The organism is Prochlorococcus marinus str. MIT 0917 (genome assembly GCF_027359575.1).
Classification (GTDB): domain Bacteria; phylum Cyanobacteriota; class Cyanobacteriia; order PCC-6307; family Cyanobiaceae; genus Prochlorococcus_B; species Prochlorococcus_B marinus_D.
The window spans coordinates 1,811,770-1,868,767 of the sequence record NZ_CP114784.1 but is presented as its reverse complement, the minus strand read 5'-3'; the positions used below and the strand labels follow the sequence as shown (position 1 = coordinate 1,868,767).

The 56,998-nt window shown below is 35.3% G+C and carries 65 protein-coding genes and 2 tRNA genes (2 of these 67 running past the window's edge); 36 read left to right on the top strand and 31 right to left on the bottom strand.

The annotated features are described in order from the left end of the window. A protein-coding gene (locus O5637_RS10465) for a single-stranded DNA-binding protein (protein WP_269604892.1) crosses the window boundary here: on the top strand, positions 1-362 show its 3' portion. The gene continues 76 nt to the left of window position 1, outside the view; only the last 362 of its 438 coding nucleotides appear in the window; its start codon lies off the left edge, out of view; it ends in the stop codon at positions 360-362. Positions 363-368: 6 nt separating this feature from the next. Here O5637_RS10465 and O5637_RS10460 read toward each other — a convergent pair whose 3' ends face one another. Beyond that, the gene (locus tag O5637_RS10460) at positions 369-560 is read right to left on the bottom strand and encodes a hypothetical protein (protein WP_038655087.1); all 192 of its coding nucleotides are present in this window, start codon (positions 558-560) and stop codon (positions 369-371) included. Positions 561-614: 54 nt separating this feature from the next. Here O5637_RS10460 and O5637_RS10455 point away from each other — a divergent pair, with 54 nt between their 5' ends. Genes O5637_RS10455 through O5637_RS10445 form a run of 3 tightly spaced genes read left to right on the top strand, consistent with a single transcriptional unit; the run spans position 615 to position 3,177 of the window. Continuing rightward, complete coding sequence (locus O5637_RS10455) at positions 615-1,178, top strand: DUF2854 domain-containing protein (RefSeq protein ID WP_269604889.1); 564 nt, start codon at positions 615-617, stop codon at positions 1,176-1,178. After that, positions 1,171-2,085 (top strand): acetylglutamate kinase, encoded by a 915-nt coding sequence (argB, locus tag O5637_RS10450; protein WP_269604887.1) that lies wholly within the window; start codon positions 1,171-1,173, stop codon positions 2,083-2,085. Before O5637_RS10455 ends, argB begins: the two co-directional genes overlap by 8 nt. Then, positions 2,086-3,177, top strand: a complete 1,092-nt coding sequence (locus O5637_RS10445) for a DUF3153 domain-containing protein (RefSeq protein ID WP_269604885.1) — start codon at positions 2,086-2,088, stop codon at positions 3,175-3,177. 13 nt (positions 3,178-3,190) lie between these two features. On the opposite strand, the gene priA is transcribed toward O5637_RS10445, so the two are convergent. Beyond that, positions 3,191-5,434: a replication restart helicase PriA gene (priA, locus tag O5637_RS10440; RefSeq protein ID WP_269604883.1), complete on the bottom strand. Its 2,244-nt coding sequence runs from the start codon at positions 5,432-5,434 to the stop codon at positions 3,191-3,193. A 411-nt stretch (positions 5,435-5,845) separates the two neighbouring features. Here priA and rpoD point away from each other — a divergent pair, with 411 nt between their 5' ends. Beyond that, a complete protein-coding gene (gene rpoD / locus O5637_RS10435) occupies positions 5,846-7,111 on the top strand; it encodes an RNA polymerase sigma factor RpoD (RefSeq protein WP_269604881.1) in 1,266 nt (421 codons plus the stop codon). Positions 7,112-7,269: 158 nt separating this feature from the next. Then, positions 7,270-8,217 carry a hydroxymethylbilane synthase gene (gene hemC, locus O5637_RS10430; RefSeq protein WP_269604880.1) on the top strand — a complete coding sequence of 316 codons (948 nt, stop codon included), beginning with the start codon at positions 7,270-7,272 and terminating at the stop codon, positions 8,215-8,217. Positions 8,218-8,231: 14 nt separating this feature from the next. Here the strand turns inward: hemC and O5637_RS10425 are convergent, their stop codons facing one another. Next, positions 8,232-8,819 (bottom strand): inorganic diphosphatase, encoded by a 588-nt coding sequence (locus O5637_RS10425; protein ID WP_269604878.1) that lies wholly within the window; start codon positions 8,817-8,819, stop codon positions 8,232-8,234. Positions 8,820-8,946: 127 nt separating this feature from the next. Beyond that, positions 8,947-10,476, bottom strand: coding sequence for a carboxypeptidase M32 (locus tag O5637_RS10420; protein ID WP_269604876.1), 1,530 nt, complete (start codon positions 10,474-10,476; stop codon positions 8,947-8,949). Positions 10,477-10,707: 231 nt separating this feature from the next. On the opposite strand from O5637_RS10420, the gene O5637_RS10415 reads away from it, so the two are divergent. The 4 genes from O5637_RS10415 to O5637_RS10400 all read left to right on the top strand — a co-directional run bounded on the left by O5637_RS10415 (position 10,708) and on the right by O5637_RS10400 (position 14,133). Continuing rightward, entirely contained in the window at positions 10,708-11,169 is a 462-nt protein-coding gene (locus O5637_RS10415; protein WP_269604874.1) for a secondary thiamine-phosphate synthase enzyme YjbQ, read from the top strand. 19 nt (positions 11,170-11,188) lie between these two features. After that, a complete protein-coding gene (locus O5637_RS10410; RefSeq protein ID WP_269604872.1) occupies positions 11,189-11,476 on the top strand; it encodes a 4a-hydroxytetrahydrobiopterin dehydratase in 288 nt (95 codons plus the stop codon). A gap of 25 nt (positions 11,477-11,501) precedes the next feature. Continuing rightward, the gene (locus O5637_RS10405; protein WP_269604871.1) at positions 11,502-12,518 is read left to right on the top strand and encodes a CobW family GTP-binding protein; all 1,017 of its coding nucleotides are present in this window, start codon (positions 11,502-11,504) and stop codon (positions 12,516-12,518) included. Positions 12,519-12,615: 97 nt separating this feature from the next. Continuing rightward, on the top strand, positions 12,616-14,133 hold the full coding sequence (locus O5637_RS10400; protein ID WP_420063735.1) for an ABC transporter permease: 1,518 nt from the start codon (positions 12,616-12,618) through the stop codon (positions 14,131-14,133). Between the two features lie 9 nt (positions 14,134-14,142). Here O5637_RS10400 and O5637_RS10395 read toward each other — a convergent pair whose 3' ends face one another. From O5637_RS10395 to O5637_RS10380, 4 genes are all read right to left on the bottom strand, one after another. Then, positions 14,143-15,093: a lysylphosphatidylglycerol synthase domain-containing protein gene (locus O5637_RS10395; RefSeq protein ID WP_269604867.1), complete on the bottom strand. Its 951-nt coding sequence runs from the start codon at positions 15,091-15,093 to the stop codon at positions 14,143-14,145. Positions 15,094-15,107: 14 nt separating this feature from the next. After that, positions 15,108-16,331 (bottom strand): nickel pincer cofactor biosynthesis protein LarC, encoded by a 1,224-nt coding sequence (gene larC / locus O5637_RS10390; RefSeq protein WP_269604865.1) that lies wholly within the window; start codon positions 16,329-16,331, stop codon positions 15,108-15,110. Between the two features lie 66 nt (positions 16,332-16,397). Further along, positions 16,398-17,045, bottom strand: coding sequence for a hypothetical protein (locus O5637_RS10385; RefSeq protein WP_269604863.1), 648 nt, complete (start codon positions 17,043-17,045; stop codon positions 16,398-16,400). 70 nt (positions 17,046-17,115) lie between these two features. Next, a complete protein-coding gene (locus O5637_RS10380; protein ID WP_269604861.1) occupies positions 17,116-17,451 on the bottom strand; it encodes a hypothetical protein in 336 nt (111 codons plus the stop codon). Between the two features lie 57 nt (positions 17,452-17,508). Here O5637_RS10380 and xth point away from each other — a divergent pair, with 57 nt between their 5' ends. Continuing rightward, positions 17,509-18,336: an exodeoxyribonuclease III gene (gene xth, locus O5637_RS10375; RefSeq protein ID WP_269604859.1), complete on the top strand. Its 828-nt coding sequence runs from the start codon at positions 17,509-17,511 to the stop codon at positions 18,334-18,336. A gap of 267 nt (positions 18,337-18,603) precedes the next feature. After that, entirely contained in the window at positions 18,604-19,902 is a 1,299-nt protein-coding gene (gene hemL, locus O5637_RS10370; protein ID WP_269604857.1) for a glutamate-1-semialdehyde 2,1-aminomutase, read from the top strand. A gap of 55 nt (positions 19,903-19,957) precedes the next feature. Here the strand turns inward: hemL and O5637_RS10365 are convergent, their stop codons facing one another. From O5637_RS10365 to O5637_RS10345, 5 genes are all read right to left on the bottom strand, one after another. Continuing rightward, positions 19,958-20,761, bottom strand: a complete 804-nt coding sequence (locus tag O5637_RS10365) for a prohibitin family protein (protein ID WP_269604855.1) — start codon at positions 20,759-20,761, stop codon at positions 19,958-19,960. 137 nt (positions 20,762-20,898) lie between these two features. Beyond that, a complete protein-coding gene (locus O5637_RS10360) occupies positions 20,899-21,093 on the bottom strand; it encodes a hypothetical protein (protein ID WP_269604853.1) in 195 nt (64 codons plus the stop codon). Between the two features lie 40 nt (positions 21,094-21,133). After that, positions 21,134-21,631 (bottom strand): YajQ family cyclic di-GMP-binding protein, encoded by a 498-nt coding sequence (locus O5637_RS10355; RefSeq protein ID WP_269604852.1) that lies wholly within the window; start codon positions 21,629-21,631, stop codon positions 21,134-21,136. Positions 21,632-21,753: 122 nt separating this feature from the next. Then, complete coding sequence (locus O5637_RS10350; protein ID WP_269604850.1) at positions 21,754-22,272, bottom strand: DNA recombination-mediator protein A; 519 nt, start codon at positions 22,270-22,272, stop codon at positions 21,754-21,756. Between the two features lie 40 nt (positions 22,273-22,312). Then, the gene (locus O5637_RS10345; RefSeq protein ID WP_269604849.1) at positions 22,313-23,404 is read right to left on the bottom strand and encodes a phosphotransacetylase family protein; all 1,092 of its coding nucleotides are present in this window, start codon (positions 23,402-23,404) and stop codon (positions 22,313-22,315) included. Between the two features lie 150 nt (positions 23,405-23,554). On the opposite strand from O5637_RS10345, the gene O5637_RS10340 reads away from it, so the two are divergent. Beyond that, positions 23,555-24,313, top strand: a complete 759-nt coding sequence (locus O5637_RS10340) for an SDR family oxidoreductase (RefSeq protein ID WP_269604847.1) — start codon at positions 23,555-23,557, stop codon at positions 24,311-24,313. Between the two features lie 6 nt (positions 24,314-24,319). On the opposite strand, the gene map is transcribed toward O5637_RS10340, so the two are convergent. Next, the gene (map, locus tag O5637_RS10335) at positions 24,320-25,159 is read right to left on the bottom strand and encodes a type I methionyl aminopeptidase (protein WP_269604845.1); all 840 of its coding nucleotides are present in this window, start codon (positions 25,157-25,159) and stop codon (positions 24,320-24,322) included. A gap of 303 nt (positions 25,160-25,462) precedes the next feature. Here map and rplS point away from each other — a divergent pair, with 303 nt between their 5' ends. From rplS to gltX, 5 genes are all read left to right on the top strand, one after another. Further along, complete coding sequence (gene rplS, locus O5637_RS10330; RefSeq protein ID WP_269604843.1) at positions 25,463-25,951, top strand: 50S ribosomal protein L19; 489 nt, start codon at positions 25,463-25,465, stop codon at positions 25,949-25,951. 60 nt (positions 25,952-26,011) lie between these two features. Further along, positions 26,012-26,084: transfer RNA gene (locus O5637_RS10325), tRNA-Trp, on the top strand. A 35-nt stretch (positions 26,085-26,119) separates the two neighbouring features. Further along, entirely contained in the window at positions 26,120-26,308 is a 189-nt protein-coding gene (locus tag O5637_RS10320; protein ID WP_006043540.1) for a hyperconserved protein Hcp, read from the top strand. A gap of 201 nt (positions 26,309-26,509) precedes the next feature. Next, positions 26,510-26,583: transfer RNA gene (locus O5637_RS10315), tRNA-Asp, on the top strand. A gap of 21 nt (positions 26,584-26,604) precedes the next feature. Beyond that, positions 26,605-28,035, top strand: a complete 1,431-nt coding sequence (gene gltX / locus O5637_RS10310) for a glutamate--tRNA ligase (protein WP_269604772.1) — start codon at positions 26,605-26,607, stop codon at positions 28,033-28,035. Here gltX and O5637_RS10305 read toward each other — a convergent pair. From O5637_RS10305 to tsaD, 4 genes are all read right to left on the bottom strand, one after another. Continuing rightward, a complete protein-coding gene (locus tag O5637_RS10305) occupies positions 27,988-29,253 on the bottom strand; it encodes a cation:proton antiporter (protein WP_269604770.1) in 1,266 nt (421 codons plus the stop codon). The genes gltX and O5637_RS10305 overlap by 48 nt on opposite strands. A gap of 172 nt (positions 29,254-29,425) precedes the next feature. Continuing rightward, positions 29,426-29,947 carry a DUF1643 domain-containing protein gene (locus O5637_RS10300; protein WP_269604768.1) on the bottom strand — a complete coding sequence of 174 codons (522 nt, stop codon included), beginning with the start codon at positions 29,945-29,947 and terminating at the stop codon, positions 29,426-29,428. Positions 29,948-29,992: 45 nt separating this feature from the next. After that, positions 29,993-30,175, bottom strand: coding sequence for a high light inducible protein (locus O5637_RS10295; protein ID WP_269604766.1), 183 nt, complete (start codon positions 30,173-30,175; stop codon positions 29,993-29,995). Positions 30,176-30,205: 30 nt separating this feature from the next. After that, on the bottom strand, positions 30,206-31,276 hold the full coding sequence (gene tsaD / locus O5637_RS10290) for a tRNA (adenosine(37)-N6)-threonylcarbamoyltransferase complex transferase subunit TsaD (RefSeq protein ID WP_269604765.1): 1,071 nt from the start codon (positions 31,274-31,276) through the stop codon (positions 30,206-30,208). A gap of 73 nt (positions 31,277-31,349) precedes the next feature. Between tsaD and O5637_RS10285 the strand changes: the two genes are divergently transcribed. Together O5637_RS10285 and psaJ are read left to right on the top strand one after the other, a co-directional pair. Next, complete coding sequence (locus tag O5637_RS10285; protein WP_269604763.1) at positions 31,350-31,907, top strand: Photosystem I reaction center subunit III; 558 nt, start codon at positions 31,350-31,352, stop codon at positions 31,905-31,907. A 44-nt stretch (positions 31,908-31,951) separates the two neighbouring features. Next, a complete protein-coding gene (gene psaJ / locus O5637_RS10280; protein ID WP_269604761.1) occupies positions 31,952-32,089 on the top strand; it encodes a photosystem I reaction center subunit IX in 138 nt (45 codons plus the stop codon). Between the two features lie 12 nt (positions 32,090-32,101). Here psaJ and gmk read toward each other — a convergent pair whose 3' ends face one another. Beyond that, positions 32,102-32,671, bottom strand: coding sequence for a guanylate kinase (gmk, locus tag O5637_RS10275; protein ID WP_269604759.1), 570 nt, complete (start codon positions 32,669-32,671; stop codon positions 32,102-32,104). A gap of 67 nt (positions 32,672-32,738) precedes the next feature. Here gmk and O5637_RS10270 point away from each other — a divergent pair, with 67 nt between their 5' ends. From O5637_RS10270 to tatC, 3 genes are all read left to right on the top strand, one after another. Further along, positions 32,739-34,442, top strand: coding sequence for an Rqc2 family fibronectin-binding protein (locus O5637_RS10270; protein WP_269604757.1), 1,704 nt, complete (start codon positions 32,739-32,741; stop codon positions 34,440-34,442). Positions 34,443-34,483: 41 nt separating this feature from the next. Then, positions 34,484-34,735, top strand: a complete 252-nt coding sequence (locus O5637_RS10265; protein WP_269604755.1) for a hypothetical protein — start codon at positions 34,484-34,486, stop codon at positions 34,733-34,735. Positions 34,736-34,975: 240 nt separating this feature from the next. Next, on the top strand, positions 34,976-35,695 hold the full coding sequence (tatC, locus tag O5637_RS10260) for a twin-arginine translocase subunit TatC (RefSeq protein ID WP_269604753.1): 720 nt from the start codon (positions 34,976-34,978) through the stop codon (positions 35,693-35,695). Here the strand turns inward: tatC and O5637_RS10255 are convergent. Next, positions 35,661-36,023, bottom strand: coding sequence for a DUF3067 family protein (locus O5637_RS10255; protein ID WP_269604751.1), 363 nt, complete (start codon positions 36,021-36,023; stop codon positions 35,661-35,663). The genes tatC and O5637_RS10255 overlap by 35 nt on opposite strands. A gap of 83 nt (positions 36,024-36,106) precedes the next feature. On the opposite strand from O5637_RS10255, the gene petC reads away from it, so the two are divergent. The 5 genes from petC to O5637_RS10230 all read left to right on the top strand — a co-directional run bounded on the left by petC (position 36,107) and on the right by O5637_RS10230 (position 39,902). Next, positions 36,107-36,643, top strand: coding sequence for a cytochrome b6-f complex iron-sulfur subunit (petC, locus tag O5637_RS10250; protein ID WP_269604750.1), 537 nt, complete (start codon positions 36,107-36,109; stop codon positions 36,641-36,643). A gap of 7 nt (positions 36,644-36,650) precedes the next feature. Next, entirely contained in the window at positions 36,651-37,616 is a 966-nt protein-coding gene (petA, locus tag O5637_RS10245) for a cytochrome f (RefSeq protein WP_269604747.1), read from the top strand. 13 nt (positions 37,617-37,629) lie between these two features. Then, the gene (gene lgt / locus O5637_RS10240; protein WP_269604745.1) at positions 37,630-38,541 is read left to right on the top strand and encodes a prolipoprotein diacylglyceryl transferase; all 912 of its coding nucleotides are present in this window, start codon (positions 37,630-37,632) and stop codon (positions 38,539-38,541) included. Next, the gene (cobM, locus tag O5637_RS10235; protein ID WP_269604743.1) at positions 38,538-39,290 is read left to right on the top strand and encodes a precorrin-4 C(11)-methyltransferase; all 753 of its coding nucleotides are present in this window, start codon (positions 38,538-38,540) and stop codon (positions 39,288-39,290) included. The genes lgt and cobM overlap by 4 nt, the downstream gene beginning before the upstream one ends. 117 nt (positions 39,291-39,407) lie before the next feature. Next, positions 39,408-39,902: a helix-turn-helix domain-containing protein gene (locus O5637_RS10230; protein ID WP_269604741.1), complete on the top strand. Its 495-nt coding sequence runs from the start codon at positions 39,408-39,410 to the stop codon at positions 39,900-39,902. Here the strand turns inward: O5637_RS10230 and O5637_RS10225 are convergent. Beyond that, positions 39,899-41,491, bottom strand: a complete 1,593-nt coding sequence (locus O5637_RS10225; RefSeq protein ID WP_420063714.1) for a Ppx/GppA phosphatase family protein — start codon at positions 41,489-41,491, stop codon at positions 39,899-39,901. The two genes, O5637_RS10230 and O5637_RS10225, sit on opposite strands and share 4 nt — an antisense overlap. Before the next feature lie 127 nt (positions 41,492-41,618). Here O5637_RS10225 and O5637_RS10220 point away from each other — a divergent pair, with 127 nt between their 5' ends. Next, positions 41,619-42,509, top strand: coding sequence for a 4-hydroxybenzoate polyprenyltransferase (locus O5637_RS10220; protein ID WP_269604738.1), 891 nt, complete (start codon positions 41,619-41,621; stop codon positions 42,507-42,509). Positions 42,510-42,529: 20 nt separating this feature from the next. Continuing rightward, positions 42,530-43,405, top strand: coding sequence for a S66 peptidase family protein (locus tag O5637_RS10215; protein WP_269604735.1), 876 nt, complete (start codon positions 42,530-42,532; stop codon positions 43,403-43,405). Here the strand turns inward: O5637_RS10215 and ispD are convergent. Beyond that, on the bottom strand, positions 43,389-44,066 hold the full coding sequence (gene ispD / locus O5637_RS10210) for a 2-C-methyl-D-erythritol 4-phosphate cytidylyltransferase (RefSeq protein ID WP_269604733.1): 678 nt from the start codon (positions 44,064-44,066) through the stop codon (positions 43,389-43,391). The genes O5637_RS10215 and ispD overlap by 17 nt on opposite strands. Positions 44,067-44,226: 160 nt before the next feature. Between ispD and fabG the strand changes: the two genes are divergently transcribed. Next, positions 44,227-44,979, top strand: a complete 753-nt coding sequence (gene fabG / locus O5637_RS10205; protein WP_269604731.1) for a 3-oxoacyl-[acyl-carrier-protein] reductase — start codon at positions 44,227-44,229, stop codon at positions 44,977-44,979. A gap of 7 nt (positions 44,980-44,986) precedes the next feature. Here fabG and O5637_RS10200 read toward each other — a convergent pair whose 3' ends face one another. Next, a complete protein-coding gene (locus O5637_RS10200; RefSeq protein ID WP_158466132.1) occupies positions 44,987-45,163 on the bottom strand; it encodes a hypothetical protein in 177 nt (58 codons plus the stop codon). Positions 45,164-45,291: 128 nt separating this feature from the next. Here O5637_RS10200 and groL point away from each other — a divergent pair, with 128 nt between their 5' ends. Continuing rightward, positions 45,292-46,992 carry a chaperonin GroEL gene (gene groL, locus O5637_RS10195; protein ID WP_269604730.1) on the top strand — a complete coding sequence of 567 codons (1,701 nt, stop codon included), beginning with the start codon at positions 45,292-45,294 and terminating at the stop codon, positions 46,990-46,992. Between the two features lie 64 nt (positions 46,993-47,056). Here the strand turns inward: groL and O5637_RS10190 are convergent, their stop codons facing one another. From O5637_RS10190 to O5637_RS10170, 5 genes are all read right to left on the bottom strand, one after another. Continuing rightward, positions 47,057-47,530, bottom strand: a complete 474-nt coding sequence (locus tag O5637_RS10190; RefSeq protein WP_269604729.1) for a hypothetical protein — start codon at positions 47,528-47,530, stop codon at positions 47,057-47,059. Between the two features lie 28 nt (positions 47,531-47,558). Continuing rightward, positions 47,559-48,413: an ABC transporter permease gene (locus O5637_RS10185; RefSeq protein ID WP_269604727.1), complete on the bottom strand. Its 855-nt coding sequence runs from the start codon at positions 48,411-48,413 to the stop codon at positions 47,559-47,561. Between the two features lie 31 nt (positions 48,414-48,444). Further along, entirely contained in the window at positions 48,445-49,458 is a 1,014-nt protein-coding gene (locus tag O5637_RS10180; protein WP_269604726.1) for an ABC transporter ATP-binding protein, read from the bottom strand. Positions 49,459-49,558: 100 nt separating this feature from the next. Next, positions 49,559-50,554: a heme o synthase gene (locus O5637_RS10175; protein ID WP_269604724.1), complete on the bottom strand. Its 996-nt coding sequence runs from the start codon at positions 50,552-50,554 to the stop codon at positions 49,559-49,561. Then, positions 50,547-51,488 carry a COX15/CtaA family protein gene (locus O5637_RS10170; RefSeq protein WP_269604722.1) on the bottom strand — a complete coding sequence of 314 codons (942 nt, stop codon included), beginning with the start codon at positions 51,486-51,488 and terminating at the stop codon, positions 50,547-50,549. Before O5637_RS10170 ends, O5637_RS10175 begins: the two co-directional genes overlap by 8 nt. Before the next feature lie 166 nt (positions 51,489-51,654). Between O5637_RS10170 and O5637_RS10165 the strand changes: the two genes are divergently transcribed. From O5637_RS10165 to O5637_RS10150, 4 genes are all read left to right on the top strand, one after another. After that, positions 51,655-52,467, top strand: coding sequence for a cytochrome c oxidase subunit II (locus O5637_RS10165; protein WP_269604720.1), 813 nt, complete (start codon positions 51,655-51,657; stop codon positions 52,465-52,467). A gap of 4 nt (positions 52,468-52,471) precedes the next feature. Continuing rightward, a complete protein-coding gene (ctaD, locus tag O5637_RS10160) occupies positions 52,472-54,112 on the top strand; it encodes a cytochrome c oxidase subunit I (RefSeq protein WP_269604718.1) in 1,641 nt (546 codons plus the stop codon). Further along, positions 54,109-54,714, top strand: a complete 606-nt coding sequence (locus tag O5637_RS10155; protein WP_269604716.1) for a cytochrome c oxidase subunit 3 — start codon at positions 54,109-54,111, stop codon at positions 54,712-54,714. Before ctaD ends, O5637_RS10155 begins: the two co-directional genes overlap by 4 nt. Before the next feature lie 95 nt (positions 54,715-54,809). Then, complete coding sequence (locus O5637_RS10150; protein WP_158466122.1) at positions 54,810-55,166, top strand: AbrB family transcriptional regulator; 357 nt, start codon at positions 54,810-54,812, stop codon at positions 55,164-55,166. Between the two features lie 30 nt (positions 55,167-55,196). Here O5637_RS10150 and O5637_RS10145 read toward each other — a convergent pair whose 3' ends face one another. From O5637_RS10145 to O5637_RS10135, 3 genes are all read right to left on the bottom strand, one after another. Continuing rightward, positions 55,197-55,853, bottom strand: coding sequence for a riboflavin synthase (locus O5637_RS10145; protein ID WP_269604714.1), 657 nt, complete (start codon positions 55,851-55,853; stop codon positions 55,197-55,199). Positions 55,854-55,937: 84 nt separating this feature from the next. After that, a complete protein-coding gene (locus tag O5637_RS10140; RefSeq protein ID WP_269604712.1) occupies positions 55,938-56,939 on the bottom strand; it encodes a hypothetical protein in 1,002 nt (333 codons plus the stop codon). 1 nt (position 56,940) lies between these two features. Further along, positions 56,941-56,998, bottom strand: partial view of a nicotinate-nucleotide--dimethylbenzimidazole phosphoribosyltransferase gene (locus O5637_RS10135; RefSeq protein ID WP_269604711.1) — the 3' end only. The gene runs 1,142 nt beyond the window's last position; 58 of the gene's 1,200 nt are visible here — the last part of the coding sequence; its start codon lies off the right edge, out of view; the stop codon is at positions 56,941-56,943.

The following is a 56,998-nucleotide window of genomic DNA, read 5'->3' as shown; positions in this document are numbered from 1 at the left end:
TAGCTGAAGTAGAAGTTGAATTTGACAGCCTCCGTGCCGATGACCCTCCCTGCGCAATTAAGGTAGTTGGTTGGGGGAAATTAGCAGAAGAACTTCAAAACACAGTTCAAGTCAATTCTAAATTAGTAATAGAAGGTCGCTTAAGAATGAATACTGTTCCTCGCCAGGATGGGACTAAAGAGAAACAAGCTGAATTTACTCTTTCTCGAATCCACCCTTTTTCTTCTAAAACAGCTGTTTCATCCATACCTTCTCAAACTCAGTCAACGATAAAAAGCGATTCTGCAAATTCTTTAAATAACGAAGGTGTTAAATGGGACAGTTCACCATTAGTTCCTGATACAGATGACATTCCATTCTGAAAAAAATCAACCATTTTCTTCAATGTATTCTGTAGCCCTAGTTAAAAGTTGACCTAATTCTCTTTCCAAAGCTGCCAGATCAGGTCTAAATTCAGGCCAGCTACCTTTATCTAATTGTTCAAGGATCCAAGCTCTATCCTTGTTTAATTTTTCAACAAGTTCAGTTAACTCAGAAAATTGTTTTTGGTGTGAGGCCATGAGACTGTCTCCTGAAAAACCCATCTGCCCACGATTTTAGCCAAAATCACACTCATGAATAAACTTCTTTCACCGGCAAGCCTCATCACTATCGGAGGAGCATCCCTTTCTCTAATAGGCCTAACAGCCTATTTTACTGATGCAACAAACCTCAGTGTTCCAACTTTCTTCTATGGAGTACCTATCTTTCTAATAGGTATATCACTGAAAACTACTGAAGTTCCGCCTGCTCTAAGAGTAGTTCCTGTAACTAAGTTTGCTTCAGAGAGAGACAAAGCCCCTGAAGAGCTAAGGAAACTAGTTAAAGATGTGACTAGATGGCGCTATGGTCAATCTTGCCAGCTTGAAGCATCTCTAAGAGTATTAAAGCTTTGGGACATAGACAGTCCTCCCCAACTTTTAGAAGTAGAAGAGTTGGTTGAAGAGGGTAATTATGGAATACGAATGAGATTTGAAATGGCTGCTGTATCTTTAGAAAGATGGAATGCTCAAAAAGAACGTTTAGGAAGATTCTTTGCTAAAGGTTTGTGCGCTGAATTATTTTGTCCCACACCCGGTGCACTAGATTTAATCCTACTTCCGCAAAAACAAGAAGAAAAGCCACAAGAAAATGAATAAAGAAAATCAACAAGCTAACCAAAGTAAGAATTTTAATAAACCCTTTACGGACAAAGATTCAATAAGAGTTTCAGTCTTAAGTGAGGCGCTTCCTTATATTCAGCGTTTTGCAAATAAAAGAATTGTAATCAAATATGGTGGCTCAGCCATGGCAGATAAAACACTTCAGAATGCAGTATTTAGAGATCTAGCTCTTCTTTCATCTGTTGGCGTACAAATAGTAGTCGTTCATGGTGGGGGCCCAGAAATAAACCAATGGTTAGAAAAATTAGGAATAAAGCCAGTTTTCCTTGATGGTTTACGTATTACTGATACCAAGACCATGGATGTCGTAGAAATGGTTCTTGCTGGAAGAGTAAATAAACAGATTGTAAGTGGAATAAACAATCACGGAAGATTAGCTGTTGGACTATGTGGCATAGATGGTGGACTTATTGAGGCAAGAACGCTTGGAGGTGGAAGTCATGGTCTTGTTGGAGAAGTTGCAAAAGTAAATACAAAGATATTAAGCCCTCTTCTCGAAGAAGGTTACGTCCCAGTAATTTCTAGTGTAGCCAACTCTTCTGATGGCAGATCACACAATATCAATGCTGATACTGTTGCTGGGGAGCTTGCGGCAGCACTAGGTGCCGAAAAATTAATCCTTCTAACAGATACCCCTGGTATTTTAAGGAATAAAAATGAGCCTTCTTCCTTAATAGAAAAGATACGTCTATCGGAAGCTAGAGAATTAATTGATAAAGGGATAGTTAAAGCAGGCATGAAACCAAAAGTTGAATGTTGTATACGTTCACTTGCCCAGGGTGTAAATGCTGCCCATATCATTGACGGAAGAACTCCCCACTCACTTCTATTAGAAGTTTTCACTGATGCAGGTATTGGAACAATGGTTATGGGTAGAGGTTAAATGTCAAATATAGCTTCAGCAATAAAAGCTGCTGAAGCGGCCCTTGAAAAAGGTGACTATAATTTTTGCATAAAAACAATTGATCCTTTACTTCTAGATTTCCAAGCAGAGACTGAAATAGGAGGAAAACTTAGACTACTTATCATTACTGCCTACATGGGAAAATGTGATGAGAAAAAAGCAATCAATATTTGTCAAACATTAATCCACAATAAAAAAGAGAGCGTCCGTCAACAATCTAAACAGCTCTTATCAATACTTGATGCTCCACATTTACCAAGACCATCAAACTGGTCTGTAGAAATCCCGAAGATAGAGATGGAGCCATCTCTTAAATCGTCATTTACAAAAACGAAAAAGAAGAAGGAGATAATTAATCATCCTCCAACTGGTCCAACAAAAAGTCTAGACTTTGGATTTTCAATAATAACTTTATTAATTATTTCATTATTAACCTTCCTTTTGAGTGGTTGCGTTGACATATCAACAAATTTGAGTGTTACAGGTCCAGATCGACTAAAGATTTCACTTGATATAAATAGTAATTCTGGCGTATCAATTCCATGGCAGATGGAATTTGAAGAAAATCTTACTAAAGAAAATAGTATCTTAAAACTTCAAGATCAGGAAGATAAGCAACATTTTGAATCACCAACTATTCGTTTTGAAGATGCAAACAAATTACTTCAGCAAATAGCTTCAGCCGCGTCAAAAGCTAGCGGATTCAATATAAATAAACCTGAAATAATTACAAACAACAAAAACTGGATAATTGGTACAAGTCAAAATTATAAAATTTATTTGGATTTAAGAGAAATCCCAAAAATTCCTGGATTAAAACTAAACATAGTCATTAATGACATTGGCAATAAAAATAATTTCAAAACTAAACCTCTAGAACCTACTTTTAAAAAAGATTTAACTTTCTTTCCTCTTGAAATTGGAAAGATTAATCAACTGGAGATTTCAAATTGGAAGTGGAACCAAATTTCAGTTGGAATTATCTTGATAATTGCTTTAACTTTGTTGAGCTTATCCCTTCAAAGATTTCGTCTCCAAATGGGCTTCGGTTTTCCTGAGCTACCACCTTAAAAAAGATATAAACTCATAATTGTAGAGGATCAGGATCAATAGAAAGAGTTACTCCTTTTGGTAAATCTTTCCACAATTCAGGTCCATAAGGAAGTGGGATATGACTTGATTCTGGACCGTATAAAAGAAGTTGCCAACGACTTTTACCTGCAACCCTCTCAACCAATGAAGGTGCTGGACCGACTATTTTCCAACCTTTTTGACTGCAAGCATTCTTTATTTTTGATGAAATATGAAATGCTCCATGTGATGTCAACTCTGACGATTCGCCAGAGAATCTTAATAAGCAGGCTCGACTGTATGGAACCATCGAGGCTTCTTTTCTAGTCTTATCTTCTTTTCTCAGAAACTCTTCGTAACTCCCATCAATCAAATGAAGAATCACTGGATGATCAGGACAATAAGTTTGCACTACAACCTTTCCAGATTGCTCACCTCGTCCTGCACGACCAGCTAATTGCATAAATAGTTGAAGCGTTTCTTCAGTAGCCATTAAATCAGGACGATGCAATAAACCATCTGCGGCTAAGACGACGGCAAGAGTTACTTTTGGTAAATCCATACCCTTAGAGAGCATCTGAGTACCTACTAAAATATCGGCATCACCATGAGCAAATCTTTCTAGCAACAATCTATGGCCATCACGGCCTCTAGTTGTATCTCTATCAAACCTTAATAAACTTATACCCTCTAGTTCTCTTTCTAAATGATCCATTACTCTTTGTGTTCCAGTTCCAAACGGTTTAAAAGCATTTGAACCACATTCTCCACATCTATCACTAATTTTCGAACGAAAGTCACACCAATGACAACGCAACCATTGATTACCCTCTTTGGAACGATGTACAGTTAGTGCGACATCACAATGTGGACATTGAACGACCTCTCCGCAGCTACGGCAACTTAAGAAACTACTATATCCACGTCTAGGGACTAAAATAATAGCTTGATTTCCACTCTCTTTTATACTCAAAAGTTGTTTTTTTAGATATCTACTAATTAAGCTTCGATTTCCAATAGCTAATTCTTCTCGCATGTCTACGACACTAACCGTTGGTAATTTACGATTCGAAATCCTTTGGGTTAATTTCGCAACAACTATATTTCCATTGGGTTTTAAATTTTTCCAAACATTTAAAGATGGAGTTGCTGTTCCAAGTATTACTTTAGCACCTATTTTTTTTGCCCTATTAATTGCCAAATCTCTTGCATGATAACAAGGCATAGGGGATTCCTGTTTATAAGAGCTATCGTGTTCTTCATCAAGAACTATCAATCCTAAGTTGGATAATGGTAGAAAAATAGCTGATCGAGTACCAATAAAAATACTAGGTTTTGTAGTGTCTAAAGATCTCTTCCATGTATCAATTTTCTCTTTAGTAGAGCAATTACTATGATATTCAAAAACATTTAATCCAAATCTTTTTTGAAAGCGATCAACTAATTGTGGTACCAACCCAATTTCGGGTGTAAGGATAAGACAATGTCTACCTTCAGATAACTCAAGCGCTGCAATTTGTAGGTATACCTCCGTCTTACCAGAACCAGTAACACCCCAAAGCAAAAGAGCTGATCCACTTGGAAGAGACTCATATTTTTCTTTTGCTAATTTTTGCTCTAACGTTAAAGATTGAGGATCTTCAATCTTTAAAATCTTTTTGTCATTATATTCTTCATCATCAAAAGAATTACAAAGGGAAAGACGTTTTTCTCTTTCTCCGCAACCAACTAAGACAAAGTTTCTAATCAATACAGAAGAAAATCCTTCAGCCTCCAAATCCTTTTGCCATTTTCCTCCTCCATTTAAGAGAAGATTTCTCTTTAACTCAATCTGTCGAGAAGATATCTTTCCCTCATAATTATTGCTAGACAATTTTACCCACCAGAGTTTTTTAGGCCTATTCAATAGTTTCGACCTTCCCAACCAACCAGGAGGTAGCGCAGTTTTAAGCATCTGAAAATCACTTACATATAAATCAAGAGCAATTTCTTCTAGCCACTCTCTCCATTCTTTTTTGATAGCTGCTTTTTGAACCAATGTTTCTACATTATTCAGCGAAAAATTATTTATATTTTGGTGTGTGCTCGTTATATTTTTTTTCATCTTTTTAACTACCAACCCTTGCATGAGTTGGCCTTTCAGGCGCACTGTCACAACATCGCCTAGATCAATATCTAAATTATTTCCATCTTGATAAGAAAAACATCGTCCTTCACGACCTACATGTAACCAAATATCAAATATAAAATGATTCATATCTTTTTTAATACTTGCCGACTTTAGAAATTTTTTCTACCATTGGGTAGTTAACAGCTTTAAAGCTGTTGTGGAACTTGCAAAATTCCACCCAGAGGGAAGACTAGAAGCTTTATCAAGAGTAGGAAAAATCCAATTCTTAGATAAGCCGGTCTGAGAAATCCCCTGACTCCCTTGCTTACACATTTCCATTCTTCAACAAAACATCCTTCATAATTTCAAGTCCATATTGATGTCATGTGATTTTTCGCAAGATTTATCACGATTAAGGACAATCTCAAATTAGAGTGTTTCTGTTGGATTATTACAAATTAAATAGTTTTTCCTGAAATATTATCTCTAGGAGATTCCGATCAATCTTCAGGTAACAACCTGAGCTCTTCAATAGACCACAAAACCATCAGGGAAATCATGTTAAAGGAAAAAAAGACATCTAAAAATATTTCTCTTAATCAGGAAACTAAAAATAATTCCAAAAAAATTAAAAAAACAGCCGCCAAATTAAACGTGACCAAAGAAACCCAAACTCTTCCTCAAGAATCTTCAAATGATCTAAAAATTGATTTAGATCTAGAGGCGGATAAATTAATTGCCGAAGCCAATAAAGTAACTGAAGCAGGTATCGATCTAGATGATGATGATGATGATAATGCCTCAGTGCTATCGAGTGCTCAAGAAGCAGCCGCTAAAGCTTTAGCAAGTATAAAAATAGGACCAAAGGGTGTTTACACAGAAGACTCTATCAGGGTTTACCTCCAAGAAATTGGTCGTATAAGGCTTCTCAGGCCAGACGAAGAAATTGAATTGGCCAGAAAGATAGCTGATCTTCTTCAATTAGAGGAAGAAGCTGCGCAGTTTGAAAGTGAGAATGGCCATTTCCCATCAGTGAAAGAATGGGCGGTTCTTGCAGAAATGCCATTAACTCGCTTCCGCAGGCGATTGATGCTTGGCAGACGAGCAAAAGAAAAAATGGTGCAATCTAATCTTCGATTAGTAGTTTCAATTGCCAAGAAATATATGAATAGAGGGCTGTCTTTTCAAGATCTAATCCAAGAAGGAAGTCTTGGTCTAATTCGTGCAGCAGAAAAATTTGATCATGAAAAGGGATATAAATTCTCAACTTACGCTACCTGGTGGATCAGACAGGCTATTACCAGAGCAATTGCAGATCAAAGCAGAACAATTCGTTTGCCTGTGCATTTATACGAAACAATTTCCAGGATCAAGAAAACCACCAAAGTTTTAAGTCAAGAGTTTGGCAGGAAACCAACCGAAGAAGAAATTGCTGAAAGTATGGAAATGACGATTGAGAAACTCAGATTCATCGCCAAAAGCGCTCAGCTCCCCATTTCTCTTGAGACCCCTATTGGGAAAGAAGAAGACTCTAGACTTGGTGACTTTATTGAAGCAGATATAGAGAATCCTGAACAAGATGTGGCAAAAACCTTATTAAGAGAAGATTTGGAGGGTGTTCTAGCTACATTAAGTCCTAGGGAGAGGGATGTTTTAAGACTTCGATATGGCTTAGATGATGGAAGAATGAAAACTCTAGAAGAAATTGGACAAATTTTTGATGTAACGAGAGAGAGGATTAGACAAATAGAGGCTAAGGCTCTCAGAAAACTCCGTCATCCAAATAGAAACGGGGTTCTTAAAGAATATATCAAGCTAAATTAAAATAATTAAATTATAACCTTTACTTTTCCAAGCAATAAATACAAATAATTTTTTAGAAGATTGAATTCATTTCACATCAACCTTATTAAATTATTTTCTAAGAATTTTAATTTGGTAAGGTTGATTGCTTAAGGTAAAGAAATAGAAAATATTTGCTAATGACACTAGACCAACTGCGCATCGCCTCTCGCCGAAGCCAGCTGGCCATGGTTCAGACGAACTGGGTACGAGATGAACTACAAAAAGCACATCCTGATCTTGCTATCACTATCGAAGCAATGGCTACACAGGGTGACAAAATACTTGATGTGGCTTTAGCAAAAATAGGAGATAAAGGTCTTTTCACTAAAGAGCTTGAAGCTCAAATGCTTGTTGGTCATGCCGAAATTGCGGTCCACTCATTGAAAGATTTACCTACCAATCTTCCAAAGGGATTAATTCTTGGCTGCATAACTGAAAGGGAGGATCCTTCAGACGCGTTAGTCGTGAATGAGAAAAATCAAATTCACAAACTAGAGACTCTGCCGGAAGGTTCTGTAGTAGGGACTAGTTCTTTAAGAAGGCTTGCTCAATTGCGATACCATTATCCTCATCTGGTTTTCAAAGATGTAAGAGGAAATGTTATTACACGATTAGAAAAACTTGACTCAGGAGAATATGACTGTCTTATTTTGGCAGCTGCTGGATTGCAAAGACTTGGTTTTGCTAATCGAATACATCAGTTAATTCCAACAGATATTTCACTACATGCGGTAGGACAGGGAGCTCTTGGGATTGAATGTGTAAGTGGTCAACAAGAGGTATTAGATATTTTAAAAACACTTGAACACGAATCAACATCTAAAAGATGTTTAGCAGAAAGGTCTTTCCTCAGAGAGCTTGAAGGAGGATGTCAAGTTCCAATAGGCGTTAGAACTGAAATTAACAACGATGAATTAATTCTTGAAGGAATGGTCGCAAGTTTAGATGGTAAAAGATTAATTAGAGATATAAAGAAAGGATCGGTAAGCTCTGCAGAGGAAATAGGAATAGACTTAGCCAATGAATTAAAAGGCCGTGGTGCAGGAGAAATATTAGAAGAGATTTTCAAGTCTGCAAGGGCCTAAATCATTCAAGCAGTTTAATTAATTAAATTAGGGTCTATTTCAGATAAGTAACGCTTCTCGCAGGATTTGATAATCTCAACTGCTTTTTCAACACCAAAGAAACCATTTACAGTACAAGTTCCTGGTTTTTTAAGATCTTTATAATGCTCCCAATAATAAGTTGTTTCCTTAATCCAGTGTTTTCCTAATTGTTCAAAGCTTTTTATGTGATCCATCCTCTTATCATCAGCTATTACGCCAATAACTTTGTCGTCAACTTCACCTCCATCATCAAAGGTCATTATTCCTATAATCCTTGCTTCAACAATTGAACCGGGGACTAACGGCTCTGTAACATTAACAATTTCGATATCTAATGGATCGCCGTCTTCATCCCATGTACGTGGAAGACATCCATAAGCGAACGGGTAGGCGAGGGAAGAATATCCAACTCGATCAAGCTTTAAATGTCCTGTTTCAGTAATGAGCTCATATTTATTTATTGTATTTGAATTCAACTCAACAATTGTATTGACTCTATGTTCAGATTCATTGGCAAACGCAGGTAAGACATGAAGCAGATTAGGCATTATTCTGCTAGGTGCTTGGTCAAGGTTAGCCATAGTATTTTTTTATGTTCTTACATGGTAAATCAACGAAGTAAATACAAATGAAGTTCTGGCAAATAATTTAGAAAAATTTCAACAAAAAACATGCTTTACTTAATTTTTAACCTAATAAATGTATATTTTAATTAGAGATTATAGAAAGCTTTTCAAGTTTATTATCTAAGTATTCAAGAAAATAATTTGGTGTTAATGTTGCTCCGGAGACCTTCTTTACAAGTTCCTCGGAATCCAAACTTCTCCCATGATGATGAACATTTTTGCGAAGCCAACCCAATATTTTACTGATTTGATTAGATTCAATAATATTTTCAATTTTCCCTAAGTCTTCTTCAAGAGTTTTTGTTAACTGAGCGCTAATAAGGTGACCAAGCAAATAAGAAGGGAAATAACCAAACATCCCCTCACTCCAGTGAACATCTTGCAAACATCCTTCAGTATCATTTTCTGGCGAAACACCTAGAAGGTTCAAATACCTTTTATTCCATTCATTAGGCAGATCTTCTACAGAAAGCCCTCTCTCTAGAAGATCAATTTCCAAGTCAGTCCTAATCATTATGTGCAAGCCATAACTAAGTTCATCAGCCTCTACTCTATTCAACCCTGGAGTAAAGGGATTTAGATTAATCCATAAATCATTTTCAGAGTGAATTGGAGCACCTGCATTCTTAAAATGATGCCAAAAAGACTTTGCAAATGAAAAGCTCCTAGCAATTCTATTTTCCCAAAATAGAGATTGACTCTCATGAACAGCCATAGAAGTTGCTTGACCTAATGGCCATGCAAACCATTGGTGACTTTCAGAAGGCAAGCCTTGTTCATACAGAGAATGTCCCCACTCATGGGCAGTAGCTAATAAGCAAGAAAGTGGCTGACCTTTAACTATTCGAGTCGTAATTCGATAATCGTCAGGACCTAAAGTTATAGAGAATGGATGAGGGGACTTAGCTATAGCTGTATTAGAAGGATCCCTAGACCAATCATTTAAAAGTATTTGACAGAGCTTTTCTTGATCGCTATTTGCTAAATCCCATTTTTTACTCTTTTTATTAGTTATTGTCGCAGCCTTCTGAATCAATTCTGGCAATCTTTTTTTTAAAGGTTCAAATAGTTCGCTTACACGATTAATCGTTAAGTTCGGTTCAAAAGGCTGGGCAAGTGTCTCCCAGCAACTTCTTTCTTCACAGAGCTGATTGGATTGTTCTGTTCGTAGTGAAATTAATTTCTTGAGGGCTGGAGAAAAGCTCTTGAAGTCATTATTTTTCCTAGCTTCCTGCCAACACATATAACCTTCAGACTTTGCTGTTGCAAGCTCAACAACCAATTTAGGATCCAATCTTTTTTGTCTATTGAAATCTTGCTCAAGCAACTCAATATTTTTAAACCTGTCAGTAATAGGTTTTGATTCAAAATCGTTTTTCTCTTTTAAATTTTGAAGTTCAGATTTTGCTTCTTTTATTAAAATTTCGAACTGTTCAGAACTTTGTCTTGCATGAAGTTGCTTAGCTAAAAGACTTAATTGCTCACCTCTCCAAGTGGAACCAGCAATAGGCATAGTTGTATTTTGATCCCAATAGAGAGTGCTTTGTATAGATCCCAACAACTGCGTATCTTTTAGGTAATCACCCAAAAGCTGCCAAGCAGACTTTGACAACGTATTCCATTTGATATTTGTGTAATTCTAATATCAAATTGATGAAAACAGATCCATATTTGATCAATTTAAAATAATTTAAATCATAAGTTCTGAATTAAATTATTCATTATTTAAAAATCAAAAAGGTTATATATTTTTTATACGCTTGGACTAAAGTACCCTAGCTTAAAATAAAAGAACACAAAACTGTTAGTATTTAATATAGTAAGCTCAAACAGTTTATTAGTAATGGAACAGATTTTATCAACTTTAGATTTTCAGACGAAGAAACAAGGTTTTACTGATATAACAAAAAATATTAATAATTGGATCCAATATAAAAAGTTTAGAAAAGGAATACTTCTTATTTTTCTAAAGCATACAAGCTGTAGTTTAATTATAAATGAAAATGCTGATATTAATGTCCTAAAAGATCTATCTGCATACATGAAAGCTATTGTCCCAGAGAAGGGATTTTATCCAATTGACAGAAGTAGCAAAAAAATAGAATATCTTCATTCACAAGAAGGGTTGGACGATATGCCAGCTCATATAAGAACAATGCTTACTTCAAACAATTTAAGCTTCAGTGTTGTAGATGGTGAATTAAAAATAGGCTTATGGCAAGGCATCTATATATGGGAACATAGAACATCAAATAAATCAAGGTCATTACAATTGCATGCAATTGGTGATTTTGATTTAAATTAAAATTAAATATAAAAAACTCATGGCTTCATTATTAGAGCAAAATCAACTAGATTATTTTATAGAAAAGAACCCTTCTTGGATAATAGATAATAAAATGATAAAGAGAGAATTTAAATTTGATAATTTCATTGATGCTTTTGGCTTTATGAGTAAGGTCGCACTTTTATCTGAAAAAATGGATCATCATCCTGATTGGCAGAATACATATAATAAAGTTACAATAAATCTAACTACACATGACCAAGGTGGAATTACTACTAACGACATCAAGCTTGCAGAGTCTATTGATAAATTAATCATTACCTAATGTATCATTAATTACTTCCATTAAAATGAATACGAATGAATCTAATGCTCAAGAAAATATAGATTGCAAAACTAATATTCCTATTACAATTATATCAGGATTTTTAGGATCAGGTAAAACAACTTTATTAAATCATATCCTCACTAATCAGAAAGGTATAAAGACAGCTGTATTAGTTAACGAATTTGGTGAAATAGGAATTGATAATGAGTTAATAATCAAGACTGAAGAAGAAATGATAGAGCTAAGTAATGGATGTATTTGTTGTTCTATAAATGGTGAATTAGTAGAAGCAATAGAAAAGTTAATTAATTTCAACAAGAACTTAGAATACATTATTATTGAAACTACAGGATTAGCCGATCCTCTCCCAGTTGCAATGACATTACTTGGAAGTGAGTTAAGAGATCAAACAAGATTAGACTCTATTATAACTTTAATTGATGCTGAGAACTTTAATCATGTTGCCTTAGAAAGTTCAATAGGTAGATCCCAAGTAATCTATGGTGATATTTTAATTCTCAACAAATGTGATTTAGTATCTAATAAAAATATAGAAGAAACTATATCAAAGTTAAAAGAAATAAAAAATGATGTGAGAATTTTAAAAAGTATTAAAGGGAATATTCCTCTTAATCTATTATTAAGTGTAGGTCTATTTGAAACTGATCTAATAAATAAAAAAGAATCGGTTCATGATCACTCTCATGATCACTCCAATGAGCACTCTCATGAGCACTCAGAAGAAGATAATAAAATTGAAGATTTTCTTTCTGTTTCTTTTCAAACTAAAGAACCTTTCTCTCTTAGGAAATTCCAATATTTTCTAGATAATCAATTAAAAAGTAATGTTTTCAGAGCGAAGGGGATCCTTTGGTTTAGCGAAAGTGAGAGACGACATGTCTTTCACCTTGCTGGCAAAAGAATTTCTATTGAAGATAGTGAATGGGGGGAGGAAAGAAATAATCAACTTGTCTTTATTGGAAAAGAATTAGATAAAGAGAAATTACTCTCTCAATTAAATTTATGTATTGACAAATAATCATAAAATAACAACTTTTAAGAATAAATTGAACAACATCAAATCCACTTCAAAAGCCTTCAAAAAAGAGAAAAATATTAAATATATCTATGATCTAATCGGATTGAACAATAGTCGCTACATATTAAAATTCTTAGTAATACTATTAACTTTTTTTATTTTATGGCCTTTATTTAGTCTTGTAAGAGAAGGTTTATACGGTCTTCAAAAAGGGTCTATTTATTTAACGATAAACAATATTAATGAAATAAAAGGAACACTATTATTATTGATTCTTTCTCTAACTCTAGGAGTATTTCTAGGAGTAGCTAATGGTTGGATTTTAGCCAATTGCAATTTCAAAGGGAGAAAAATTCTTAGAGTTTGCCAACTAATTCCTTTTGCAACTCCAGCTTATCTTTTAGCGGCTACATTAATTGACCTCGGCAGCATAAATTCCATAAGGGTAACCGGTATGTTGTGGGGTGTATTAATAATGGCATTCACAACCTATCCATATGTATTTCTACTTAGTTCAGAAAGTTTTGAGAAAGGTGGTAGAAGGCAAATTGAGGCATGTAGAACTCTTGGAATAGGTCCTTGGAAAAGTTTTTTTAGAATCTCTCTACCAATAGCAACTCCATCAATTACTGCTGGGTTAGCTTTAATGGCGATGGAAATCATAAATGAATTAGGTGCCGTTCAACTTTTAAATATTCCAAGTATTTCTTCTGGAATACTTGAGAGTTGGGTAGAGGAAGGTGAGCCTTCAGGTGCCATAGCTCTTGCCTTATTTGCTCTGATTTTAGTTTTTATATTAGTTGCAATTGAACGCAAATCGAGAGAAAGAAGTAAACGTTGGACAGAAGGAATAAATATTGGGAACTCACCAAAATGGGAATTAAAAGGTACAAATCTATTCCTTGCTCAAGTTATAACCTTTACTCCTCCAATGCTTACATTGGGCATCCCAATTACATGGGCAATAATAAATATTGACCAAATGAATCAAGGCTTCAACACAGATATAATTGGATTAACTATTAGAAGCTTTAGTTTAGCTTTAATTGTTTCATTAATAACAATATTTATATCATTAATTTTATCAATCTCCAAGAGATGGCAAAATCATCAATGGCTTAATATATTAACCTTCTTATCAAGTATTGGCTATGCAATTCCTGGTTCTGTTTTAGCCCTTGCTCTTCTTTCCTTTAAAGGAAGTATCTGGCAAATAAACATATTAAGCTTACTAATTTGGGGTTATAGCATTCGATTCTTAGCTGTTTCGAAAGGTGGGCTTGATGCTGGCTTTGAGAGGATTTCACCAAATATAGATAATGCTGCCATAAATCTTGGCAAGAACTGGTCAGAGGTCCTTTTCAAAATACATCTACCACTTCTTAAAGGTCCTATGTTGGTAGGTGCACTTCTGGTGTTTGTTGACACAATAAAGGAATTACCACTAACTTTTATATTAAGGCCATTTGATTTTGATACGCTCTCAGTACGAATATTCCAATATGCAGGAGATGAGAGAGTAGCAGAATCTATCTTACCTTCATTGATAATAATTTGTCTTGGATTAATAGCCTCTATGGCCTTAATACCAAGCTTAAACAACAGAAAAAACTAACATATAGATTTAAACTTTAAATATTTTTTTAATTGGATAAATCAAAGCTGCGAGAATATCTGAAATTGTTGAAACAAGACGATAGCAAAGCAATGAAGCCAAGAGAGGTGCTTCAGGCAAATGTGAACCAAGACTAAATAGAATCACAGATTCAAATACACCTAAGCCTCCTGGGGCTGCAGGTACTATAAGACCGATTATCCATGCTAAAGAAAAGGAAGATATTAATTCACCATGAGAAATCAACCGCCCTATAGAAAATGCATTTATACAACATAAAAAGCCAAGAAAGCGAGACAAAACAAATATGATCTCTACAAATAGTGGTTTATAGGGATAAAACATCCTTGTTGAAATATTTTGAGTATTATTTTCTAATTCTTTATCTTTTAGGTGATCAATCTTAGTAAAGAAATTTGCCTTCATTGACCTCAATTTTTTAATTAAAAACTGTCTAAATGCTGGTAAAAATAATAAAGTAGATGACCAGCAAAGCATAAATAAAGCTATATTAAAACTCCCAAACGGTATAAAAATTAGGCCTGCAACCAGCATTAATAATGGTTCTAATAAAATAGACTCTACTGATTTATCAGTTGCTAATTCCAATCGCAAAGTATTAAATCTAGCCACAAAATGCCATATTCCTCCAGGTAAATATTTATATATATTTGTAGTCAAAAATATTTTTATTATATTCAAATTAATGGTATTACAACCAATATTATTTATTAAAAATTTCCATGCATAAGCATTAATTATTATACTTAAAAAACTAAATAGAATTCCTCCTGATAGCCATAACATCTCTTCCATTCCAATTGTCTGATTAGATAAAGACTCAAAATTCGTATAAATTGAAGTACCAAGAAATACAAAACAAATTAATGTTATAAAAAGTTTAATGTTAATCTTGGAGATCGCCCAAAGAACAAAACTATTTACTTTAATTCGAATCATATTAAAAGAAATAATCAAAAGGAGTAATCATCTAATTCATAAAATCCTGATAATTCTATAATTAGTTTCTTACGAATCTCTTCTATTGGAATTCCTGTATTTAAAGTTATTTTAGTCAAGTCTTTATGTTCTAATTTTATTGAAGTCTGACCATTTGGTCTCATTACTTGTTTAACATTAACTATGCCAAATTTAGTTTTATGACTCACTGTTCTTCTTGGAAGTATCCAGCGGCTAATGTTATTTTCTCTTATTCCAATTGTAGTACTATAGTTAAACCAAACTTCCCTCAGTAAATTTTTATGTTTAGGGTAGAGAATAGCTTGTATACATATCCCTTTTCTATTTTTTTTCATATCTACCGAATAACAAATAACATCTATAGCACCTGCAGATCTTAATCTTTCGATTAAAACCGCAACATCTTCAGGTGTGGAATCATCAATCCAAGCCTCCTGAGAAATTATAGTTTGAAAAGAAGGCTTATTATTTCCTATATAATCATCATTTTCAGATATCAGCATAACTCTTAAAAAGTTAGGTCGAGAAATATTTTTACTTCCTAAGCCTATACCAATCTTTTCAATATTTATTTTATCTGGTTGATAAACCTTATCTATAAAAGTTGCTATCAATGCGATGCCAGTAGGGGTTGTAATTTCACCAAAATATTTATCATCAAGAAGCATTAATGGAATTTTTTTTTGCCTCGCTATCTCTGCAACTGTAGGTACTGGAATAGGGAGAGGTCCATGTGAAGTGGATACGATTCCTTTCCCTGAAGGTGGATCTGAAAAATAAATACTGTATGGCTTTAAAAAATCTATAGCAGAGCAAACATTAACAATGTCAATTATGGAATCCATTGAACCTAGTTCATGAAAATGAACATCTGAGACTTCATTCCCATGAACAACTGCTTCTGCTTCTGCAAGAATTTCAAAAACCCTAATAGACTTTTTCTTCACATATTCATTAAGTTTTGAATCTAGAAGTAAGTTTTTTATATCATTAAGATTTCTAGATACTTCCTTAAATGGGATTTCATTTTTTGTACAGACAATTCCTTTTATACCTTCACTAGTTCCCATGTTGAATTTGACATTATAATTTTTCTCTATATTTAGTCTTACTAAGTTATCCAAGAAAATAGATTTCGGAACACCTAAATCTAATAATGCTGATGCAAGCATATCTCCAGATATTCCAAGACAACAATCAATAAAAATAGATTTCATTTATGAGTGAATAAATAATCAGTTTTATAGATAGAATACATTGATATATATTTTTTTTTAATAAGACTAATTTTTATTTTTTAAGATTTTTCTACTTCTTTTGTTTATTTGTTGTTGAGAAAGAGGGCCTATAATTTGAAAATCTTCAACCAAAAGTTGATAATCAACACGTCGAACATCAAGACTAATAAAATGTTTCAAGTAATTAATAGGTACTTCACCTTTAAGATTTAATTTAAAAGGTAAAGCTTTCTTTTGTTGATTCCTTGGCCTTTGACGAATTTTTATAACTAACTCCTTTTCTTCTGGCTTAGTAAAAACCAATTCTCCTCTAATTGAAAAATAATCATCACCTTCCAATAAGTTATCAGAATCAACCTTTAAACTTGAAGTTTCATTCAATCCTTCGCTCTCCACAAGATTTTTTTTCAAAGTGCTTGGTTCCCAAATACCTGTGATTTGTAAATGAAGATTTTGATTATTCCTACATCGTGGATATACGACCCAGAGGTGAGGTTTTTCTAGAGGAACGTGATTAAGAATCAAGGTTATGACTCTCCCAAGGACAACTGCATCTATTTCATTACCCTTAGAATCAATTAGAGCTCCACGAGTAAAGGTGTCATCATCTTGAGGCTTATAAATGCCTCTAACTAATCCAATTGCCCGGTATTGCAATGGATCAGTGACCGAGGGGATTGGATGGTTCTGCATCTATATAAATAAATAGGCCATTAGTGACCAATCCTAAATTTACCAAAATCCTACAAATTCTATTGTGATTTTATTCATTTGGGACATTTTCATACTCTGACTGATCAAATGCATTGAGAGCTTCATCTAGCGCATCTGATGGAGTTGTAGCATTATTCATAGCTCCTGCTTGTTTAAGACGGTTCATCAAATCAAATGGATCTATTGGTAAACCTTGATCAATTTGATCTTCTGTATCGAAAGTACTGTAAATATCTCTCTTCTCATCAGTTGAATAATTTTTTACTTCCGAAATTCTTATTTTTCTTGAAGAAGAAAAAACTTGACCTGCCACAATTAAAATTGGAATTAAACCAGCGAAAGCCAACAATAATTGTCCATTAATAAAACGTGCAGTTCGATTCAAAACTAAACTTTCGTCTATATTTACATAATAATAACTTAAGCAATAAAATTTTAAGTCTTGCTTGTTGCAACCTGGAATGTCAATTCTATTCGTTCAAGAATAGATCATGTCAAAGAATGGCTCATCACTAACAAAGTTGACATTCTTTGCTTACAAGAGACAAAAACAGAAGATAAGTTTTTCCCAATTGAAATTTTTTCAAACCTTGGATATGAGGTTTCAATCTCTGGTCAAAAGTCTTACAATGGAGTAGCAATAATAAGTCGATTTCCAATTAATAATATCAAGATTGGTTTTAATGAAATAATCAAGGGCTATAAAGATTTAAATATATTAAACGAACAAAAAAGAATCATAAGTGCTGAAATTAATGACATTAGGATTATAAATGTTTATGTTCCAAATGGGTCATCTATAAATTCAGACAAGTTTATTTATAAAGAAAAATGGCTAGAATGCCTACAATTCTATCTAAGGAAAATCAATTCAAATCATACACCTATATGCTTATTAGGAGACTTTAATATTGCTCCTGAAGATAGAGATATACATACGCCAAGTAATTATAAAGAATCAATTATGGCTTCTTCAAAAGAAAGAAAGTTACTTAAAGATGCTTTAGGAGAGGAATTAGAGGATGTTTTTAGAATTTTCGAGCCAGGTGATAAAAATTGGTCTTGGTGGGATTATCGCCATTCAGCCTGGGAAAGAGACAAGGGTTGGCGAATAGATCATATTTACTTAACAGAAGATATTCTTAGTTGTGCCAATAGTTGTTGGATAGACAAAGAGCCAAGATCAAGAGAGAAACCCAGTGATCACGCACCTGTAGTTGTCGACATTAGCTGGCCTCCATCAGATATTGAAAATGAAGATTTCTTTTAAAAAATTAGGTTTTTTCTATTTTCAAATCATCACAGAATTAACAAAGCAAATTTTTTCAATTAGCCAAAAAACATTAAATTCAAAGGGCATATTCTCAAAAAAAGTCAATCTAGCACTTGTTTTTCGGCTTAAACTCATTTTTCAATATAGACCCATTAAAGATTAAAAAAAATAACCAGATGCTGAACAGATTCAAAAATTTAGACGAATTAGTCACTTTTAGGCCATTATGGCTGACTGTGTTTATGACTCATTCGCTGAGGTGCTGTGACAGACGCGTTGAACACAAAAAGATCTGAAGAAATTTTTGGCTCTGCCAAAAATTTAATGCCTGGTGGAGTCAGTTCACCTGTAAGAGCTTTCAAATCTGTTGAAGGGGATCCAATCGTCTTTGATCGAGTTAAGGGTCCTTATGCTTGGGATGTTGATGGAAACAGATACATCGACTATGTAGGTAGCTGGGGGCCTGCGATTTGTGGTCATGCACATCCAGAGGTGATTTCCGCTCTTCAAGAAACGCTCGAAAAAGGTACGAGCTTCGGAGCGCCTTGTGTACTCGAGAATAAGCTCGCTGAGATGGTCATAGAAGCCGTACCAAGCGTTGAAATGGTTCGCTTTGTTAATAGCGGCACAGAAGCTTGTATGGCTGTTCTTCGTTTAATGAGAGCCTTTACTGGTAGAGATAAAGTTATCAAATTCGAAGGTTGCTATCACGGGCATGCAGACATGTTTTTAGTGAAAGCCGGCTCAGGCGTAGCAACACTTGGTCTACCAGACTCTCCTGGGGTTCCAAGAAGTACAACCGCCAATACGCTTACTGCTCCTTATAACGATCTTGAAGCTGTAAAAGAGCTTTTTGCTGAAAATCCAGATGCGATTTCTGGAGTCATACTTGAGCCTGTTGTTGGGAATGCAGGCTTCATCACACCTGAACCAGGATTCTTAGAGGGTTTGAGAGAGTTAACACAGGAGAACGGTGCTCTTTTAGTTTTTGATGAAGTAATGACTGGTTTTAGAATCAGCTATGGAGGAGCCCAAGAGCGTTTTGGAGTAACTCCTGATTTAACCACTATGGGGAAGGTAATTGGTGGAGGACTTCCTGTTGGGGCCTATGGCGGTCGTAAAGAAATCATGTCAATGGTTTCGCCTTCTGGTCCTATGTATCAAGCAGGCACATTAAGCGGTAATCCTCTTGCCATGACAGCAGGAATTAAAACTCTTGAACTCCTCAAGCAAGAAGGTACATATGAAAAATTAGAATCTCTTACGAAAAAGCTAGTCGATGGAGTCATTACAGCTGCTAAAGAATCAAATATTGCCATTTATGGTCATAGCATTAGCGCTATGTTCGGATTTTATCTATGTGAAGGACCAGTAAGAAACTTTGAAGAAGCCAAATCTGCTGATACAAATCGGTTTAGCAAATTGCATAGACTCATGCTTCAAAAGGGTGTTTATTTAGCTCCCAGTGCATTTGAAGCTGGTTTTACATCACTTGCTCATTCTGAAGATGATATAAATTCAACAATAAAAGCTTTTCAAGAATGTTTCTCTGAAATCTCATAAAAAATCCAATTTAAATTAATAAATTGGATTTTTTAAAGTCAATTTCTAAGGCAAATTAATTTTTTCCTCTAACGATTACAGGAACATTTCCTGAACTGGTTCCTGGTAATGAAGGAACAACTTGTGTCTCACCATTCCATTTATCTAGAAACAATTTGAAAAGAACTTGATCATCAAGACTTTTATTTAATGTGTCGTATCTAAGAGCTTCTTGCTCTGCAATTTTAACTTCAGTTTGAGCTCTCAATAATTGCTGCTCAGCAATCTGTTTTTGTTCGATAGCTGCTCGATATTCATCAGCAATAGTCAAGCCAGTCAAGTCGAGTGATTGAACATCAACATAGTCAAACTTATTAAGTTCATCAGCTACTGTTTGCTCAACCAACTCAGAAATATCACTCCAAGAGCTAGCTATTGTTACCAACTCATACTTTGAAAAAACTGACTTCAGGGCTTTAAGTAATGATGGTTGAATAATCCTGTTGTATATCTCTCTATCGTTATAAGAGATAGTTTTAAAGACTCTTCCAGCCTCATTGGGCTTGAGAGCATATTTAACTGTAGCGGTTGCAGAAATGACTTGCAAATCTTTAGTTAATGAATCAAATTTTTCAGGTCTAACTTGAGTTTGAACATTAAAAGGATAAGTATTTTGAACAAAAGGTACTTTGAAATTTAAACCAGGTTTTCGTGAACCACCACTTACTTTCCCTAATGTTGTGACCACTGAAACTTGTCCAGCAGGAACAACGAAAAAGGCTTGCGTAAGAAGTAAAAATCCGGTAAATGAAAGGACAAGTAGAAGAGTTGTTGTGCCACCTGGTCCATTCGGAGTCACATTACGAAATGGAGTTGTCATAATAAAGATTATCTAAAAACGATTTTATGTTGGTTTAGCAAGTATTGCGAAAATTGTTAGATAGAAAAAATAATAAATTTATTTTTAAACCCGCAAGATTGTATTTTCAAAAATAAAAAGCAAAATCTCTCCTTTAACTATGATATCTCTCTAGCTGTTTTTAAAACCTTCAAATAAAGTTCTTCGTCAATCTCCCTAATATCATATTCTGTTGGCATCACCCCATGCTTATGCTCATGAACAATCATCCAACATGTTCTTTCTAATTCTTTCTTCGACTTTCCGGACAAAATAAATGCTTTTTTAGAAAGTCTTTCTATTAATTGCTCCATAACAAAAATCTTAGTGATAAAGTTTTTAATTATTAATTAACTATCTAAAATTTTGAAATTGAAGAGCTATTTCTAAATCATCTTCCTGCTTCTTAATTAAATTAATTGCAGATTGCAAATCATCTTTATTTTTTCCTGTAATTCTCAAGCTATCTCCTTGTATTGATACAGTTACTTTCTTCATTTCATCTCGAACTAACTTACTTAATTTCTTTGCGATTTGTTGAGGCAAGCCTTTCTTTAATTTAACAATTTGCATAACCATATTTCCTCCTATAGTTTCAATTTTTTGAAAATCAAATATCTTTAATGACAAGTTTCTTTTAGTTGCTTTCTGTAATAAAATATCTTTTACAGATTCGATTGTCATATCACTTAAAGAGACAATAGATAACTCATCTTCTTTAACATCTATTTTTGTCTTTGAGTCTTTCAGATCATACCTTTGATCCACTTCTCTCCTCAATTGATCAATAGCATTTACTAATTCCTGCTGATCAAATTCTGAAACCACATCAAAAGAATAAGAAGAGGGCATGAAAATTTCTATTCGTTTCCACCATCTTATGAAAAAAAGGCAAAATTGCTTAGAAATATACTTTTGCGATATTTCGTAAGCTTAAAAATATCTAGAAATATATGATTATCTATGATTGAAAATTAATCAAAAAACATCAGGCTCACAACTTTTCCCATATCTTCAGCACTATGGCAACTACTCAATAATGTTTCACTATCATGGAATGCGAAACAAATCAATTGATCACATCTGTTAATAATTTCTTGATTACAAAGACTACTTGCCATTGGCAAAGGCAAATCATTATTCTCTTCTTTCTCTATTAGATGTAAAACGCTCCCAAGAAGGTCCTTGACCTCTGCAGTTTGCCTATCTAGAGACTGTGGTAACAAAACAGTTAAGAGAGAAGGGTTAACATCTAGAACCGCTCTAATTACTGCAGCATTTACTCCTTGAGAACCTGAAGTGATTATAGAATGGCCCTCTTGAGCCAAAGACCTGGCTATTAATTCAACTATATGAATAGAAACGACAGGTACATGTCGACTACCTAAAAAAGCAATTCTTCTTTTTCCCTCGTTTTTCAACAAGGCCAATTCCTGAGAGAGTGTATCAACTCGTCCCAATGCAGGAAGATCGAGTGATCGACTCAAGGACATCCTAATTCAGATATTCTAAAGGTAGCCATTATTCATGAACTCAAGAAGAAATTCCTAAAGTTTTAAAGATTCGATCAAGATCACAATGTTCTTGTACTAATCGAAAAGCATAAGTAGCTTTAACTGTCTCATGAAGACGTACATGACCAAAAGCCTGCTCAATAACTTCAACTGTTGAGAGAGTATCTCTCTCAACTTTTAGCAATGGGACATCTAATTCTTCTGATCTATTAATCAATTGTGGCAGTGGCTCGCCAGCACCTGTCAGTATTAAGCATTGAGTAGAAGCTTCCAAAGCCGCCAATTGAATATCTGTTCGATCAGCGCCTGTCACTACCGCCATATTACGCCTTCTTCGAAAAAATTCCATTGCAGAATTAACACTCATCGCGCCAATACTCAACGTCTCGACCATCAGCTCAAGCCTGTCAGAGCAACAAATAACTCGAGCATTTAAACGTCTCACCAGTTCTTCAACAGTAACACTCCTCAACAAAGGAGACCTAGGCATTATTCCAAAGACATCTAAACCTAGCGACTTAAGAGATGGAACTATATTTTCTTTAATGTCTTTGATTTGATCAGGGTTAACAGCATTTAAGACGACACCACTTAATTGATCTCCTAATTGATTTTTAGCCTCCAATAAAGCTTCAACACTTCTACTATCTTGCCAAAAATGAGCGAGTACAACTTTAGCGTTTAAAGCTTTAGCAAGTTGACTGAGACTTAATCCATACAAGAGTCCCTCGTGTAAGCTACCTGCTGCTTCAAGAATATTGATAGCCTCACCAGAAGAATCAAGAGACAGCTTGAACTCATCAAATTTAATCCCAGGGTCTAAGATGTTTTCCTTAATCCTCTTGCCAGCAGTAGAGGCAGCTAAAAACTGAATAGAAGGAATTAAATTTTCCGCAGATAATTTTAACGTCTCTCCCACAAACCTGACATCATCATCAATTATATCTTTAATGTCTCCTTCTTGAGAGACATTTAATTCAAGGCTTGTGGCTAATGGTTTACCAAATCTGACCAAATGATTTGAAGCAATTAAATTTCTTGCCATGCCAAGAACTAATGCTGACTTACCGCTAAATGGTTCACATGATCCAATTAGAAAGGTCTTGCTCATTAATTAAAGATCTATGTGAAATTAATATCTTTATAAGTTTAGGCTTTTTGAAAAAGTTCTCAACACTAAATCTGTATAAAATTCTCATTAGACAAAGATTATCCTGTAATTCCTAATGTTTTTCTCAAGAAATACAATGGATTCAAATCAATGAACAAAAACTCTTCAGAAAACTCAAGGTTTAAAGGTTTAAGAATTGCCATAACTGGAGCAAATGGGAGCCTTGGAAAGTCACTTATTGAAGTCCTGAAAAAAAAAGGAGCTTATGTAGTTGGCCTAACTCATGAAAGAAAAAATAATAGTGACTCTTCTGAAAGCATTGCAGATGAATGGATTCTTTGGTCCTGTGGAAAAGAAGGACTACTTTCAAGCAGCCTTGCGAATATTGATATTTTAATACTTAATCATGGATTTAATCCAAAACAAATGATTGATTCAAATGATATAAATAAAGCGATAGAAATAAATTCTCTTAGCCATTGGAGATTGATAGAAATTTTTGAGAATTTAGCCCTTTCTAATAATTTAAACCAGTACAGTCCAAAGGAAGTATGGGTAAATACATCTGAAGCAGAGATTCAAATAGCTTTTAGTCCAGTATATGAAATAACAAAACGTCTGATAGGTGAACTTGTAAGTTTAAAAAAAAGTAAATTATTAATGGAAAAACAAAATTCTTTTATTATCAAAAAATTAATTCTAGGTCCTTTTAAATCTAACCTAAACCCACAAGGCATCATGAGCCCTAAATTTGTAGCAAGAAAGATAATACAAAAAGCAGAAAATGATACTTATTTAATAATAGTAACTCCTAATCCCTTAACATATTTATTAATGCCATTAGCAGAGTCAATTAGAATATTATATTCAAGATTTATAAAAAAAATATACTCAACCATCCACCATTAAAAGGAATCAATCTCCTCTATCAGTTAGTATCTCATATCCGTTTTTAGTAACTAAGACAGTATGCTCCCATTGAGCAGATAGATTTCCATCTTTTGTAATTACCGTCCATCCGTCACGAAGGGTCTTGCAATACTTTGAGCCAAGATTAATTATAGGTTCCACGGCAATAGTCATCCCCTCTCTCAGAACAACATTTGGCAAATCATTAGTTCTAAAATTAAATACCGAAGGCTCTTCATGAAGATTCCTACCTACTCCATGTCCGGTGTAATCTTCGACAATACTAAAACCGTTATCTTTGACATAATCTTCTATCGCTCCTGCTATATCAAGAAGTTTATTTTGCGGCTTAATTTGTTTTATTCCAAGCATTAAAGCTTCTTTAGCCACTCTACTTAGTTCAATTGCTTTATCTGATGTATTACCTACGCATATAGTGATACAACTATCTCCATGATAACCATTATAAAAAGCACCCGTATCGACTTTAAGTAAATCTCCATCATTAATAATTTTCTTTTTACTTGGTATTCCATGAACAACTTCGTTATTTATGCTTGAACATATGCTACCTGGAAAGCCATGATATCCTTTGAAGCTTGGCTCAGCATTATGATCTCTTATTCGTTTTTCTGCATATATATCTAGATCCAAAGTAGACATTCCAGGTTTAACTAAATCTATAATTTCACTCAATACGGTTGCAACTATTTTACTAGATTTACGCATAATTTCTATCTCTCTAGCAGACTTAATTTCAACTCCTCTCCTTTGTTTAATAACAGGACCATTATTGATAGGGATTTTTGAGTTTTCAGAAGAAAGAAGATCAGAAAAAAGTTTCATTGTTTAAGAAAAAAGTAAAAACCTCTAAATTTGCAATTTGCTAACAATCTAATAATAGGTGAACTATCAAATGGAGAGGAACAGTTTTATTAAAAAAATTCTTTTCTTTAATAAAATTTCCATATTAAAGAAAAAGGGTGATAAAAATAATTATCCTTTTAAGTGATCAAGCAATGGACTGCATAAAGCTAAGTGAGGAAATTGTCGTCAAATAAGGATGAAAAGACCAGATAAATAAAAAATTTTTAATTTGAGAAACCAGCAGTTACAATAAGAGCCTGGCCAAATAAAGAGTAATTGGTGATGTCCGTTGATTCGAAAGAGCCCTCATCAGAAGAGGTAAAATTTGAAGATGAATCAAATGCTTCAGAGGAGTCTGAAGTAAAAGTTGCTTCTAAAACAAAGTCTAAAGGAAAGAAAATTTCAATTAAAATGCTCTCTCCTGCAGAAATAATAAAGACTTTTGAAGACGCACAGCAAAGCAAAGATCTACCTGACATCTACGTTGGAGATACTGTACGTGTTGGTGTCAGGATAAGTGAGGGCAATAAGGAGAGGGTTCAGCCCTATGAGGGTGTTGTAATAGCAAAGAGACACGGAGGAATCCATCAAACAATTACAGTAAGGAGAATTTTCCAAGGAATAGGAGTTGAAAGAATTTTTCTGGTTCACAGTCCACAAGTTGCATCCATTAAGGTTGAACGCCGAGGTAAAGTAAGAAGAGCGAAGCTTTTCTATCTGCGTGAGCGAGTGGGCAAAGCCACACGCGTAAAGCAGCGCTTCGACCGCTGAGGTTTCGGCCTCCTCAATCAAAAGTCATTGACCAACAATGACTTAAAGGGTATATAAAATGCGCCGTTAGTTCAGTTGGTAGAACGCAGGTCTCCAAAACCTGATGTCGGGGGTTCAAGTCCTCCACGGCGCGTTCGAAAACCCTTTCTGCAGTTACTTTTTTAAAGAATGGAGTTGGATCTTCAACCTGGCGATGTCGTAAAAGTTCTTGAGTCAGCCGCATTAGGCTGGGTCAGAGCTCGAGTTATTCGTGTAAAATCAGGTGGCCGTGTAGTAGTTCAAAGCGACCAAGGACGCGAGTTCACAGCTCGTGGAAATCAAGTTAGGCTCATAGAGCCTGCTGGTTTTCGTCCTTAAAAGTCATCTACTTATTTAGTTTTATTTCATGAGCATCTCTCTTCATAGAGAATTAGAATGAAAAAAACCTTATAAAGTTAGTTTTACTAAGTCAACAATATTAATTCTTAGTTGACTAGAAGGCATTTTTAGGATGATACTCATTGGGTCAATACAAAGGCTTTTTAATAAAAGATCAAAACCTTTTTAAGGCCTAAAACTGGGACCGTAGTTCAACTGGTTAGAGCACCGCCCTGTCACGGCGGAAGTTGCGGGTTCGAATCCCGTCGGTCCCGTATCTAAATCGAATTAGAGCTTTGACAGTTAGGGTAAGATTGGCACCAAGTCCAACGGGAACACTTCATCTAGGAACAGCAAGAACTGCATTATTTAACTGGCTTTTTGCAAAAAAAGAAGGTGGAACTTTTCTCTTAAGAATTGAAGATACTGATATTGAAAGATCAAAAGAAGAGTTTAAAAAAAACATATTTGATGGGCTCCAGTGGCTAGGAATAAACTGGGATGAATCCCCAACAATTCAAAGCGAAAGAATAAATGAACATAAGCAAATTATAAAAACTCTTATCGAAAAAGGATTTGCATACAAATGTTACGCATCAGAAGATGAGCTTGATGAAATGAGAGAAACCCAAAAGAGAAATGGTTTAGCTCCAAGATATGATAATAGGCACAGAAATTTAACTCCCCAAAAAGAATCAGAATTTATAAACGCCGGAAGAGAACCTGTAATCAGATTCAAAATCAGTGATCAAAAATTAATTTCATGGAATGACTTAATTCGAGGGGAAATGACTTGGAGTGGAAAAGATTTAGGCGGTGATATGGTCATTGCAAGAAGAGCACCAGCAGATTCAATTGGAGATCCCTTATACAATTTAGTTGTTGTTGCTGATGATTCAGCAATGCAAATTTCTCATGTAATAAGGGGAGAAGACCATCTTGCAAATACTGCAAAGCAAATTCTTCTTTACGAAGCTTTAGATCTCAATATTCCCGTTTTTGCACATACTCCTTTAATTCTTAATTCTGAAGGTAAGAAGCTTTCCAAAAGGGATGGAGTTACTTCAATCTCTGAATTCAAGAAAATGGGTTACACATCTGAAGCAATGGCGAATTATATGACTCTTCTTGGCTGGTCTGTCCCAGAGGGAGTTAATGAAAGGTTCAATATTTCAGATATTACAGAGATTTTTAGTTTTAAAAAGGTTAATAAAGCTTCTGCCAAATTTGATTGGGACAAATTGAACTGGCTCAACTCTCAAGTAATACATGAAATGTCAGCCGAAGCTCTATTAAAAAAGTTAGATCCTTTGTTTAAAGAAAATAATTGGTCTTTACCAAATCAAGAATGGGGAACAAATCTCGTAAATTTAATTGGACCATCTATGGTTCTTATCAATGATGGAGTTGATCAAGCTAAACCTTTTTTTGAAGAGCCAGAATTAAGTCATGACGGGAAAGATCAATTGGAGATCAAAGAATCAAAAATGATTTTAAATTTTATTCTTAAAAAGCTGGAAAACTTAGATGCTGAAATCTTTACTAAAGATCAAGCACTTGATTTAATCAATCAAGCCACCAAAAACTGCAAAGTTAAAAAAGGGCTTGTCATGAAAAGTCTTAGAGCTGCACTTTTTGGAACACTTAAGGGGCCTGATTTAATTCAAAGTTGGGTTTTACTATCTAGATTCAGTAAAGATAGAAGCCGAATTCGTCGGTTTATCTAGATCTTCATCTTCATCTTCATCTTCATCTTCATCCAATAAGCCCAACATTTTTGCTAATGGTTTAGCTGTTAAGCCTTGAATACCAACTGTCATTAATATTGTCAAAAAAACTAATCCCTGAAGTTTTCCAGCGCCTAAAACACCTGCTTGTTCCAATCTAATAGAGAATAAAGAAGCAACTGCTGCAGTAACTATTCCACGGGGAGCCAACCAACTAAGAAATAATCTTTGTTTATTATCAAGAGGTAATCCATAAGTTGCTATTGATACAGCTATTGGTCTTACTACGATCATCAAAAAAAGTACGCAAATTATACCCCCCCACCCCAGAGGGCTCAATTCCCCCCAAGAAACATCAGCTGCTAGCAAAGGGAAAAGCATAGTTATTGCTAACTGAGCTAATTCTCTTATTAATTTATCAAGTTCATTCGCCTGTGTAGAAGGTCTTTGTCCTACAACAAAACCTGCTGCAACTGATGCCGGCAATCCTGATTCAGGCAATAGCCATTCACATACTCCATAAAGCAAAAAAATCACTCCAAGAGTCAGTTGCAATCGAAGACCAATATAAGGCTCAGTGCGTAACCGCTTCAAACCCTCTGAAAGCAATAGACCTGCAAGTGATCCGATTAAGACTCCTCCTCCAAGCCTTGAAAGCAAACCAAGAAATAGCTCTTTCCATCCATGCAAATCTCCAACAACAAGCTCTAATAACAAAAGTGCTAGCACTGCTCCAATAGGTTCGAGTATCAAACCTTCAGCTTCAAGAACATCACTTAATGGGGATGCAAGTCTAATTTGTCGAACCAATGGAGTTACGACAGTAGGCCCCGTAGCAAGAACAATTGCGCTATAAACGCCTGCTACTGACCAACCAAGTCCTGCAAACCAATGAGCAGCAAGGAAACCAGCTGCCAAAGAAATAATTAATCTAATTGAAGAAATTCTTAAAACTATTGATTTGATTGCCCCTCCTGGAAATCGAAGATTTAATCCCCCATCAAATAAAACAAGACTTACCAATAAACCAACGATTGTCTCCAAGCCTTTACCTAGATCTAAAGGTTCAACTAATCCAAGCCCTGACCTCCCAATCAACAAGCCAGAGAGCAACAATAGAACGACTCCAGGAAGTCCTGTTAGCACTGATAGTAATCTTGCTCCAGCTCCAGAAAAAACTGTGATACCCCAGAGCAAGCCCAGCCGCTCAGGAGTCATAAATAACTAGCAATGAAGACATATAACGAGTATCCATTTAATCTACCTAAAAAAATAAATAAGTTAATAAGCGAATTTTACTTACATATTCTTATAGAGTAGCAACCCTTTCTATCCATATATAATTTATGCATTTTAATTTAGAAAATAACTGACACAACAAATTAAAAAATTACAGATCAAATTCTCTTAAGAAAGATTGGTTAGGCATATAAAGAGGATGACGAGGGTTACCTTTTTTGCTGAGGCCAAGACTTAAAACACGTTTGGAATAATCATTTTCGTTTGACTTTAAATTTGAAAAATTTCTAATTAAGTTTAGTACTTTACGATCACGTCCTTTTAATTGTCCATTGTCACCCCACCCTAACCACAAATCACAATTACTATCTTCCCGCCAAAATTTTAATGATTTAAAAGTAATCAAATCATTATTTTTCCCTATTGGATCTTTACTTTTTGATAGTTGAAGTGGAGACTTGGAAATCAGTCCAAAGAGATTAATTATATAGATATTTTTATAATTCCATCTCGAACAAAAATTAATTATCCTCACGAGAGTTCTATCGTTATTTGATGAATTGGCTTTTGAAGGATTCAAGCCAATAAAAACTACCGTCTTTTTACCACCTAATAACTCTCTTTTTAAAATCCATCGATAGGATCTGCATTCACTAAACAAGCAAAATGACAACCAAAAAATCAAAACTAAATATTAGTGTAAAACCAATACTTTTTTCTAACCAGAAAAAAGTATATTTGATAATAAAAGACTAGTTAATAGAATAATTAAACCTGCAATTGCTATTCTGCCATTCCATATTTCAGCCTGAGGAGTGAATCCTCTCTTCCATGAATTAAGTTCACTTGAGCTTGCAAGCCTAGTTGATTTATTGACTTCATTTCCATGTTTTACAGGCATAATAAGAATTTAAAAACCTAAAAATATTGATTAAAAAGGAGGATTAGAATCATAAAGTAAATCAGATTTTTCTAAGGGCCAACGAGCGGAAACACCTAATTCCATTGAACTTTGAACATTATTTGAAGATAATCTTAACAAAGCTGCCGCCCCAATCATTGCTGCATTATCAGTACAAAATTCCATTGGTGCAAGAGCAATGTTAATTGCATTTTCAGATGCTTTTGCAAGCATCATTTCCCTTAATCGGACATTTGCAGCAACTCCTCCTACTAGGACAAGAGAATTTAGACCTTCATCAAGGGCACACCGAAGGCTCCTCTCTACCAGGACCTCAGCCACTACGTATTCAAAACTTGCAGCAATATCATCTATTGGTAATTTTTTATTTTCTGACGTTATTTTTTCGATCTGCCTAAATACAGCCGTTTTCAAACCACTAAAAGAGAAGTCGTATGGATAAAAACCACCCTCGGGTTTAGATACTCTTCCTTTTGGGAACATAAATTTTTTGGGATCTCCAAATTCAGCTATTTTTTGAATTGCGGGCCCACCTGGATAGGAAAGTCCCAGTAGTCTTGAGACCTTATCAAAAGCTTCTCCTGCTGCATCATCATGACTCCTACCAAGACGTTGATACTTATGTTGAATATCTACTTTTATCAATTCAGTATGTCCTCCACTAACCAATAAGACTAAGAAAGGAGGTTCAGGGTGATTATCTGACAAATATATTGATGCTAGATGTCCCTCCAAATGATGAATTCCTAAAAATGGAATTTGATGTAAATTCGCTAAAGTTCTTGCGGTAGTTGAGCCTACCAAAAGTGAACCTGCTAATCCTGGAGTAACAGTTGCGGCTACTGCATCTATATCTTTTATCTGTAATTTTGACTTTGCAAAAACTTCTTCAATTAAAAATGGAAGATTTTCCAAATGTCTTCTTGAAGCAATTTCCGGAACAACCCCACCCCAATTAGCATGTTCTTCAATTTGTGAAGCTATCTCACTACCTATTAAATCAATTTTTCCTTTTTCATCAGAGACTAAAGCGGCTGCAGACTCGTCACAACTTGTTTCGAGGGATAAAATTATTGACATTTATAGCTAGTAATCAACTAAGTTTAGTATTGAAATCCCATTAAAACAGGGCAACAGATAAAAATCAGAACTCATGAGTCGTCTTTTATCAATTCTACTTTCAACATTCCTTTTCTTAGGAATAGCTCCAATAGCTAATGCAAGGCCAGGCCCAGCACTAAACGCTGATAGAGCTCCAACAGATTTTACTGCTTCTGCTTTGGTATCTTGTGCTGATAATCCCCGTTTCCAAGAAAGAGCAAGCTCCGCCTCCACAAACCAGGCCATAAAAAGATTTGAAAGATATAGCAAAGCCTTGTGTGGAGACGATGGTCTTCCTCATTTAATAATTGGCCCCCCTATTGAACCTTGGGGTGCATGGATTAACCGAGGTCATGAAGGAGATCTACTTATTCCTGGAGTAATGTTCATCTATATTGCCGGTATTATTGGTTGGTCAGGAAGAGAATATGTAAGAGCTGTTAGAGGAAAAAAGAACGCTGCAGAATATGAAATCATTATTGATACTGATCTTGCTTGGCAATGCTTAAAAAGAGGAGCAGCTTGGCCTTTACAAGCAAATAGGGAGGGAAAGAACGGAGAGCTCAGGGAAAAAGACAATAATGTATCTCTTAATGGTCCAAGAGGCTAAAAAATTATTTATCTAATTAAAAAAACTATTTAATTTATTCAATCATGTTTCAATTATTTCGTACTAAATGGTTTAGATCAGCGCCAGTTGTGGCAGCGATTTGGATCACAATAACAGCAAGTATTATTGTTGAGTTTAATAGATTTGTACCAGACCTGCTTTTCCACCCGATGTCTTTTTAAAATACAGATTTATTAACTAGATTTAAATTTTAATCCCATTAAGCCTTCAATTTCCTTGAAGGCTTTTTCTATATCTTCATTAATAATTACAGCGTCAAATTCTTTTTTCGCAAAAATTTCCTTATTTGCTATTGCCAAACGATCTTTAATAGATTCTTCGGTCTCGGTGCCTCTTCCTCTAATTCTTTTTTCAAGTTCAGATAAATTTGGTGGTGCTAAAAATATTTGTAATGCTTCAGGAAAAGTTTTTCGAATTTGTCGAGCACCTTCTAATTCAATTTCAAGAAGAACATTAGTTCCTTTTTCTATTTTTTCTTTAACTATTTTTTTTGGTGTTCCATAAAAATTATTAGAGAATGAAGCCCACTCAAGAAAACCTTCACTATCAATTATTTCTTGAAAATTTTTCTTGTCTAAGAAAAAATAATGCTCCCCCTCAATTTCTCCCAATCTTGGTTTACGAGTAGTGGCAGAAATAGAAAGCCATACATCACTATGGCTATCAAGGATTTTCCTAACAATTGTGCCTTTACCTACCCCACTTGGGCCAGTAAGAACAGTAAGATTTCCTGATGATGACATAGTTAAATCCTATCTGATTTACCTACTAAAGGTTGATTACTTTATTTATAATATAAAAGGATGATAAATGAATAAAGTTCCAATTCAAATAATGGACTTAACAACCCTTAAAGCGGTTGTTTGTGAACTTAGCCAATACATAGTTCCAAGTAGATTTGAAAATGCACAGCAAATTGATTCATATACTATTCAATTAGGATTTAGAACACTTGAAAAGCTTACATGGATTGAAATCAGTTGGCTTGCTGAGTCCCCAAGAATTGTCCAAATACCTCCTCCAAAAAGATATGGCGAAAAAAGCACATTAGCTAAACAACTAAAACATTTATTAGTCAATTTAGCTTTAGTAAAGATAGAACAAAATGGATTTGAAAGAATAGTAAGATTTAAATTCTCTAGCAGACCTGGTAAAGAGATTGAGAAAGAATTAGTAGTCGAATTGATGGGTAGATACAGTAATATTTTACTTTTAGACAGATCAAGCAAAGTAGTTACTCTTGGGAAACAAATAAAAGAGACTCATTCAAGACTAAGGCCCATAGGAACTGGAGATAATTATAAATCTCCTCCAGCTCTTACAGGATTAGCTCCTAACCTCTCTGAATCATTTCATTCATGGAAAGAGAATATATGTTTGGTTCCATCAACATTTAAGAATTGCCTTAAAGATACTTATCAAGGAATAAGTCCGGCGCTAACATTACAAATTGCAAGCAATCATTATCATGAAGCAATTAATATAATAAATCAATCGGTAAACAGTATTGAATTAAAAACATGGGAAGCAATATATAAAAGATGGAGGAAGTGGCTAGTAGATATTGAGAGTAATAATTACTCTATAAATTTCGATGGGCCAACTGATTTTATGGTTTGGGGAGAAGTAAAATCACCGGTTGAGAATACACAAATTTGTCTTAGCCTTGGCAGATATTATTCAAATAAAATTATAGAGAGGAAAATAATTTCTATTAGAGAAAAATTAAAACATGATCTCCAAAAGTCAAAAGATGATGAACTAAGGAAACTTGAAGCGCAGAGATTACTAATTAAAAATATTTCTGAATATATAACTTTACAAAACAAGGCTAATAATATTCTAACTTTAAAATCTCCAACGAAAAAACAAGTACTTGAGGCTCAGAATCTATTCAAAGAAGCTAAAAGAAAAAAAAGATCTAGAGAGTCAATTCTAAATAGAGTCGAATTTCACAGGAAGAAAATATCTGAGATTGAATATTGTGAGTTATTTCTTGATTCATTTATGTATGAAGTTAATGGTGATAATAAAAATAAACTAGACTCAATTATTGAACTTAAAGATGAGGTAGAAGAATATATTTGCATTAAAAAAAATTCATCCAAGTTTAAATCAAATAGAAAAAAAGAACAGGCTTCAACTATAAAAGAGATTCAAAGCCCTAGCGGTCTAAAAATTCAAATAGGTTCTAATAACAGGCAAAACGAATTAATTAGTCTAAGGAAAGGGAAAAAAGGAGATCTTTGGTTTCATGCTCAAGAGACACCTGGGAGTCATGTTGTACTTAAATCATCCAATGGACTTTTTGATGATAAAGATATTGAATTAGCTGCCGATCTTGCTTCTTTCTTTAGCCGTGCGAGAGGCAACAAGCTTACACCAATAATTATGGTTCCAATTGAGAATCTACAAAGGATATCAGGATCCTTACCTGGAACTGTTAGCCATAGGGGTGGGAAGGTCCTATGGGGAAAAGCTGAGAGAGTTGCGAAATATTTCCACCAGAAGTGAACTTCAATGTCGTACTATCATCTTCATTAGACCAGTTTTAAATGATTGACTTTTTACTAGGCACTCATGAGTTTCTTGGTAATCACACTTTCCCAGAATTTTTAATTGGATATTTATTTGGTGCTGCTTTAATCATTGGTGCTCCCACAGTCTTTCTTTTATTAGCATTTACAAGCGCTTTAATGAAAACCAACGGGAAAATGGGTGGGTATAAAGAATATGCTAGTTATGGTGAATCTTCACTAAATGATTGTCCTCCTTTTATTCTGCCTGACCCAACAAAAAACAATTAAAACAATCTATCTCGATAGACGAATCATAAATAATTTATCTATTTATATCTTCTAAAATATCTAGCTATCTAGCAAAATTTATTAGTTAGTACTTAACTAACTCAATTTCCTACTAAAATAAAACTATTAAGCTAAATCAACCTGAATAGCTCTAACAAAAAAGAAAATATTTCAAAAGCTCCTCCTCCTATAAGGATCAAGGAAAAAGCTAATTCATATGAGGCATCTCAATCTTTTGAGATGCCTTTAATTGATCATCTTGAAGAACTTCGACAAAGGATCCTAAAAAGTCTTATTTCAGTTCTTCTTTCATCTGGTTTTTGCTTGCTATTTGTTAGGAAACTTGTACAAGCATTAGAGATGCCAGCGGGGAAAATAAAATTTTTACAAGTAGCACCTGGTGAATTTTTATTTACTTCAATAAAAGTTGCAGGTTATGGTGGGCTTACTCTTTCTCTTCCTTTCATACTTTACCAATTTTTAAAGTTCATCCTTCCAGGTCTAACTAAAAAAGAGAAGGTTTTGATAGCTCCATCAGTTGCTGGTTCAGCAATTTTATTTTTTTTAGGAATTTTCTTCGCTTGGAAGGCTTTGATACCTGCAGCCTTGGGATTTCTAATAAGTTATGGGGCCGATGTTGTTGAGCCACTATGGTCAATAGAAAAGTATTTAGATTTTGTCCTTCTACTCATGCTTTCAACTGGTCTGGCCTTCCAATTACCAATACTTCAATTAATTTTAGGTTTCTTTGAAATAATTTCTTGGAAAAAGATGTTATCGGCGTGGAGATTTGTAGTGATGTCCTCAGCCATTGCAGGAGCCGTTTTAACTCCATCAACTGATCCAATAACCATGCTTCTTTTATCAACATCGATAACTTTTTTGTTTTTTGTTGGAATTGGTTTAGTTGCCTTAACAACAAATATCAAAGGACAAATTCTTCCATCCTTTGATCCATAGGCAAAGTCAATGTAATAGCTTTACCTAATCTTGGTTTAGCCTGAACATTTTCTAGCCAATTTCTAACAACATTTGATTGACCAGCACGGTTAATTACTTCTAAGGTTCGATTTAAATTTTCTTTAAAGGTCTCTTCATCTATAGGAAAAGACTGTTGTTCTAAAAATCCCCACATCATTTGCAAATATATTCGGTCTCTTTTTATTAACAATCGCAAATCATATGTTACGCCCCAACGCCTTCTTAAGCACTTCATCACCTCTTCTGCTTCCAATGGAATTGAAGAAGAATAACGACCAAAATTTGACGCATTAAATTCAAAACTCATTTCAAAACCTAGTCTTGGCAGAGATTAATAACCCTTTATGTGTCCATTCTGGTCTAATATCTATTTATAGGTGAACGTCTGTAATGACACAAATGACAACTGCAGATGTGCCCTCAATGGGCAGAAGGCAGTTCATGAATCTGCTTACCTTTGGAACAGTTACAGGGGTTGCTTTAGGAGCATTATATCCAGTAGCTCAATACTTCACTCCTTATAGGGCCGGTGGTGGTGGTGGTGGAACAAATGCAAAAGATGAGTTAGGAAACAATGTAAGTGCAAGTGGTTGGCTATCAACCCATCCAGTTGGTGATAGAAGTTTGGTTCAAGGACTTAAGGGTGATCCGACCTACCTAATAGTTGAAGGTGAAGATGCAATTACTAGTTACGGAATTAATGCGATTTGTACTCACCTTGGTTGTGTAGTGCCATGGAATAGCGGAGCAAATAAATACATGTGTCCATGTCATGGAAGTCAATATGATTCCACAGGAAAAGTTGTAAGAGGACCAGCCCCTCTATCTCTAGCTATAGCTCATGTATCAGTTGAGGATGATCAAGTGCTAGTAAGTCAGTGGACAGAAACTGATTTCCGAACTGGTACTGATCCTTGGTGGGGATGATAAATAAATGAAAAAAAACTTCAATACCATTTCTAAAATCATGAGTCGTTCATTAAAACTTTTTCTCTTTTCAGTTTTTATCGGATTTTCAATATTTGTAATTCCTCAACCAACTTGGGCATACCCATTTTGGGCACAACAAAAATTTGAAAATCCTAGAGAAGCAACTGGAAAAATTGTTTGCGCTAATTGTCATGTAGCAAGTATGCCAACGAGAGCTGAAGTGCCTCAGGCAGTTGGTGCTGATAGTGTTTTTAAAACAGTAGTAGAAATACCTTATAAAAAGGACCTGCAAGAGATTGGAGCTGATGGAAGCAAAGTTCCTCTCCAAGTTGGAGCCGTTGTAATGCTTCCAGATGGATTTAAGCTTGCTCCTCAAGAAAGATGGACTGATGAAATAAAAGAAGAGACACAAGGTGTTTACTTCACCCAATACAGCGAGGAACAAGAAAATATTATTTTAGTAGGACCTTTACCTGGGGATCAAAATAGAGAGATTGTGTTCCCTGTCTTATCACCTGATCCTAGAAAAGACAGCAATTATAATTTTGGAAAGTATTCAATTCATGTAGGAGGTAATAGAGGGAGAGGTCAAGTTTATCCAACTGGTGAGAAGAGCAATAACAATTTGTTTACGGCAACAAATTCAGGGACAATAACTTCAATAGAAACCAACGAAGATGGAACACAAATAATTAATATAAACAATGAAGAAGGAGAAAGTTTTACTGAAAATCTTCCTGCCGGTACTTCATTATTAATAAAAGAAGGTGACACTGTTGAGAAAGGTGCAAAATTAACTGAAGACCCAAATGTTGGTGGCTTTGGTCAACTTGACAAGGAAATAGTTTTACAAAGTAAGGCAAGAGTTATTGGTATGATAATTTTCTTTATTGGAGTGGGTTTATCCCAAATAATGCTAGTTCTTAAAAAGAAACAAGTAGAAAAAGTTCAAGCTGCTGAAGGAATATAAATTAAAATAGTTGATGGAAAATATTTTTTTAGCGCTTAGATCACCTGGGCCTGAGTTGTTTCAACTGGGGCCCTTTTCATTAAGGTGGTATGGATTACTAATAGCTATTTCAGTTTTATTAGGTTTAAATTTATCAGGTGAGTTAGCTTTAGAAAAAGGATTAAAAAAAAGCCTTATTAACGATTTACTTCCTATTTTAGTTTTGTCATCTGTAATTGGTGCAAGAATTTATTATGTTGCATTCGAATGGAGAAACTACACGGGTAAAAACTTCTGGAGTTCTCTTAATTTACTGAACTTAAATATTCCTATTCCTAGTGCGATAGAAATTTGGGGAGGAGGAATTGCAATTCATGGTGCACTGATTATGGGTACACTATCCATTATATTTTTTTGCCGCTGGAGAAAAGAACCTTTTTGGGATGTTATAGATGTTTTGGTCCCCTCAGTTGCATTAGGCCAAGCAATAGGTAGATGGGGAAATTTTTTTAATAATGAAGCTTTTGGGATACCTACAAATTTACCCTGGAAATTATTTATACCTTATAGATTTAGGCCAGAAATTTTCTCAACGCAAGATTATTTTCACCCTACCTTTCTTTATGAATCAGTATGGAATATTTTTGTTTTTGGCATACTTATTTTTCTTTTTAGAAAGGCAAATAGAAGAGAAATTAAGTTGCCATCTGGCAGCTTAAGTTGCTTATATTTAATCACTTACAGTTTAGGCAGGTTGTGGATAGAATCCTTAAGAACTGATCCTCTCTGCTTGGGTGGGGTTCCACCTTTTTGTGAGGGAGGACTACGAATAGCACAATTAATTAGCTTATTTTTAATTAGTGCAGGTTTATTAGGAATATGGAGAATTTATATTTCTAAAAAAGCACTCCCTGATCCTTCCTTAATTAATAAAAGAAATCAATGAATCCGATTTCAATTGTGGGAGCAGGCCCAGGCGCTTTAGACTTGATGACAATAAGAGCTCAACAAAGACTAAAATCAGCCGATGTTCTTGTTTGGACAGACTCTCTCATCCCTATACAAATAACTAAACTTGTCAAAGATGATTGTGAAAAGATAAAGACAAGTTCATTAACTCTTGAAGAGATCCTTTTAATCTTAATTAAAAAGCATAAGGAAGGTAAAAAAATTGTTCGTCTCCATGATGGTGATCCTTGCTTATATGGAGCCATATCAGAACAAATATGTAGATTAAATGATGAAGGAATTGAGGTAGAAGTGGTTCCAGGAGTAAGCGCCTATCAAGCAACAGCAGCAACTTTAGGATTCGAACTAACAATTCCAGATTTAACCCAAACAATAATACTTAGCCGAGCTGATGGCAGGACAGGCAAACCAGAGAAGGAAGGTCTTCAAAAGCTAGCATCTATTCAATCTTCTTTATGCCTTTACCTAAGTGCAAGACATATAGAAGAAGTGCAATCCATACTTATAAAGTATTATCCTCCGAATACTCCTGTAGCAATTGCATATAGAGTAACTTGGCCAGATGAATGGATAAAAGTAATACCTTTGAGTGAGATGGCAAAAACATCTCAAGAAAAAAATTTAATCAGAACAACATTATATATAATTAGTCCAACATTAAAGATAGGTAATAATCGGTCAAAGCTTTATAATCCTACTCATTCACATTTATTTAGGTCGAGTTAAATAGAAAAAATACGGACTATATTTTATCAACATTACAGCCAAAGATAAATTATCTTTTAGAGACAAACGACTTTACAGAGCCTTTAGAATGTACTTGTTACACAAAAGGGTTTTTAATTGGAAAAAAGTGAAGAAAGAAAAAGCGATAGTACTCATGTCGCAAATAAAAAATCTGCATTACGAACTGTTGGTGAGTTCCTAAGAGAAGCCCGGCAAAGTAGAAATCTTTCACTAGAGGATCTATCTTCATCTCTCAGAATTGGGAAAGAACAATTGATTGCAATTGAATCAGGAAATGAAAGCGCACTTCCTGAAAAAGTTTTTATTAGGGCAATGGTTCGAAGAATTGCCGAGAAATTGAACATAGATACAAGTTTTATTCTTGAAGAACTTAATGAAAAAAACAATGAGTCTCAACCTAGCCCAGTGATTAAGAAAAAGAATACTAGAAAAAAAAGAAATTTCAATCCATTTAGCATAGTAATTTTATCGGGTGCTTTAGGATTATTTACTTCAATTATGCTAGTAAAATATATACAAAAAGGTCAAAATGATTCAATTAATAATCAGCGAAGTGATATCTTATTATCAGACAAAAAGATATCTTATTAAAGTATATTTATCTGAACGTCCTTAATTTTCTTAATTAGTAAAATTGCCTTATTTAAACTCCATTTCTCAAGATCTAAATTTTGGCCTAAGTCATTAGGAATTAGCTCTATATTAACTGTTTTATTATTAGCTACAATAACTATCTTTGAAATCAAAGGTTCTGGTCTTCTATCCAAAGAGCATGAGAGTCGAAGAAGTACAGACATTTCGGCAACTAAGCTTCTGTGACTTTCTTCAATCAATAATTGCCAAGATTCATGTCTTTTTTTTGGAAAACTTTTTCTGTGATACCTTGCAATAGCAGCGACCATTAAATGCTCACTTTGGGAATATCCTAAAAGCTCACCATGTTTAATTAAATACCACGAATGTTTGTGATAGGAACTGATATTAATATGTTTTCCACAAGCGTGAAGTTTAGCGGCTGCCCACAAAAGATCTCTACCATCACCATTATCATTATGCAAAACCCCTCTTGTCTGATCATAAAAAGCAAGGGCAAATTCTGATACCCTTTTTGATCTTTTTGAATTAACACCAAATCTTTTCGATTGATGAATAACTGTTCTTTCTCTTATTGACCCTTGAAAGCTCAACTGATCTTTTAAATAATTATTTCGACACATCCAATCAACAACTAATCCTTCCCTAAGAGCTCTCTCACTTAAAATAATTTCATTAACATTAACCATATTCATTATGGTTTGTAAAATCAAAGCCCCAGGGACAATAATTTCAGATCTTCTTTCACTTAATGTGGATAATTCACTTCGTTCAGAAGGTGTCATTTTCACTAACTGACTAACAATTATATCTAAATTAGTTTTTGGGATTTTATATCCTTGTAATTTTGATTGAATATGATTTTCTTTATGAGATATTAATGCACCAATAGCCATAGCAGTTCCACTAGTTGCGACCAAAACTGGTGTTTCACCTACTTCAATTCTCTTAGATATTTTATCAATTGCAGACTCCATAGAGCCTCTAATAAATGACCTTAAAAACAATTCAGTCTGAGAGGATATTGGATCTTTTTTAATAAATTCTCTTTGTAATCTTACTGCTCCAATCTTTGTACTTGTTAATGCTCGTGCTTCAGAACTATCAGCAAGGATTAATTCTGTCGAACCTCCTCCAATATCAAGCACCAGATGAGGTTTATTTCCAAATTGCATGCCTGATAATACACCTAGATAAATTAATCTTGCTTCCTCTGCTCCACTTATCAATTCAACATCTAAGCCTATCTTATTTTTTATTTCAGAAATAAAGATTTTCCCATTTGGTGCTTCTCTAACCGCACTTGTAGCGGCAATAATAAGACTCTCAACTTTATAACTTTCTGATAAATCCTTAAACCTCTTTAACGTTGAGAAAGCCCTATTCATAGCAAGAGAAGTAAGTTCTCCCGTCTGAGGATCTCTTTCTCCTAGTCGTGTTGTCGATTTCTCTGCAAGTTCAATACTAAAAGTATTTAATTTTCGCTCGATCTTTGCAATTAATAAATGAGTGGAGTTGGTGCCAATATCAATTGTTGCCACACGACATAATTCAGTATCTGGATTTTCTCCAAGATCCAATTCCATAGAATTTCCTTCCAAGGAATTATTTATGAAGTCACCTAACATAAATGAGTAGGTTGAACCTCAATACTCTGACACCCTCAGCACCCCATTGAGAAGGCCTTATAAATCATTATCAATTTGAATTTTCGTGAATAATCTTCTTACCCAAAAAATGGGATATTATTTCCAACTTCTTAGATGGAACAAACCCAGCGGAAGATTAATACTTCTCATCCCTGCTGGCTGGTCTCTTTGGTTAACTCCTACAGCCCCTCCTTCTCTATTTGTTTTGGGAATAATAATTCTAGGCGGATTATTTGTAAGCGGTGCAGGATGTATCGCTAATGATATTTGGGACAGAAAGTTTGACAGGAAGGTAATAAGAACAAAAAAGAGACCTTTGGCCAATGGGAAAGTATCTGTAAAGACTGCATGGATAATACTAATTTTAATGTTATTTTTTAGTCTTTTTATAGTTCTTTCAATCCCACAAGGAAGTAGAAATTTATGCCTTCTACTTGCATCATTATCATTACCTTTTATTCTTTTATATCCATCTGCGAAAAGATGGTTTAAATATCCCCAACTTGTTCTTTCTATTTGCTGGGGATTTTCAGTTCTAATCCCTTGGGCCGCAAGTGAATCTTCTTTAGCAGGGGGAGTAACACTAGTATTGTGTTGGCTTGCAACTGTTTTTTGGACTTTCGGCTTTGATACTGTTTATGCAATGGCAGATGAAATTGAAGACAAAGTAATTGGTCTAAACAGCAGTGCGCTCAGTCTCGGGGAAAAGTCAATAAAAACAGTTTCTTTTTGCTACGTTTTAACCTGCTTTTTTCTAGCTCTTGCTGCTTTCAAAGCCAATTTAGGATTAATGTATTGGCCTTTTTGGTTAATAACTACTTTAGGAATGCAAAGAGAGGTCTTCTTATTAAGTTCAAGATCAAAAGGTATTAAGACTTCGGGTTTGCATTTCAGCAATCAAGTGCGACTTGGCAGTTTATTGCTACTTGGCATGATCTTTAGCAAGCTTATTTAATCAATTTTTTTAGCACATAAATGACTGAGCCTCTAAAGAAAGGCGATCTTTTCCACATAGTTGCCGCAAGTTCCCCAATAACTAAAAAAGAAGATCTTCACTCTGGGATCAAAGTTCTTCAGGAGTGGGGATTAATATGCAACCCTATCGATGCAATAGATAGGTCATGGGGTTACTTAGCTGGTAATGATGAAGTTAGATTTAATGAATTACACCCAAACAATCATTACCCTCTCTTGTTTTTTGCTAGAGGTGGATGGGGATCGGCAAGATTGCTAGAAAAAAGGCAACCATGGAAAGCAGGTTGGATGATTGGCTTTTCTGATGTAACTTCTTTACTTCTTGCACGACTAGCAGATGGATTGAAAGGAGGAGTTCATGGTCCACTCATTACAACGTTGGGATCCGAACCAAACTGGAGTAAAGACAGACTCAAATCAATTTTGTTTGGCAATTGTGTACCAGATATTTATGGAGATCCATGGGGAGGCGGGGTCTCAAAGGGGCATATAATAGTTGGCAACCTCACTGTCCTAACTCACTTAATTGGGACTGATCATCTACCAAATCTCAAAAAATCAATTTTAATCATCGAGGATGTTGGAGAAGCTCCCTACAGAATTGACAGAATGCTAACTCACCTAAGATTGGCTGGTGTTCTGCAACAGCTATCCGGCTTAGGTTTTGGTTCATTTACAAATTGTGATAATGAGAAAGACGTCGACAAAACAAAGACGTTTGAGCTTCTTGATATTTTCAAAGATCGAACAAAAGACCTTAAAATCCCAATTGTTTCAAATCTGCCCATTGGGCACTGTTGTGGGAACGCATCACTTCCTCTAGGGAGTCAAGCTATCTTGAATGGCGACAGTGGGAGTCTTAGACTTTTAAAGTAGACAATAAAGACTCTGCTATTACGAGATCAAATGGGGTTGTCACTTTAATATTTGAAGGTCCTGCATCATATATTTTCACTGGTAATCCCAAACGTTCAAATAAGGATGCATCATCGGTTACATTCCATCCTTTAGCGATCGCCTCACTATGAGCATGCTTCAGTTTATTTACTGGAAAGCCTTGAGGTGTCTGTGCCGCCCATAAGTCTGAACGAGGAGGGCTCTCAATAATCGCACCATCTTTATCCACTCTTTTTATGGTGTCAGTCACTTGTGAAGCAGCAATAACAGATTGATCCTTGGAAACAATCTTTGAGATTTCATCAAAAACAAATGATTTCACCAAGCATCTTGCTCCATCATGAATCAGCACATACTTAGCATCATATGGAAGGGCAGCTAATCCCAGTTGAACTGACTGCTGTCTTGTAGATCCCCCATTTATCCATTGAACTGACTTTACTGAGTTATCAAGTATTGAACAAATAGCTTCTTTGTCTTTGGGTTGTCCAATAATTCCAATCCAAGAAATTGTTTTAGCGTCGAAAGCTGATTTCAAAGTCCACTCTAAAACCGTTTTACCTGCAATCTTTAAAAGGAGCTTATTTCTATCAGCCCCCATTCGACTTCCACTCCCAGCAGCCGCAATTAACAAATGCACAACTGATCCCTCACCATTGATTGTTCATTTAATATATTCGACCAGTAAAAATAACTATTTTTAGTGTCTGAGCTTAAACTCTTTTCAAAAAGCAAGTAGCTCAATAGTAAGTTAAATAAACTAAATTTTAGATTTTAACGATTTTAAAAATCATAAGATTATGACATTCTCAAAACTACTTGAAGGTCAGACTGCAATTGTAACTGGAGCCAGCAGGGGTATTGGTAAGGCTATTGCAATTTTTTTAGCACAGGAAGGAGCAGAAGTAATAATCAATTATTCATCATCTTTAGAGAATGCAAATAAAGTCGTATCAGAAATAAAATCCTTTGGAGGTAAGGCATATCCTCTTCAAGCTGATATTTCTAATGAAACCTCGGTAAATGAATTAATAAAAACAGTCCTGGAGAAAAATAATAAAATTGATGTTCTGGTAAACAACGCAGGTATAACTAAAGATGGCCTTTTAATGAGAATGAAAACGGACGATTGGCAGAAAGTTTTAGACCTTAACTTGAGCGGTGTTTTTTATTGCACAAGAGCGGTTTCTAGGCAGATGTTGAAGCAAAAAAAAGGAAGAATTATCAACATAACTTCTGTTGTTGGGTTAATGGGAAACCCAGGGCAAGCAAATTATTCTGCAGCCAAGGCAGGAGTAGTGGGTCTTACACAAAGTGCTGCAAAAGAATTTGCAAGCAGAGGTATCACTGTAAATGCAGTTGCTCCAGGTTTTATTTCAACTGATATGACAAAAGATCTGAATAGTGAATCAATCCTTTCTGCTATCCCACTTGGAAGATTCGGGAACCCTGAGGATGTTGCAGGAGTAGTTAGGTTTTTAGCCGCAGATGCTTCAGCTGCTTACATAACCGGTCAGACGATTCAAGTTGATGGTGGGATGGTTATGAGTTGAGCAAATATCAATTTTGTATGGGCTGACCTAATTCATCTCTCAATCTTCTAATTCGCTGCAAAAGTTTTAATCTTCTGCTTCTTGCTGTAGCTGTAAGAAATATCCTCAAAGGGAAATAAATCAAAGTCATAGTTCCAGCCAACCCAGCCATGAGAATAAAAAATAAAGCCCCAGGATCGTTCATACGTTGACACTAACTACCTTCTGCAAGATTTGGGAATAATTTGTGAATTACAATTCGGCTTTCCCCACTTATTTAGCCTCCCCTAATGTGTGATTCCTGTGGGAGATTAAGTTTAATTCAATCTAGATATGGCAAAACTTCTAAGTTTTTCGGACGAATCTCGCAGTGCTCTCGAAAAAGGAGTAAACAATTTAGCCAATGCTCTAAAAGTAACAATTGGACCTAAAGGTAGAAATGTTGTTATTGAAAAAAAATTTGGAGCCCCTGATATTGTTAATGATGGAGTAACGATTGCTAAGGAGATAGATCTTGAAGATCCATTTGAAAACATAGGAGCAAAGCTCATTGAACAGGTTGCATCAAAAACGAAGGAAAAAGCTGGGGATGGAACAACTACTGCAACAGTTTTAGCTCAATTTATGGTTCAAGAAGGGTTGAGGAATACAGCCGCGGGAGCAAGCCCAATCGAATTAAGAAGGGGGATGGAAAAGGCCGTAGCTCAAATAGTTGATGATCTCAAGAAAAAAAGCAAATCAGTCAGTGGTGATGCAATTAAACAAGTTGCGACAGTAAGTGCTGGTGGAGACGAGGAAATAGGTTCAATGATTGCAGATGCAATAGACAAGGTAAGTTTTGATGGAGTAATAACGGTTGAGGAATCCAAATCTTTAGCAACTGAACTAGATATCACTGAGGGAATGGCGTTTGACAGAGGGTATAGCTCACCTTATTTTGTGACTGATGAAGATCGATTAATTTGCGAATTTGAAAATCCTTTAATCCTAATCACTGACAAAAAGATTTCATCGATTGCTGATCTGATTCCTGTTCTAGAAGCAGTGCAAAAGAATGGAACACCATTAATAATTCTTGCCGAAGAAGTAGAGGGTGAGGCATTAGCCACACTAGTTGTAAATAAAAATCGTGGTGTTTTACAGGTAGCTGCTGTTAGAGCCCCATCATTTGGAGAAAGAAGAAAAGCTGCTCTTGGAGATATTGCAGTACTCACTGGCGGCACATTAATAAGCGAAGACAAAGCTATGAGTCTTGAGAAAGTTCAAATTTCTGACTTAGGTCAAGCAAGAAGAATAACAATTACAAAAGACAGCACAACAATTGTCGCAAATGAGAATCAAAATACTGAACTATCTAATCGCATTGCCTCAATCAAGAGAGAACTTGACGAAACAGATTCTGAGTATGACCAAGAGAAGTTAAACGAGAGAATAGCTAAACTTGCTGGAGGAGTAGCTGTAATTAAAGTTGGCGCCCCAACTGAAACTGAGTTAAAGAACAGAAAGTTAAGAATTGAGGATGCTCTAAATGCAACTCGTGCCGCTATTGAAGAAGGTATTGTTGCCGGTGGAGGAACTACTCTTTTAGAACTAAGTGATGGACTTGTAGATTTATCTGAAAAACTAGACGGTGATCAAAAAACCGGAGTTGAAATTATAAAAAGAGCATTAACTGCTCCAACAAAACAAATTGCTATAAATGCTGGATTTAATGGAGATGTTGTTGTATCAGATATTAAAAGGTTAGGTAAAGGCTTCAATGCACAAACCGGAGAGTATGTGGATTTACTTGAAGCAGGAATTTTAGATGCTTCAAAAGTAATAAGACTTGCTCTTCAAGATGCTGTATCTATTGCTTCCCTTCTCATAACAACTGAAGTTGTTATTGCTGACAAACCTGAGCCCCCATCTACACCAGGAGCCGAAGGAGGAGACCCTATGGGCGGAATGGGAGGAATGGGTGGAATGGGTGGAATGGGTGGAATGGGTGGAATGGGTGGAATGGGCGGAATGGGTATGCCAGGAATGATGTAAGAAATTAAAAAGATCTAGAATTTCAAACTTGCGAAGAATAGAAATTAATAAAAACAATTTAAACTTAAGTTTTTAGCAACCACTTCTTTAGATAACTATATTTAGGCTTAGGTGGTAAAGGAATCAAAGCTTTAATTTCATTTTGACTTCCATAGTCTTTAAATGAATTTACTGCTTTGTTTTCATTATTTTCTTTATCAACTATTTCATAAGATTTAATTTTAAAGGCTTGACTATTCCCATCCATAAACGGCTCTAAATCTTTGTTTTTTACTTCTTTTTCTTGATTATCAATGTCTTTTATAGAAATTGCTTTATCCCCTTCAAAAGATTTTTCTTGTGATTGATCAATTTTTTGATTATCTACATTGGTTGAGTCTTGATTTAATTGATTTAAATCTAGGCTTTTTAGTTCTTCTAAACTTTCCACTCCAAAACGATGTGCATATTGAGATTTCAGGAGAGAATATAAATCATTATCATTGGCCTTTAGAGCTTCTATAATTTGTTTTTGTAGCTGATGCTTTCGAGACTCCAAGGTTCTTTAAATCGCTAAATTAAGATTATCAAGCAAGTTTGCGATTTAAAAGAGGTCTGATAAGAAAAAACAATCCAACTGTAAGAATTAACAGAATTGCTAGGCAAGAATAGCCATTGACTTCTCCATAAGGAGCATTAATTAAAACTGAGTTCAAATCCACAGATTTTTGGTAAGCCATTCGTATAGGTTCAATCGCAAATGTTAATGGATTAATTGATGCTATCCATCCAAGCCATTCAGGCATAAAAGATATAGGAGCCAAAGCTGTGCTAGCAAAAAGAACAGGTAGATTAGCTATGAAGATAATTGCAATTAGTTCTATATGTCCTGGTAAAACAAAAGCCAATCCAAGACTTAGCCCTGTTATTGCAAATACCAATAATAATAAAGTTATTGCTATGAGAAGAAAACCTCCCAGACTTGGCCATCCATAACCCAAGAGAGCAGAAGTTGCCATTATTGCAAAACTCTGCAAAAGGCTAATAGACGTTATATATATTACTGAAGAAATTACGATTGAACTTCTACTACTCAATGGTGCAACTAATAGTCGATTAAGAAAACCAAATTCTCTATCAAACATTAAAGGGAGTCCAGCATTGAGAGCACCACTAAAAGCAGTAAATACTATTAATCCTGCGCCAAGAAATTCTCCATAGCTACTACTCCCAGGCAAAAAATCAATGGGAGCTTTAGAGAATAATGCTGCAAACAGTAAAAGCCATATCAAAGGCTGAAGAATTCCTGCAAATAACGTCGAAGGGCGTCGAATCAATTGAATGAAAAGCCTCCATGTCAAGGCAAAAGTCTCTTGCAACATTTCATTCAAATCATTTCTAGCTTGTTTTTCCTTATGAAGTGATGGCTTAGAGGTAATCATGAGTTAAATAATTTAAGATTAATACAAGCAATTAACGCATTGATTTCTTATTCTCAAGCTTAAAATCTCTTTTACCAGCAAGTTCTAATTCTGCATCCATAAGAGTTTTGCCAGTCGCCTGCAAATAAACATCATCTAAACTTGGCCGACTATGGGAAAGTGCAAAAACTTCAAAATTTTCTTTTGAAAGATAACCCGACAAGTTTGATATAATATCATTATTTTGAACTAAAAAGTTTAAAGAATAACCTTGTTTTTGATTGACTACTACATTTGATACTCCATTAATGTTTTTAATTAATTTCCTTACAGATTCTGCTTCAACTTCATCACTGAACTCTCGAACTCTAAGTGTCACTCTGTCACCACCAAGTTCTTTTTTCAAATCATCTGGTTTTCCACTAGCAATGACTTTGCCTCTATCAATAATAGCCATCTCATCCGCCAATTCATCTACTTCCTCGAGATAATGACTACTTAAAAGAATTGTAGTTTGATTGTTTCTTAGTTCCTTCAATAATTCCCATATAACTGATCGGCTTTCTATATCCAAACCAACAGTAGGTTCATCAAGAATCAATAATTCTGGTTCATGCAATAATCCCGAAGCGAGGTCAAGTCTTCTTTTCATACCTCCCGAAAAAGAACCACATCTTCTATCAATCCATTCATGCATATCAAGTCTCTGAATCAATTCTTCAATTCTCTTTTTCTTCTGTTTCTTATCTAGATGATAAAGATCTCCTTGAAGCTGTAGTAACTCTCTACCTGTAAGTATTTTATCGATTGCGACATCTTGAGCTACATAACCCAATCTTCTTCTAGTTTCTTTTTCCTCAAGAAAGACATTACGTCCCCCGACCTCAACACAACCAGAATCAGGTGCAAGGAGAGTACAGATAATTCTAAGTGCAGTGCTTTTACCTGCCCCATTTGGACCCAACAACCCATACAAAGAACCCTTTGGAACTTCAAGGTTAAGTCCATTCAGAGCCACAACAGGGCCATAAGACTTAAATAAATCTCTTAGTTGGATGAAAAACATCTAGTAATAGATTGCCTAAAAAATAAGCTGATATCTTCTAACAAATTCTAATTAATTTTGAAGAGCAAGTTCATAAAGTTTTTATTTTTATTTTGTAGATTTATGAAAATCCCATAGAGAAGTCTTTAATTAAAGCTATCAACTGATCATTAAAAACAATTGACACTTGTAATCTACTAATAACAAGTAAAAAACAAACTCCAAACATATAAAGAATAGACCATCTAAACAAACCCTTAGCCCGATCTAAATCTTCTGGATTATCTCTTAACCTGGAAACCAATTGAAGAAGTCTTGAATTATAAGGTAGTAATAACATTCCATACAACAAACCTCCTTCGGGCAAAACAAAACATCCTAAAAAGCTTAAAAATACAGTTAGATAACCATAAACAGATATTGCTTTAGCAGTAACAAAAGGACCACTTACTGTTGGAAGCATAGGAATGCCAACAGATCGATAGTCCTCTTTCAACAAGATCGCCAAAGCCCAAAAATGTGCTGGGGTCCAAACCATAACCAAAGAAAATAGCCACCAACCACCTAATCCAATATGTCCTGCCGCTGCTGAAGCTCCTACAAGAGGGGGAATTGCTCCAGCGACTCCTCCAAAAACTATATTTTGAGATGTTCTAGGTTTTAAGTAAGCTGTGTAGAGAAGAACGTAACTACAAAGTCCTAAAAGAGTAAGCCCTGCTGCTAAACAGTTAACTCCACTTATTAAAAGGGCTGAAGAAGCAAGTGTACAAGCAATTGCTCCTATAAAAACAGAAGACTGGGAAAGGCGACCAGAGGGCAATGCTCTATTACTGGTGCGTTTCATTCGCTTATCAAGATCTTGCTCCCACAAGCAATTAAGAGCTCCTGCAGCCGCAGCCGCAAGAGCTCCTCCTCCCAAAGTACATGCCAATCTTGGAGATGGTAACGGCCATTCCTCCGAAAGAGCCATTCCTCCAACAGTTGTGGCAAGTAAAAGAGGAATTAATCTAGGTTTAGCGACTTCTAACCAAGCTGGAAGTTTAATCCGCTTTCTAGAAGGAACTATTTCCTCGCGATTAACGGTCTGTGTAATTAAATCTGATGTAGAGCTAACCATGACATGTCTCCAAGGTTGATTGAGTTATAAAAAGTAATTGGGAAGAGTCATCAATTCCTCTACCTTTAAAATTCAATGCTGATATTACGGCCACTAATAAGCAGGCAATTAGTTGATGACCAATGACAAGGATAGGTTCACTCATGCCTAGATGAACAGAAAAAGCTCCTAAGAGAATTTGTGAGATGATTAAAAAAATAATCGTCAAAAGATAAGGCCATTCTTTAATAAAAACATCTCTGTTTAAAGATGAGACAATTACGAAAGAAATAATTAAAAAGCTCACAGGGATAGCACTCGCCCGATGGAGTAGCAAAAGATTGCACGAATCTCCAAAATCCAAGCATCTTTGAGCTGCCCACGAGGTCGCCACCCGACTACCCAGTAAAGACTGAGCTATTACTGAAAAAAGTGATAACAAACCAAAACATCGAAGCCAAAGTGGGAAAATTGATTTGCCTGGATTAAGTAATTGTTGAGTCACACCACTCATGATTGCAACAATAGTAAATGCGACCGCAAGATGAGCCATCACAACTAAAGACGGCAATAATTGCAGTACTGTTAAAGCACCTAAAAAACCCTGGAAAGCAACCAATAGAGTTAAGAATCCATAAATCCAAGGAAGCCATTTAGGTAAAGTTTTCGCCCAGAACAAAGAAAAGGTAAATTGAGTAATTAAAGCAATCCCTACGAAAAAGGCATCTAAACGATGAAACCATTCCAAGAAGACTTGTAAATTCATTTGCCTACCAGGCAAAAATGATCCATAACATAGAGGCCAGTCTGGGCAAGCAAGACCAGCCTCCATTACTCTGGTTGCCCCTCCAATCACTACAAGAGCGATAAGGGCAACGACCACGTGAGCTGCAATTTGGCCCAATCGAAAACGTGGCTTTAGTGGATAAATAACCTGCACGTATGCAAAAGCCATTAAGATCATTGTTAATTCAACGTAGCGATTACTTCGTACACGTCACCGGAATAAACGGACTGCAACATAAAGATTCTCTTTAAAAAAATTATTCATCTTGAATTAACAATTAGCCGATACATTAGTTACTTTTGCCCATAACCTATAAATAGCCAAGGAGATTTTCTTGCCGAAACTGTCGGCCATCTTAACTCTTACATCAAGTCTAATTCTTGGTATTGGAGGAGTTTGGATTGCATACAACGTCGATATGCTTCCCGTTAGCGCGAGCATGAATGCTCCTGTTTACGATGAACTCTATCGAGTCCTATTCATTATTGGCTGCATACTTTTCATAGGTATGACTGCTTTAGTAATTTATAGCCTTTTTCAATTCCGTCGTAGACCTGGCGAAACTGGTGATGGGATTGACTTAGAAGGTAACATTTCTCTTGAAATTTTCTGGACAGCAGTCCCTGCCATTATTGTTTTGTTTATAGGGCTATATAGCTACGATATCTATGATCGAATGGGTGGCATGCAACCTTTAATGCATGATCACAGTGGTCAAATAAATAATCAGGTCGAAAGAGTTTGGGGAGGTATAGGTTCCGGGCCTATTGAGTCTACATCTACAAAAAATCTATCCTCATTACCGATTGAGTTAACTGCAATGCAATTTGCTTTTATCTTTCATTATCCAAAAGGAGATATTATTTCTGGCGAACTTCATGTTCCAGTTGGAAGAGAAGTTAATTTAAAGATGGAATCTAAAGATGTAATACATGCTTTTTGGGTGCCTCAATTCAGACTTAAGCAAGATGTCATTCCTGGCCAACCAACGATTTTAAATTTTACTCCTACAAAAACAGGTAATTTCCCAATTGTTTGCGCAGAATTGTGTGGTCCCTATCATGGTGGCATGAGATCAAACGTAATAGTTGATGAACAAGAAGACTTCGATACTTGGTTAAAAGAAAACTCTAAAGAACAAATATAAATCTATGACTATTTCACTCAAGCCAGGTAACACTCCTCCAGAAAAACTTCAACCAACTGGATGGCTCAAATATCTTAGTTTTAGTCTTGATCACAAAGTAATAGGTCTTCAATATTTAGTTTGTGGCTTCTTTTTTTATTTAATTGGAGGATCTTTAGCTGGAGCAATAAGGGTAGAACTCACCAGTCCCCTCTCAGATTTCATGCCTAGAGAGGTTTACAACCAAGTTTTAACTCTCCATGGCACAATCATGATTTTCCTATGGATCGTGCCTGTAGTAAATGGAGCCTTTGGGAACTATTTAATCCCTTTTTATGTTGGCGCTAGGGATATGGCCTTTCCAAGGCTGAATGCTGTTGCTTTTTGGCTAATACCTCCCTCCGGTTTAATGCTGATAACAAGCTATTTCATAAACGGTGCCGCACAATCTGGATGGACAGCTTATCCACCTCTGAGCATTACGACTCCTGCAGCCGGTCAAATTATTTGGATATTGAGTGTATTACTTTTGGGTGGAAGCTCAATCTTTGGTGGTATTAATTTCATCGCCACCATCCTAAAGCTAAGGAGGCCTGGCCTGAAATTAATGCAATTACCCATGTATTGCTGGGCAATGCTTGGTACAAGTATTCTTGTAGTTCTATCAACTCCTGTTCTCGCCGGTACTTTAATACTCTTGAGCTTTGACATAGTTGCTCATACAGGTTTTTTCAACCCAAGTCTTGGTGGCAATGTAATTGTTTATCAACATCTTTTTTGGTTTTACTCGCATCCTGCAGTTTATATCATGGTTTTACCTGCCTTTGGGTTGGTCAGTGAAATACTTCCAATTCATAGTAGAAAACCACTGTTTGGCTATACAACAATGGTCTTCTCAATTATGGGAATAGTTGTATTGGGTCTAGTAGTTTGGGCCCATCATATGTTTACCAGTGGGACTCCACCATGGATGCGCTTATTTTTCACAATTGCTACTGCATTCATAGCTGTTCCTACAGGTATTAAATTTTTTAATTGGGTTGCAACCTTATGGGGAGGAAAAATTTCACTTAATGCTGCAATGTTATTTTCCTGCGGATTTATTATTAACTTTGTTTTAGGTGGAATAACTGGAGTTGCTTTAGCTCAAGTACCTTTTGACGTTCATGTGCACGACACCTATTTTGTTGTTGCACATTTTCATTACATAGTCTATGGAGGTTCTGTCTTTGTTATCTTCTCCTCGATTTATCACTGGTTCCCAAAATTTACTGGGAAAATGCTTAATGAAAATCTTGGAAGATTCCACTTTATAATTACTTTTATAGGCTTTAATCTTTGTTTCGCTCCTCAACACTGGCTTGGTTTAAATGGAATGCCTCGGCGAGTGGCTGAATACGATCCACAATTTCAATTAATCAATCAAATAAGTAGCGTAGGTGCATTGTTAATGGCTTTAAGTACTTTACCTTTTTTATGGAATATTCTTCAAAGCATCCTCTACGGAGATGAAGCTGGTGACAATCCATGGAATGCGCTCACTCCTGAGTGGTTAACAAGTTCACCACCGCCTGTTGAGAATTGGGAGGGAGAAGCACCACTCGTTCTTGAACCATATGGTTATGGAGAAAAAGATTCAACTAAAACTCAGGAGCAATTGAAATGACATCGATAGTTCCAAAAGAGCAATCCTCGGAAAGCACAAAAGATCTCTCAACTGAAGAACATGAAGATTTTCGTTTGTTTGGCTTAATAGCTTTTTTAATCGCAGACGGGATGACCTTTGCAGGATTTTTTGCGGCATATCTAACTTTCAAAGCAGTCAACCCCATTGGTCCTGATGCTGTTTACGAATTAGAACTACCATTACCAACTTTAAATACTGTCTTGCTCCTTTTGAGTAGCTTTACTTTTCATCGAGCTGGGAAATTCCTAGAAAAGAATCAATCAAAAGAATGCCAAAAATGGCTTCTTATAACAGGCTCATTGGGACTGGCATTCTTAATCAGTCAAATGTTTGAGTACTTTACTTTGCCTTTTGGATTAACTGACAATCTTTTTGCAAGTACTTTTTATGCCTTGACTGGCTTTCATGGGCTTCACGTAACACTTGGATCAATAATGATAATGATTATTTGGTGGCAAACACGTGTCCCATCTGGTCGAGTAAATAATGAAAACAAATTCCCATTTGAGGCAGTCGAGCTCTATTGGCACTTTGTAGACGGGATTTGGGTAGTTTTATTCATTATCCTTTACCTGCTTTGAGAGGCAAATATTGATACTAAGCAAGAAACTTTCGATTAATTTGTTGCCACAATTCCACTTTTTGGTCAGAATTCAGTTAATTAAATCAGTCTGAAATGCTTGTTGGAAAAGAACTCCTAGACAAAGCAAGATCTTTGAGCAACCGTCCAGAAGACGAAATAGCTAAAGGATGTGGTTACGTGGGGCCAAGCGGGAGAGTTTTACGCAAAAGTTTTTACCGTGCTCTAGTTGAAGCGAAAGGTTATAAACTTCGCTCAAATGGTCCTGGAAGAGCAGGGAACAGATCTTCAAGAGGAAGGCAAGCGGAATTCAGGACTAAAGTTCATGGAAATGGAAATCTTCTTATTGGACATGCCTATACAAAAAAACTAGGTCTTGAACCTGGACAGGAATTTCGTATTGATGTACGAAAAGAATCTGGAGCGATAAGTTTGTTACCACTCAAGAAATAATAAGTCGCTCAAAGAAATCATATAAAACTATTAATTCCAACCTTGCTCGTTAAGCCATTGAGAGCTAATTACTGGCCTTTGCTTGGAAATAGAATTATTATTATTTACTTTTAGAAGTTTTTCTGCGTATTTAGCCATCAAGTCAACTTCCAAATTAACCTTTTCTCCAATTGTCAAAAACTGTAAGCATGTATTTGACCACGTGTGAGGTATTACGGCTACTGAAAATTCAGACCCATCAAGATATATCTCTGCAATAGTTAGACTTATGCCATTTAGGCTAATACTCGCCTTATCACACATATATCTGCAGAAATTCAAATCATCCCAAGATAATCTCAAATTCCAAGAATTTTTCAAGTTTTCTATTGAAACAACTTCACCCAAGCCGTCTATGTGTCCACTAACAATATGACCACCTAATCGGTCAGAAAAACGTAATGCTGGCTCAAGATTCACAAAACCATTTCTCTGAGCTTTTTCTGCAAGATTTGTTCTCTTAAGAGTCTCTTCACTTATATTTGCAGTAAAAGAATCGTTCATCAATTCAGAAACTGTTAAACAAACTCCATCCACAGAAATACTATCACCAAGTTTTAAAGGTGAAAAAGGCTTACATCCATCAACAACCACCCCAATATTATTTTTCTTGATCGTGCCTATAGACTGAATTAAGCCAGTAAACATTATTGAGTCTACAACTTTTAGAATGTTAGTTATGGTATTTAAAAATGTCTTTGAAAAGTTTTTTGAATTTAAAATTTAGTTTGATTATGAATTATTCCAATTTAAAGCCAAGTCTTTTTTACTCTCAAGACTCAGTTTTGGCAATGACCAACATTTATTCCAAACACTCTCTTCTGGAAGGAAGATAGATTTATACTTCTGCGGAACATTTATATTTTTTCTCCTTAAGTCTGATAAATCTGTTGGTGGTAAAAAACCTTTACTTATTACACGACTCAAAGAACTATCTCCCCATAAGTTATTAAACCAATCAGTTGGGAAATACTCTGGAGACAGCGAAGGAGAAGCAAGTACTGTCCAATTCAGTGGACTTCCCTCTTGGGGCAAAAGAACAGACAAACGAGGGTCTTTAATAAGACTATCAACACAGCTTGAAAAAGGTAAAACTGCTGCATTAGCTCTACCTGAAACTACCCAATTCAAAGCATTCCTATCATCAAAAGTTTTGGCATAGCTCTTAATTTTTGAGAAATCATTAACTAAATCTATTTTTTCTGCTATCGAAATTAGAAGATAAGGACTATTAGGAAAAACTATTTGATTTGCTAGTGAACTTGAAAAAATAACTTCCCAAGAATTCTTGTTTTTTAGAGCCAGAGAGTCTTCATTTCTGAAAAGTATCACCCAAGGACTAACCGCTAAAGGTAAAACCTTCTTTTTATAATCATCGCCTAACCCATAGAGAAAAGAATTAGCCTGTTTACTGAAATTTTTTCTAATTTTATCTGCTCTTATTTCTCGAAGAGAATTAATAGATAAATCATAAATCCAGCCATCATTTAAGACTAATAAATCTGTTTTTTCTTGAAGAGTAGAGTTATAAGAAAATGTTTTTAATTCGATATCTTTTATAGGAAAAAATTCCCAACCCGTAGATAAACTATTAACAAATTCACTAGGGAAAGTATCAGAAATCCCTCTCAAAGCTAATTTCTTTTGATATGTTGAGCATCCAGATAATAAAAACAAAGAAGAAATCAATCCATACTTGATGAACTCTCTCCTTCTAAATGTATAAGTATTCATATTATTTAGATCCCTTGATAAGTTTTTCATTATCTGAATTAAATAGATTCCCTACCTCA

Coding starts and splice junctions, on each gene's coding strand:
- O5637_RS10215 (WP_269604735.1), top strand. CDS start 42,530: ATGACTGAGCCTCTAAAGAAAGGCGATCTTTTCCACATAGTTGCCGCA.
- O5637_RS10340 (WP_269604847.1), top strand. CDS start 23,555: ATGAACAAAAACTCTTCAGAAAACTCAAGGTTTAAAGGTTTAAGAATT.
- rplS (WP_269604843.1), top strand. CDS start 25,463: ATGTCCGTTGATTCGAAAGAGCCCTCATCAGAAGAGGTAAAATTTGAA.
- priA (WP_269604883.1), bottom strand. CDS start 5,434: ATGAATCATTTTATATTTGATATTTGGTTACATGTAGGTCGTGAAGGA.
- O5637_RS10255 (WP_269604751.1), bottom strand. CDS start 36,023: ATGAGTTTTGAATTTAATGCGTCAAATTTTGGTCGTTATTCTTCTTCA.
- O5637_RS10225 (WP_420063714.1), bottom strand. CDS start 41,491: ATGGAATTGGATCTTGGAGAAAATCCAGATACTGAATTATGTCGTGTG.
- O5637_RS10445 (WP_269604885.1), top strand. CDS start 2,086: ATGTCAAATATAGCTTCAGCAATAAAAGCTGCTGAAGCGGCCCTTGAA.
- O5637_RS10145 (WP_269604714.1), bottom strand. CDS start 55,853: ATGTTTACTGGCTTAATTCAGTCTATAGGCACGATCAAGAAAAATAAT.
- O5637_RS10415 (WP_269604874.1), top strand. CDS start 10,708: ATGGAACAGATTTTATCAACTTTAGATTTTCAGACGAAGAAACAAGGT.
- cobM (WP_269604743.1), top strand. CDS start 38,538: ATGAATCCGATTTCAATTGTGGGAGCAGGCCCAGGCGCTTTAGACTTG.
- O5637_RS10265 (WP_269604755.1), top strand. CDS start 34,484: ATGATTGACTTTTTACTAGGCACTCATGAGTTTCTTGGTAATCACACT.
- O5637_RS10155 (WP_269604716.1), top strand. CDS start 54,109: ATGACATCGATAGTTCCAAAAGAGCAATCCTCGGAAAGCACAAAAGAT.
- O5637_RS10360 (WP_269604853.1), bottom strand. CDS start 21,093: ATGGAGCAATTAATAGAAAGACTTTCTAAAAAAGCATTTATTTTGTCC.
- O5637_RS10270 (WP_269604757.1), top strand. CDS start 32,739: ATGAATAAAGTTCCAATTCAAATAATGGACTTAACAACCCTTAAAGCG.
- O5637_RS10410 (WP_269604872.1), top strand. CDS start 11,189: ATGGCTTCATTATTAGAGCAAAATCAACTAGATTATTTTATAGAAAAG.
- argB (WP_269604887.1), top strand. CDS start 1,171: ATGAATAAAGAAAATCAACAAGCTAACCAAAGTAAGAATTTTAATAAA.
- tatC (WP_269604753.1), top strand. CDS start 34,976: ATGCCTTTAATTGATCATCTTGAAGAACTTCGACAAAGGATCCTAAAA.
- O5637_RS10365 (WP_269604855.1), bottom strand. CDS start 20,761: ATGACAACTCCATTTCGTAATGTGACTCCGAATGGACCAGGTGGCACA.
- O5637_RS10320 (WP_006043540.1), top strand. CDS start 26,120: ATGGAGTTGGATCTTCAACCTGGCGATGTCGTAAAAGTTCTTGAGTCA.
- O5637_RS10395 (WP_269604867.1), bottom strand. CDS start 15,093: ATGATTCGAATTAAAGTAAATAGTTTTGTTCTTTGGGCGATCTCCAAG.
- O5637_RS10200 (WP_158466132.1), bottom strand. CDS start 45,163: ATGAACGATCCTGGGGCTTTATTTTTTATTCTCATGGCTGGGTTGGCT.
- psaJ (WP_269604761.1), top strand. CDS start 31,952: ATGTTTCAATTATTTCGTACTAAATGGTTTAGATCAGCGCCAGTTGTG.
- O5637_RS10425 (WP_269604878.1), bottom strand. CDS start 8,819: ATGGCTAACCTTGACCAAGCACCTAGCAGAATAATGCCTAATCTGCTT.
- larC (WP_269604865.1), bottom strand. CDS start 16,331: ATGAAATCTATTTTTATTGATTGTTGTCTTGGAATATCTGGAGATATG.
- O5637_RS10405 (WP_269604871.1), top strand. CDS start 11,502: ATGAATACGAATGAATCTAATGCTCAAGAAAATATAGATTGCAAAACT.
- O5637_RS10180 (WP_269604726.1), bottom strand. CDS start 49,458: ATGTTTTTCATCCAACTAAGAGATTTATTTAAGTCTTATGGCCCTGTT.
- O5637_RS10185 (WP_269604727.1), bottom strand. CDS start 48,413: ATGATTACCTCTAAGCCATCACTTCATAAGGAAAAACAAGCTAGAAAT.
- O5637_RS10295 (WP_269604766.1), bottom strand. CDS start 30,175: ATGCCTGTAAAACATGGAAATGAAGTCAATAAATCAACTAGGCTTGCA.
- O5637_RS10150 (WP_158466122.1), top strand. CDS start 54,810: ATGCTTGTTGGAAAAGAACTCCTAGACAAAGCAAGATCTTTGAGCAAC.
- O5637_RS10345 (WP_269604849.1), bottom strand. CDS start 23,404: ATGAGCAAGACCTTTCTAATTGGATCATGTGAACCATTTAGCGGTAAG.
- hemC (WP_269604880.1), top strand. CDS start 7,270: ATGACACTAGACCAACTGCGCATCGCCTCTCGCCGAAGCCAGCTGGCC.
- petA (WP_269604747.1), top strand. CDS start 36,651: ATGAAAAAAAACTTCAATACCATTTCTAAAATCATGAGTCGTTCATTA.
- map (WP_269604845.1), bottom strand. CDS start 25,159: ATGAAACTTTTTTCTGATCTTCTTTCTTCTGAAAACTCAAAAATCCCT.
- groL (WP_269604730.1), top strand. CDS start 45,292: ATGGCAAAACTTCTAAGTTTTTCGGACGAATCTCGCAGTGCTCTCGAA.
- O5637_RS10175 (WP_269604724.1), bottom strand. CDS start 50,554: ATGGTTAGCTCTACATCAGATTTAATTACACAGACCGTTAATCGCGAG.
- ctaD (WP_269604718.1), top strand. CDS start 52,472: ATGACTATTTCACTCAAGCCAGGTAACACTCCTCCAGAAAAACTTCAA.
- gmk (WP_269604759.1), bottom strand. CDS start 32,671: ATGTCATCATCAGGAAATCTTACTGTTCTTACTGGCCCAAGTGGGGTA.
- O5637_RS10305 (WP_269604770.1), bottom strand. CDS start 29,253: ATGACTCCTGAGCGGCTGGGCTTGCTCTGGGGTATCACAGTTTTTTCT.
- fabG (WP_269604731.1), top strand. CDS start 44,227: ATGACATTCTCAAAACTACTTGAAGGTCAGACTGCAATTGTAACTGGA.
- rpoD (WP_269604881.1), top strand. CDS start 5,846: ATGTTAAAGGAAAAAAAGACATCTAAAAATATTTCTCTTAATCAGGAA.
- lgt (WP_269604745.1), top strand. CDS start 37,630: ATGGAAAATATTTTTTTAGCGCTTAGATCACCTGGGCCTGAGTTGTTT.
- tsaD (WP_269604765.1), bottom strand. CDS start 31,276: ATGTCAATAATTTTATCCCTCGAAACAAGTTGTGACGAGTCTGCAGCC.
- O5637_RS10285 (WP_269604763.1), top strand. CDS start 31,350: ATGAGTCGTCTTTTATCAATTCTACTTTCAACATTCCTTTTCTTAGGA.
- petC (WP_269604750.1), top strand. CDS start 36,107: ATGACACAAATGACAACTGCAGATGTGCCCTCAATGGGCAGAAGGCAG.
- O5637_RS10460 (WP_038655087.1), bottom strand. CDS start 560: ATGGCCTCACACCAAAAACAATTTTCTGAGTTAACTGAACTTGTTGAA.
- O5637_RS10170 (WP_269604722.1), bottom strand. CDS start 51,488: ATGGCTTTTGCATACGTGCAGGTTATTTATCCACTAAAGCCACGTTTT.
- O5637_RS10455 (WP_269604889.1), top strand. CDS start 615: ATGAATAAACTTCTTTCACCGGCAAGCCTCATCACTATCGGAGGAGCA.
- O5637_RS10140 (WP_269604712.1), bottom strand. CDS start 56,939: ATGAATACTTATACATTTAGAAGGAGAGAGTTCATCAAGTATGGATTG.
- O5637_RS10350 (WP_269604850.1), bottom strand. CDS start 22,272: ATGTCCTTGAGTCGATCACTCGATCTTCCTGCATTGGGACGAGTTGAT.
- O5637_RS10355 (WP_269604852.1), bottom strand. CDS start 21,631: ATGCCCTCTTCTTATTCTTTTGATGTGGTTTCAGAATTTGATCAGCAG.
- O5637_RS10385 (WP_269604863.1), bottom strand. CDS start 17,045: ATGCAGAACCATCCAATCCCCTCGGTCACTGATCCATTGCAATACCGG.